Annotated in this window: 33 protein-coding genes; 18 read left to right on the top strand and 15 right to left on the bottom strand. The window is 69.5% G+C overall.

All coding sequences use genetic code 11. The features are described 5' to 3' along the window. The first annotated feature begins 286 nt into the window (after positions 1-286). Positions 287-3,817 (top strand): trypsin-like peptidase domain-containing protein, encoded by a 3,531-nt coding sequence (locus ACZ6JY_RS26275; protein ID WP_469199491.1) that lies wholly within the window; start codon positions 287-289, stop codon positions 3,815-3,817. A 161-nt stretch (positions 3,818-3,978) separates the two neighbouring features. Next, a complete protein-coding gene (locus ACZ6JY_RS26270; protein ID WP_469199489.1) occupies positions 3,979-4,932 on the top strand; it encodes a bifunctional riboflavin kinase/FAD synthetase in 954 nt (317 codons plus the stop codon). A gap of 72 nt (positions 4,933-5,004) precedes the next feature. Here the strand turns inward: ACZ6JY_RS26270 and ACZ6JY_RS26265 are convergent, their stop codons facing one another. The 8 genes from ACZ6JY_RS26265 to eccE form a co-directional block, all read right to left on the bottom strand. Then, positions 5,005-6,012, bottom strand: coding sequence for an ABC transporter ATP-binding protein (locus tag ACZ6JY_RS26265; RefSeq protein ID WP_469199487.1), 1,008 nt, complete (start codon positions 6,010-6,012; stop codon positions 5,005-5,007). Positions 6,013-6,041: 29 nt separating this feature from the next. After that, positions 6,042-7,067 carry an ABC transporter ATP-binding protein gene (locus tag ACZ6JY_RS26260; RefSeq protein ID WP_469199485.1) on the bottom strand — a complete coding sequence of 342 codons (1,026 nt, stop codon included), beginning with the start codon at positions 7,065-7,067 and terminating at the stop codon, positions 6,042-6,044. Continuing rightward, complete coding sequence (locus ACZ6JY_RS26255) at positions 7,064-8,023, bottom strand: ABC transporter permease (protein WP_469199483.1); 960 nt, start codon at positions 8,021-8,023, stop codon at positions 7,064-7,066. Before ACZ6JY_RS26255 ends, ACZ6JY_RS26260 begins: the two co-directional genes overlap by 4 nt. Next, positions 8,020-9,114 (bottom strand): ABC transporter permease, encoded by a 1,095-nt coding sequence (locus ACZ6JY_RS26250; RefSeq protein WP_469199481.1) that lies wholly within the window; start codon positions 9,112-9,114, stop codon positions 8,020-8,022. Before ACZ6JY_RS26250 ends, ACZ6JY_RS26255 begins: the two co-directional genes overlap by 4 nt. 3 nt (positions 9,115-9,117) lie before the next feature. Continuing rightward, positions 9,118-11,010, bottom strand: a complete 1,893-nt coding sequence (locus tag ACZ6JY_RS26245) for an ABC transporter substrate-binding protein (RefSeq protein WP_469199479.1) — start codon at positions 11,008-11,010, stop codon at positions 9,118-9,120. Positions 11,011-11,369: 359 nt separating this feature from the next. Continuing rightward, positions 11,370-14,345, bottom strand: coding sequence for an SCO5717 family growth-regulating ATPase (locus ACZ6JY_RS26240; protein ID WP_469199477.1), 2,976 nt, complete (start codon positions 14,343-14,345; stop codon positions 11,370-11,372). A gap of 296 nt (positions 14,346-14,641) precedes the next feature. Then, positions 14,642-15,409 carry a hypothetical protein gene (locus tag ACZ6JY_RS26235; RefSeq protein ID WP_469199475.1) on the bottom strand — a complete coding sequence of 256 codons (768 nt, stop codon included), beginning with the start codon at positions 15,407-15,409 and terminating at the stop codon, positions 14,642-14,644. After that, complete coding sequence (gene eccE, locus ACZ6JY_RS26230; RefSeq protein ID WP_469200096.1) at positions 15,409-16,644, bottom strand: type VII secretion protein EccE; 1,236 nt, start codon at positions 16,642-16,644, stop codon at positions 15,409-15,411. Before eccE ends, ACZ6JY_RS26235 begins: the two co-directional genes overlap by 1 nt. Before the next feature lie 301 nt (positions 16,645-16,945). Here eccE and eccB point away from each other — a divergent pair, with 301 nt between their 5' ends. Both eccB and mycP read left to right on the top strand, forming a co-directional pair. Next, entirely contained in the window at positions 16,946-18,478 is a 1,533-nt protein-coding gene (gene eccB, locus ACZ6JY_RS26225; protein ID WP_469199473.1) for a type VII secretion protein EccB, read from the top strand. A gap of 19 nt (positions 18,479-18,497) precedes the next feature. Further along, the gene (gene mycP / locus ACZ6JY_RS26220) at positions 18,498-19,760 is read left to right on the top strand and encodes a type VII secretion-associated serine protease mycosin (RefSeq protein ID WP_469199471.1); all 1,263 of its coding nucleotides are present in this window, start codon (positions 18,498-18,500) and stop codon (positions 19,758-19,760) included. A 5-nt stretch (positions 19,761-19,765) separates the two neighbouring features. On the opposite strand, the gene ACZ6JY_RS26215 is transcribed toward mycP, so the two are convergent. Genes ACZ6JY_RS26215 through ACZ6JY_RS26205 form a run of 3 tightly spaced genes read right to left on the bottom strand, consistent with a single transcriptional unit; the run spans position 19,766 to position 22,571 of the window. Then, on the bottom strand, positions 19,766-20,236 hold the full coding sequence (locus tag ACZ6JY_RS26215; protein ID WP_469199469.1) for a hypothetical protein: 471 nt from the start codon (positions 20,234-20,236) through the stop codon (positions 19,766-19,768). Positions 20,237-20,294: 58 nt separating this feature from the next. Next, entirely contained in the window at positions 20,295-22,076 is a 1,782-nt protein-coding gene (locus ACZ6JY_RS26210; protein WP_469199467.1) for an alpha/beta hydrolase, read from the bottom strand. A 9-nt stretch (positions 22,077-22,085) separates the two neighbouring features. Beyond that, positions 22,086-22,571, bottom strand: a complete 486-nt coding sequence (locus ACZ6JY_RS26205) for a hypothetical protein (protein ID WP_469199465.1) — start codon at positions 22,569-22,571, stop codon at positions 22,086-22,088. A gap of 548 nt (positions 22,572-23,119) precedes the next feature. Between ACZ6JY_RS26205 and ACZ6JY_RS26200 the strand changes: the two genes are divergently transcribed. The 4 genes from ACZ6JY_RS26200 to ACZ6JY_RS26185 all read left to right on the top strand — a co-directional run bounded on the left by ACZ6JY_RS26200 (position 23,120) and on the right by ACZ6JY_RS26185 (position 27,181). Then, complete coding sequence (locus ACZ6JY_RS26200; RefSeq protein ID WP_469199463.1) at positions 23,120-23,521, top strand: hypothetical protein; 402 nt, start codon at positions 23,120-23,122, stop codon at positions 23,519-23,521. Positions 23,522-25,199: 1,678 nt separating this feature from the next. Beyond that, entirely contained in the window at positions 25,200-26,387 is a 1,188-nt protein-coding gene (locus ACZ6JY_RS26195) for a S8 family serine peptidase (RefSeq protein WP_469200094.1), read from the top strand. Positions 26,388-26,483: 96 nt separating this feature from the next. Further along, on the top strand, positions 26,484-26,822 hold the full coding sequence (locus ACZ6JY_RS26190) for a WXG100 family type VII secretion target (RefSeq protein WP_447040326.1): 339 nt from the start codon (positions 26,484-26,486) through the stop codon (positions 26,820-26,822). Between the two features lie 56 nt (positions 26,823-26,878). Beyond that, on the top strand, positions 26,879-27,181 hold the full coding sequence (locus tag ACZ6JY_RS26185) for a WXG100 family type VII secretion target (protein WP_469199460.1): 303 nt from the start codon (positions 26,879-26,881) through the stop codon (positions 27,179-27,181). A 114-nt stretch (positions 27,182-27,295) separates the two neighbouring features. On the opposite strand, the gene ACZ6JY_RS26180 is transcribed toward ACZ6JY_RS26185, so the two are convergent. Together ACZ6JY_RS26180 and eccCa are read right to left on the bottom strand one after the other, a co-directional pair. Then, entirely contained in the window at positions 27,296-27,601 is a 306-nt protein-coding gene (locus ACZ6JY_RS26180) for a DUF397 domain-containing protein (RefSeq protein ID WP_469199458.1), read from the bottom strand. Between the two features lie 94 nt (positions 27,602-27,695). Continuing rightward, positions 27,696-31,673, bottom strand: a complete 3,978-nt coding sequence (gene eccCa, locus ACZ6JY_RS26175) for a type VII secretion protein EccCa (protein WP_469199456.1) — start codon at positions 31,671-31,673, stop codon at positions 27,696-27,698. 336 nt (positions 31,674-32,009) lie between these two features. Here eccCa and eccD point away from each other — a divergent pair, with 336 nt between their 5' ends. The 7 genes from eccD (at position 32,010) to ACZ6JY_RS26140 (ending at position 40,779) form a co-directional block, all read left to right on the top strand. Beyond that, the gene (eccD, locus tag ACZ6JY_RS26170) at positions 32,010-33,560 is read left to right on the top strand and encodes a type VII secretion integral membrane protein EccD (RefSeq protein ID WP_469199454.1); all 1,551 of its coding nucleotides are present in this window, start codon (positions 32,010-32,012) and stop codon (positions 33,558-33,560) included. Between the two features lie 43 nt (positions 33,561-33,603). Continuing rightward, positions 33,604-35,076, top strand: coding sequence for an outer membrane protein assembly factor BamB family protein (locus tag ACZ6JY_RS26165; protein WP_469199452.1), 1,473 nt, complete (start codon positions 33,604-33,606; stop codon positions 35,074-35,076). A gap of 215 nt (positions 35,077-35,291) precedes the next feature. Continuing rightward, entirely contained in the window at positions 35,292-35,579 is a 288-nt protein-coding gene (rpsO, locus tag ACZ6JY_RS26160) for a 30S ribosomal protein S15 (RefSeq protein ID WP_055548137.1), read from the top strand. A gap of 301 nt (positions 35,580-35,880) precedes the next feature. Further along, positions 35,881-38,109, top strand: coding sequence for a polyribonucleotide nucleotidyltransferase (locus tag ACZ6JY_RS26155; protein ID WP_469199450.1), 2,229 nt, complete (start codon positions 35,881-35,883; stop codon positions 38,107-38,109). Then, the gene (locus ACZ6JY_RS26150; RefSeq protein ID WP_469199448.1) at positions 38,106-39,485 is read left to right on the top strand and encodes a M16 family metallopeptidase; all 1,380 of its coding nucleotides are present in this window, start codon (positions 38,106-38,108) and stop codon (positions 39,483-39,485) included. The genes ACZ6JY_RS26155 and ACZ6JY_RS26150 overlap by 4 nt, the downstream gene beginning before the upstream one ends. A 59-nt stretch (positions 39,486-39,544) precedes the next feature. After that, complete coding sequence (dapB, locus tag ACZ6JY_RS26145; RefSeq protein WP_469199446.1) at positions 39,545-40,297, top strand: 4-hydroxy-tetrahydrodipicolinate reductase; 753 nt, start codon at positions 39,545-39,547, stop codon at positions 40,295-40,297. Positions 40,298-40,326: 29 nt separating this feature from the next. Next, positions 40,327-40,779: a tetratricopeptide repeat protein gene (locus tag ACZ6JY_RS26140; protein WP_447040337.1), complete on the top strand. Its 453-nt coding sequence runs from the start codon at positions 40,327-40,329 to the stop codon at positions 40,777-40,779. 40 nt (positions 40,780-40,819) lie between these two features. Here ACZ6JY_RS26140 and ACZ6JY_RS26135 read toward each other — a convergent pair whose 3' ends face one another. Together ACZ6JY_RS26135 and ACZ6JY_RS26130 are read right to left on the bottom strand one after the other, a co-directional pair. Beyond that, positions 40,820-41,380, bottom strand: coding sequence for a PH domain-containing protein (locus tag ACZ6JY_RS26135; RefSeq protein ID WP_469199444.1), 561 nt, complete (start codon positions 41,378-41,380; stop codon positions 40,820-40,822). Between the two features lie 122 nt (positions 41,381-41,502). After that, a complete protein-coding gene (locus ACZ6JY_RS26130) occupies positions 41,503-41,742 on the bottom strand; it encodes a hypothetical protein (RefSeq protein WP_469199442.1) in 240 nt (79 codons plus the stop codon). A gap of 189 nt (positions 41,743-41,931) precedes the next feature. Between ACZ6JY_RS26130 and thyX the strand changes: the two genes are divergently transcribed. The 3 genes from thyX (at position 41,932) to ACZ6JY_RS26115 (ending at position 45,581) form a co-directional block, all read left to right on the top strand. Beyond that, positions 41,932-42,672 (top strand): FAD-dependent thymidylate synthase, encoded by a 741-nt coding sequence (thyX, locus tag ACZ6JY_RS26125; protein WP_469199440.1) that lies wholly within the window; start codon positions 41,932-41,934, stop codon positions 42,670-42,672. Positions 42,673-42,862: 190 nt separating this feature from the next. Next, complete coding sequence (gene dapA / locus ACZ6JY_RS26120; protein ID WP_469199438.1) at positions 42,863-43,762, top strand: 4-hydroxy-tetrahydrodipicolinate synthase; 900 nt, start codon at positions 42,863-42,865, stop codon at positions 43,760-43,762. Positions 43,763-43,895: 133 nt separating this feature from the next. Then, complete coding sequence (locus ACZ6JY_RS26115; protein WP_447040342.1) at positions 43,896-45,581, top strand: ribonuclease J; 1,686 nt, start codon at positions 43,896-43,898, stop codon at positions 45,579-45,581. Positions 45,582-45,829 lie beyond the last annotated feature (248 nt).

Genomic DNA, 45,829 nt, shown 5'->3' with positions numbered 1-45,829 from the left:
TCCGTAGGGGGGGCCCCCTTCCCCCCCCCCCCCCCCCTCCCTCCCCCCCCCCCCCCCCCCCCCCCCTCTCCCCTCTTCTCCCCCCCCCCCCCCCCCCCCCCCCCCCCCCCCCCCCCACTGCCCCCTCTGGGAATGTGTCCAGGACGGGCCGCCGATTCACCCCTTCGGGCAGGCGCTCGGAGTGAATCGGGGGAGCGGAAGGGGGCGCGTTCGCATCGCCTTCTGTCCGGCTGATCACCGCCGACCTACGGTCGGGATTTACGGGGAACGGCCGGGAGGTTCGAGCATGGCGGGACGGGGTCCGGGGGCAGGGGACGCCCCGGGCAAGGGGGAGCGGGGCGGGCACGAGGCGCTCGACATGTCCCTGGTACGGGTGTGCGACCTGGCGGGACGCCCCAAGGGCATGGGCTTCGCCGCCGACGACCTCGGCACGGTGATCACCAGCCATGAGGCGGTCGACGGCCTGACGCGGGTCGTCCTGCACGCGCCGGGCGAGCGCACCTGTGTCGTCTCCGCCGACGCCGTGGTGGCACTGCCCGAGGCCGGCCTCGCCCTGGTGCGCACCGAGGGCCTCGGCCTGCGTCCGCTGCCGCTGGCCGTACGGGACTCCGTGGCGACCGGCACCTATGTGCGGATCGCCGCCTGCGGCTGGCGCGAGGCCCGGGTGCTCGGCTGCTCCCCGGTGACCTACACGGCGACGGACCGCTTCCATCTGCTGGCCTCCGCCCTGGAGCTGGCGATCGGCACCTCGGGCGCCGACGCGCTGCGGCTCGGCGGCGGAGCGGCGGGCGGCCCGGTCGTCGACGCCTCGTCCGGAGCGGTGCTCGGTGTCCTGGGAACGGCACTGCTGCCCCAGGCCCCCGCCGATCCGACCACGCAGGGGGACCCGCTCCCACCACACCGCCCCGCGGGCTTCGCGGTACCACTGCGGGGACGGACATCCCCGTGGGGAGCCGAGGTGCTCAGGGAGTTGCTTGAGCGGAATGCCGCTACCGTTCCCGGCTATGGGGCCGACCTCAATCTGGCGGGGGCCCTGCATCTGACGGCGACGTCCGTGGGGTGCGACGGGCCGCGCCCGGAGCTGCTCGAACCGGTCGAACGGCCCGCGACGGCAGCGGAGTTCGACGCGTTCACCGCGGGCCCGGCCTCCGTGCTCGGCCTGGTCGGCGACCCCGGCACGGGCCGCACGACGGAGCTGGCCGTGCTGGCCGCCCGGCGGGCCAAGGGCGCCGCGCCTCTGCCGACGCTCTGGCTGCGCGGTGCCGACCTGCGGGACACGGACACCTCCGTCGCCGACGCCGTGGAGCGCGCGCTCGGCCGGGCGGGCCGCATCCTCGCGGCGGCCAGGGACACCCCGGCGGGCCAGGGCCTCGGCGACATCTCGGCGGGGCGCGTGGCACGCCTCGTACGGGACGCCGGGCGGCCCCTGCTGTTGCTGCTCGACGGGCCAGAGGAGATGCCGCCCGCGGCGGCGCACCGCCTGGCCGAGTGGAGCGAGGGCACCGCCGCCTGGCTGCGGAAGACGGGCGCGCGCCTGGTCATCGCCTGCCGGGCGGAGTACTGGGAGCAGGCGGGGGCCCACTTCGCCCCAGAGGTGCTGCACGGAACGGACGCGGACACCGGCCCGCCGAGCCACGTACGCCTCGGTGAGCTGCCCGAGCCGCAGGCCCGCGGGGCCCGCGAGCGGTACGGCATCCCGGAAGGGGCGCTCACCGAGGCCGACGCCCGGCACCCGCTGGCGCTGCGGCTGCTCAGCGAGGTCCGCGCGGCCAGGCCCGACGCGCCACCGCCGGGCACCCCGGCCAGGGAGGAACTGTTCGGCGCCTACCTGGACCTGCTCTGCCTGCGGATCGCGGTGCGCCTCGCGGTGTCGAACGGGCTGCGGGGCACCGCCGTGCGCCGCCTCGCCGCGAAGGTGTCGGGGCAGGTCCACGAGGCGGCGCGGCGCTGCCTGGGCCCCGGCCACGGCGGGCTCGACCGGGCATCCTTCGAAGCGGTCTTCCCGTGGGGAGCGGCGCCGGGCGCACGGTTCCACGGCTGTACGGGATGGGCGTCGGCGGTGCTCACCGAGGGCCTGCTGATGCCCGCGGGGGCCGGGTACCGCTTCGCGCACGAGGAGCTCGCCGACTGGCTCCAGGGCACGCATCTGGACGTGGACGCCGCCCTTGACGCCCTGGTCCGGCGGCACCGCCCCCGGGACCCGGTCGTCCCCGAGCAGCGCGGCCCGGTTTCCGAGCGCCCGTTGCCCGTGCCGCGCCACCGGATCGGCCCGGTCCTCCAGGCCCTGCTGTCGCTCGGCCGCCGGCGCGGCCCCGCCGAACTGGCACCGCGCCTGCGCGACCTGGTGGACGCCACGTCGGCGCCGGCGGACGCGACGCCCGGCGGGGCGGGCGCCGACGCGGGGTGGTGGGGCAGGCACCTGCTGCGGGGGGTCCTGTCACGCGTGCCGGACGCGACCCCGTATCTCCAGGTGCTTGAAGCCCTCGCCGACCGCGGGGAGTTCGGGACGGACTTCTGGCTGCGGCTGCCGCTGGGGGAGAGCGAGCGGTTCTCGCTGCTGCGCCGCCTCGTCGTGCGCGACGGGCCGCCGGGCACCCCGGGCCGCTGCCTGGACGCCGCCGCCGAGCTTCTGGCCGCCGATCCCGCGGGCGCACAGCCACTGCTCGTGCGCTGGTTCTCCGACGAGCGGCCGCTGGACGCCGCGCCCGACGCCACCGTCGCCTCCGCCGCGCAGGCGCTCCTTTACACCCACCGGCACCGCGCCATCGACGCCCTCACCGACGCCCTCGTCGACAGCGGCCACGCCCGCGCCGACGAGCTCCTTGCCGCGCTCGCCGAGGAGGAGCCCGCCGCCGTCTGCCGTGCCGTCGACCGCTGGGCGCGGGACGAGCGGCCGGGACGGCACGCCGCGGCCGCCGCGCACGGCCTGCGCGCCGCCGCGCACACCACCGCCGAAGCCGACCGCGAGCTGCTGCGGTACGCCGCGCTCTGCCTGCTCACGGGCCCGGCCGAGGAGTCCCTGCACGGGGCGGCGCTCGCGCTGCTGGTCCGCGATCCGGTGACGCGTGCGCGGTATCTGGGCCGTGCCCTGCGGCTCCTCGCCGACGGGGATCCGCGGATGCCGGTGAGTGCGGTGGCCGCGGCCCTGCCTTCCCACCCCGAGGCGGTGCTCGCCGCCTTCCGGGCTCGGTTGGAGGCGCCGGGGCCCGTCGCCGATGACGTGCTGGGCGGCCTTGTCGACGCGACCACGCCCGTGCTCGCCCAGCGGGTCGCCGCCCTGGTGCGGGACTTCCTCGCGGCCCGCCCCGAGGCCGGTGAGGCCGCCGCGGCGTACGTCGACCGGCGCATCGAGGAGGGGCCAGGCGTACGTGACGTCCTCTTCCCGCTGGTGACGGGGCTGCTGGACAGCGCGACGCCCTCGGCGGCCCGAGCCGCCCTCGCATCCGTGCTCGCGGCCCCCGGCAGCGCGGCTTCCGGGGTTCTGCGGGGCGAGCTGCTCGACGTACTGCTCGGCCAGGAGCGGGACCTCACGGTCCTGGAGAGCGTCGTGCGGACCGTGGCCCGCGCCGCCGCCGAGTGCGGCGAGGAACCGGCTCGCGAGCGGGTGCGCCGGGCGGCGCGGCAGCTCGTGCGTACGCCGGAGGGCGCGTCCCGCTTCGACCGCTGCCTGGTCGAACTGGCCCGCTCCGAGCCGGGTTTCGCCGCCCTGGTGACCCGCTGGCTCGACGGCGCCCCCGAGGAGTGGGCCGCCCTGGTCGGCCCGAGCGCCTGCCGGACGATCGAGAACCTCGCGGGTGGCGTACGGGTACCGGCCTGACGTCCACGCGTCCGGGACCGGGGAGTGACCCCCGCCACCCCGGACGAAGAGATACCGATGCGAGCCGGGGCCCTCCGGCATGGCAGTCTTAGACCTGCGTAATCGGCAATGGGAACGTACAGACGTAACGGACGTACACAGGTTCGGCGAGGAGCAAAGAAGTGCAGCGCTGGCGTGGCTTGGAGGACATCCCCCAGGACTGGGGGCGCAGCGTCGTCACCATTGGTTCCTACGACGGCGTGCACCGCGGGCACCAGCTCATCATCGGCCGCGCCGTGGAGCGCGCCAGGGAGCTCGGCGTGCCCGCCGTGGTCGTCACGTTCGACCCGCACCCCAGCGAGGTCGTGCGCCCCGGCAGCCACCCGCCGCTGCTCGCCCCGCACCACCGGCGCGCCGAGCTGATGGCCGGCCTCGGCGTGGACGCGCTGCTGATCCTGCCCTTCACCACCGAGTTCTCGAAGCTGTCGCCCGCCGACTTCGTGGTGAAGGTCCTCGTCGACAAGCTGCACGCGCGCGTGGTCGTCGAGGGCCCCAACTTCCGCTTCGGCCACAAGGCCGCGGGCAACGTCGGCTTCCTCGCCGAGCTCGGCACCACGTACGACTACGAGGTCGATCTCGTCGACCTGTACGTCAGCGGTACGGCGGGCGGCGGTGAGCCGTTCTCCTCGACGCTGACCCGGCGCCTGGTCGCCGAGGGGGACGTCACGGGCGCCGCGGAGATCCTCGGCCGCCCGCACCGCGTCGAGGGCGTCGTCGTGCGCGGCGCCCAGCGCGGGCGCGAGCTGGGCTTCCCCACGGCCAACGTGGAGACGCTGCCGCACACCGCGATCCCCGCCGACGGCGTCTACGCCGGATGGCTGCACGCCCAGGGCGAGGCGATGCCGGCCGCGATCTCCGTCGGGACGAACCCGCAGTTCGACGGGACCGAGCGGACGGTCGAGGCGTACGCGATCGACCGCGTCGGTCTTGACCTGTACGGGTTGCACGTGGCCGTGGACTTCCTGGCCTTCGTGCGGGGCCAGGCCAAGTTCGACTCCATCGAGGCGCTGCTTGTCGCTATCGCGGATGACGTGAAGAGGTCCCGGGAGCTGATCGAGGCCGCGGACCGCGCCTAGCCGCCGGGCGGCCCTTAAGGGGCGCGGGGAACTGCGCGACAAGCCCCCACCGGCGGAAGGCCGAGAACGCACCTAAGGCGCCCCGCCGGCAGCCGCTGCCGCCCAGTGGCACGCCACCTGCGTCTCACCGCCCCCGGAGAGCAGCGGGAGGTCCACCGTCCGGCAGTGATCCGCCACGCCCGCCCGCTCCGCCTCGCCCGAGGCGAGGATCTGGCACCGCGCATGGAACCGGCACCCGCCGGGGATCCGTGAGGGGTCCGGGGGCTCCCCCGTGAGGACCACGGGCGAGCCCGGCGCCTCCGGCAGTACCGACAACAAGGCCTGCGTATAAGGGTGTTGAGGAGCCGTCAGGACCTCCTCCACCGTGCCCGTCTCGACGATGCGCCCCAGGTACATCACCGCCACCCGGTCCGCGATGTTCCACGCGAGCCCCAGGTCGTGCGTCACCACCAGCGCGGAGAGCCCCAGCTCCTCGCGCAGGTGCAGCAGCAGGGCGAGGATCTCACCGCGTACGGAGGCGTCCAGGGAGGCGACCGGCTCGTCGGCGACGATGAGTTCGGGTTCGAGGACGAGCGCGCCCGCGATGACGACACGCTGGCGCTGGCCGCCCGACAGCTCGTGCGGATAGCGCAGGAAGAACCGCTCCGGGGGCCGGAGCCCGGCCCGGGAGAGGGCCTCCGCGACCGCGGCCCGCTCGTCCCCCGCGTACCCGTGGATGCGCAGCCCCTCGGCCACGGCCTCGTACACCGTGTGCCGCGGGTTGAGCGAGCCACTGGGGTCCTGGAGGACGAGCTGGACGCGCTTGCGGTACGCCTTGAGGGCGCGTCCCGCGTAGTTCAGCGGCTCCCCGGCGAACGTCACCTTGCCCGAGGTCGGCGGCACGAGGCCGAGCAGCGAACGCGCCAGTGTCGTCTTGCCGCACCCCGACTCGCCGACCAGGGCGACGATCTCGCCTGCCCTGATGTCGAGGTCGACGCCGTCCACCGCCCGCGCGGTCGGCGCGCCCCGGCGGCCGGGGAAGGCGATGTGCAGATCGGCGGCCGACAGCAGCGTGCCGCCGGGCTCCCGAGTGGTGGTCATGCGCGGGTCCTCTTCACGGTTCTCCTCGGTCACGGCGTGCGCTCCGCCGTCGCGGGCGCCGCCGTGGGCTGCGCCGGAAGCGGGGCGCCCGCGTGTACGCAGGCCGCGCGGTGGTGCGGGCCCGCGTCCCGCAGCGCCTGGTCCTCCGTGGAGCAGGAGTCCAGGGCGACCGGGCAGCGCGGATGGAAGGTGCACCCCGTGGGGAGCGCGGAGGGGTCGGGCGGATCACCGGGCAGGCCGCGCGGCGCGAACCGCGACGCCGGGTCACCGATCCGCGGGAAGGCCGCCGACAGCGCCTTGCCGTAGGGGTGCCGGGCATGCTCGTACACCTCGGTGGCCGGGCCCTCCTCGACGACACGGCCCGCGTACATCACCGCGAGCCGGTCGCAGGTGTCGGAGAGCACGGCGAGGTCGTGGCTGATCATCATCAGGCCCAGATCCTGCTCGGCCACGAGCTGCTCGATCAGCCGGAGGATCTGCGCCTGGATCATCACGTCCAGCGCGGTGGTCGGCTCGTCCGCGATGATCAGCCGGGGTTCGCAGGCGAGCGCCATCGCGATCATCACGCGCTGCCGCTGGCCGCCGGAGAGCTCGTGCGGATACGCCTCGGCGCGCGCGGCGGGCAGTCCCACGTGTTCGAGCAGCTCACCGACCTTCTTCTCGGCGCCGGCCCGGGTCGCCTTCCTGTGCAGCAGGATCGGCTCGGCGATCTGGTCGCCGACGCGGTGCACCGCGTTCAGCGAGTGCATCGCGCCCTGGAAGACGATCGAGGCACCGGCCCAGCGCACCGCGCGGACCCGCCCCCACTTCATGGCGAGGACGTCCTCGCCGTCGAGCAGGATCTGCCCCGACACCTTGGTGCCCGCGGGGAGCAGCCGCAGCAGGGCGAGGGCGAGCGTGGACTTGCCGCAGCCCGACTCGCCGGCCACGCCGAGCTTCTGCCCCGCCTCGACGTGGAGGTTCACGCCACGGACGGCGGCGGCGCCGTTCGCGTACGTCACTTCGAGGTCGCGCACGTCGAGCAGTCGTCGCTCGGTTGTCTGTACGTCGTTCAACGGGTGGCCCCCAGCCTGGGGTTGAGCACGGATTCCACGGCGCGGCCGCACAGGGTGAACGCCAGCGCGACGAGGGCGATGGCGAGGCCGGGCGGGGCGAGGTACCACCAGTGCCCGGCGCTGACCGCGCCCGCCTCGCGCGCGTCCTGGAGCAGGCCGCCCCACGACACGCTCGTCGGGTCGCCGAGGCCGAGGAAGGCGAGCGTGGCCTCGGTGAGGATGGCGCCGGAGATGACCAGCGTGGTCTGCGCGAGGACGAGCGGCATGACGTTGGGCAGCACGTGGCGGGCCATGATGTGGCCGTGGCCGCCGCCGAGTGCCTGCGCGCGCTCGATGTAGGGCCGCGACTCCACGGCGAGCGTCTGCGCCCTGACCAGGCGTGCCGTGGTCGGCCATGTCGTCACGCCGATCGCCAGGATGATCGTCCAGATGGAGCGGGACATCACCGAGGCGAGGGCGATGGCGAGCACCAGCGTCGGCATCACGAGGAACCAGTCGGTGACGCGCATGATGACGGTGGCGTACCAGCCCTTGAAGTGCCCCGCGGTGATCCCCACCAGGGTGCCGATGGCCACCGAAAGGACCGCGGCGAGCAGCCCCACGGAGAGAGAGATGCGGGCGCCCCACACGAGCAGGCCGAGCAGATCGCGCCCGAACTGGTCGGTGCCGAGCGGGAACTCCCCGCTCGGCGCCTCCATCGGCTTGCCCGGGGCGTCGGTCACGCTCTGCGCGTCCGAGCCGACGAGCAGCGGCGCGAAGACGGCGGCGAGGGCGATCAGGACCAGCGCGGCCAGGCCGACGAGCCCGGCCCGGTGTGTGCGGTACTCCCGCCAGAAGCGGGTCATGGAGTGCCGCCTGCGGGCCCGGGCGAGTGCGCGCGCGCTCTTGCCGGGGGCGGCGGGCGTGGCCGGGGCGGCCGAGGTCGGAGGAGTGGATTCGGCGGATTCGGTCGTCATCGGCCCACCCGGGGATCGAGCAGCGGATAGATCACGTCGGCCAGGGTGTTCATGAGGATGACCGTGGTGGAGAACACGAAGAAGAGCCCCTGCACGAGTGGCAGATCGGGCACGCTCAACGCCGAGTAGAAGAGACCGCCGAGGCCCGGCCAGGAGAAGACGGTCTCGACGAGGATCGCGCCCGCCACCACCGTGCCGAGGTTGACGAACATCAGGGTGACGGTCGGCAGCATCGCGTTCGGCACGGCGTGCCGGCGGCGTACGAGATCGTCGCGGAGCCCCTTGGCGCGCGCGGTCGTCAGATAGTCGCTGCCCATCTCGTCGAGCAGCGAGGAGCGCATGACGAGGAGCGTCTGCGCGTACCCGACGGCGACCAGCGTGATCACCGGAAGCACCATGTGGTGCGCGACGTCGATGACGTACGCGAAGCCGGTCTCGCCGCCCGACTCCAGGCCGCCGGTCGGGAACATCCCGGGAATCGGCCCGATCCCCACCGCGAAGGTGATGATCAGCAGCAGGCCGAGCCAGAACGACGGCACGGAGTACAGCGTCAGGGCGAGCCCGGTGTTGAAGCGGTCGCCCAGCTTGCCGTTGCGCCAGGCGGTGCGCGTGCCGAGCCAGATGCCGATGATCGTGTAGAGGACGTACGCCGTTCCGGTGAGCAGCAGCGTCGCGGGCAGCGCTTCGGTGATCTTGTCCATCACGGGCGCGTGGAACTGGTAGGACGTGCCGAAGTCGCCGGTCAGGACGTTGCCCGTGTAGTCGAAGAACTGGGCCATGACCGGCTTGTCGAGGCCGAACTCCTTGCGCATCGCGGCGAGCTGTTCGGCCGAGACGCGCTTGCCGCCCGTCATCTGCTTGACGGGGTCGCCGGGGATCAGCCGGAACAGGAAGAAGCTGGTGACGAGGACGGCGAACAGCGACACGACCGCGCCGCCGATCTTGCCCGCCACATAGAGGAGGTAGGCCCGGGTGTCGCGGCTCCGGGGCCCGCGGGCCGACGGCGCCCCGGCCGGAGCCAGGTCGCCGGCGGCGCCGGGGCCGCCCGGGCCCTCGGTGTCGAGCAGTGCGGGATTGCTGTCAGCGGTCATGCGTTACTCGCGGTCCTCTGCGGTCGAACGGCGGCGCAGGGCGAACAGGACTCCGCCGCCCACGAGCACCACCGCGGCAGCGGCGATACCGATGATGACACCGGTCGAGCTGCCGTCCTTGGAGGAACTCTTCCCATCCGCGGGCACGGCGGACCACCAGCTCCAATATCCGTCCTGACCGTAGATGTTGCCCGCGGCCGTCGGCATGGTGGTGATGGACTTGATCTGGTCGGTGCGGTAGGCCTCGACGGCGTTCGGGTACGCGAGGACGTTCATGTACCCGGAGTCGTACAGCCACGACTGCATCTGCTTGACGATGTCGGCACGCTTGCCCGGGTCGTACTCGGCGAGCTGCTTGTCGTACAGGTCGTCGAACTTCTTGTCACAGATGAAGTTGTCCGTGGCGGCGCTCTCCTTGGCCTTCACCGGCAGCGCGGCGCAGGTGTGGATGCCGAGCACGAAGTCGGGGTCGGGGTTGACGGACCATCCGTCGAAGGCGAGGTCGTACTCACCCGCGTACCAGGGCACGGACACGTCGTCGAGGCACTCGACCTCGAGCCCGATCCCCAGATCCCCCCACCACTCCTTCAGGTACTTGCCCACGGCCTTGTCGTTGGGGTCCGTGGCGTGGCAGAGGATTCGGAAGTCCAGCGGCTTGCCGTCCTTGCCGACGCGCTTGCCGTCACCGTTCTTCTTGTAGCCCGCCTCGTCGAGGAGCCGGGCGGCCTTCTTCGGGTCGTACGCCATCTGCTGCTCGCCGCTCGGCTGCCAGGCGTACTCGGAGAAGCGCGGCGGGATGTAGCCCGCGCCCTCCACGGCGTGCCCCTGGAACACCTTGTCGACGATGGCCTCGCGGTCCACGGAGAGGAAGAGCGCCTGGCGCACCTTCTTGTCCAGGAGGGCCGGGTGCCCGTCACCGAACTTCTCGCCGTCGCGGGTCTTGGCCCCCGGGTTGGTGGCGAGGGCGAAGAAGCGCCGGCCAGGACCCTCGTTGACCTTGATGTTCTCCTCGTTCTTGAGCGAGTCGGCCTGCGCGGGCGTGAGCGCGGGCTGCCCTGCCACGAACGACACCTCACCCTTGCGGAGGGCGGAGACGGCCGCGTCCTGGTCCTTGTACGTCTTGAAGACCAGCTCGTCGAACTTGGGCGCGCCGCGCCAGAAGTCCTTATTGGCCTTCAGCCGCACGTACTGGTCGACCTTGTAGTCCGTCAGGATGAACGGCCCGTTGCCGACGACCGGGAAGTCCTTGTCGTTGTTGAACTTCGAGATGTCGTCGACCTTCTCCCAGACGTGCTTGGGAACGATCGGCACATCCAGGGCGGCCATGGTGGCCTGCGGCTTCTTCAGCTCGATGACCAGCTTGGTGGGGCTGGGCGCGGTCACCTTCTTGAAGTTGGTGACGAAGTTCGAGTTCGCGGTGGCGGTGCCCTCCTTGGACATCACCTTGTTGAACGTCCATGCCGCGTCCTCGGCGGTGGCGGGCTTGCCGTCCGACCACTTGGAGTCGTCCCGGATGGTGTACGTCCACGTCAGCTTGTCGGCGGAGGGCTTCCAGTCAGTGGCGAACCCATCGATCGCACGGTTGTTCTTCGCGTCGTAGTTCGTCAGGTACTCGTAGGTGAGGCGGTGCAGGCTGGTGCTGAGCAGCCGCTGGGCGAGGAACGGGCTGAGCGAGTCGACGCTCTGCGCCACGGCGACGGTGAGGACCTTCTTGCCGTCGTCGGCCTTGGCCTCGGCCTGCTGCGGGGCGAGATTGAGCGGCGTGGCGAGACCGGCCGTAAGGGTGAACGCGGCGGCACCCCCGGCGAGCACGAGCCTCAGACGGCCGCGGGGCCGGGGGGCGTGCGCGGTCGCTTCCGTCACTGCTGTTCTGCCGTGCTGATCTTGTGTGTCCATGGGTCGTGACCTCGCGTCATCGCTCGCGCAGGAATGGCTGGTTGAACTGGTTGAACGCTGGTTGATCAAGGAACGTCAGCTGGTTGCTGTGTGTTTACCAGCGCCGGTCAGCACACGTCAACGGCAGGTGAACCCCATGTGGCCTGCGGAAATAACGACTTGACGGCAACTTCACCCGCATTGGTCAAGACCTCTGACGCGGGGCTGGTGAGGGGGTGACGGCTGGGGGAGCAGCAGGTGGGCGGCTTCGGGAGCCGTGGGGTTCGGCCGGACGGCGGAACGCACGGTGGAACGCACGGCGGGCCCGCGCCGAGAAACGGCACGGGCCCGCTGAGGTGAGATACGGAACGCTGCTGCTACTACTGCTGGGGAGGCGGTGCCTGCCAGCCTTGCGGCTGCTGGGGGTAGCCCTGCGGAGGTTGCTGTTGGGGCTGTTGGGGCTGCTGGGGGGCATACGGCTGAGGCTGAGGCTGTCCCGGGTAAGGCGCCCCACCATGCTGCGGCGGCTGCGGTTGCCCCTGTACCTGCCCCTGCCCCGGCATGGGCGGAGCCACCCGCGGCGGCGGATTCCCGTCCGAGGTCCAGAGCCCCTGCTGCTGCTGGGCCCGTACGAAGTCCTCGGCCACCATCGCCGAGAGGTTGAAGTACGCCTCCCGCACCTTCGGCCGCATCATGTCGAGATCGACCTCCGCGCCGGCGGCGAGGTGCTCGTCGAAGGGAACGACGACAACCCCCCGGCACCGCGTCTCGAAGTGCGACACGATGTCGTCCACCTTGATCATCTTGCCGGTCTCCCGCACCCCGGAGATGACGGTGATGGACCGCGAGACGAGATCCGCGTACCCGTGCGCGGACAGCCAGTCGAGCGTCGTGGACGCGCTGCTGGCCCCGTCCACCGAGGGCGTGGAGATGATGATCAGCTGATCGGCGAGATCGAGGACCCCGCGCATGGCGCTGTAGAGCAGCCCCGTACCCGAGTCCGTCAGGATGATCGGGTACTGCTTCCCGAGCACGTCGATGGCGCGCCGGTAGTCCTCGTCGTTGAACGTGGTCGACACGGCGGGATCGACGTCGTTGGCGATGATCTCAAGACCGGACGCGGCCTGCGAGGTGAACCGCCGGATGTCCATGTACGAGTTGAGATACGGGATCGCCTGGACCAGGTCACGAATGGTGGCCCCGGTCTCACGCCGCACGCGCCGCCCGAGCGTGCCGGCGTCGGGATTGGCGTCGATGGCGAGGATCTTGTCCTGCCGCTCGGTGGCGAGGGTGGACCCCAGCGCGGTGGTGGTGGTCGTCTTGCCGACGCCGCCCTTGAGGCTGATCACGGCGATCCGGTAGCAGGACAGCACCGGCGTCCGGATCAGCTCCAGCTTCCGCTGCCGCTCGGCCTCTTCCTTCTTGCCGCCGAGCTTGAAGCGGCCACCCCCGGAGGAGCGGCTGCTCTTGGCCTTCGGCTTGGTGTTGCGCAGCAGCCGGTCGGAGGACAGCTCGACGGCAGCGGTGTACCCCAGCGGAGCCCCGGGATTGGTCCGCTCCCGCTGATCATGCTGAACGGCCTGCGGCCAGGCGGCGCCGGTACGGGGGTCTATGGGGGGCTGGGGCTGTCCCTGGACGGGGGGCTGGGGTTGGCCCTGCGGCTGCGGTTGCCCCTGGAGGGGCGGCTGCGGCTGACCCTGAGCGGGCGGCTGGCCCTGGGGGGCTTGGGGCTGCTGGGCGTGCGGCTGCTGCTGTGCCTGCGGAGCCGGCGGCTGCTGCGGGAACCCGTAACCACCTGCCTGTACGGGGGCGTCGCCCGCGCCCGTCTGCTGCGGAAACCCATAACCGGCCTGAGGCGCGGGCGCGGGGGCAGGCGCGGCGGCCCCCGCCTGCGGAAACCCGTAACCCTGCGGTACTTGGCCCTGGGGCGTGTGCCATCCCCCGGGCACCGGCGGCTGGGGCGTCTGAGGCGTCTGGGGCTGTACGGGCGGCTGCGGCAACGGCTGGGCCTGCGCAGGCACGGCCGGTGCCGGTGCCGGTGCCGGTGCCGGGGGAGCCTGCTCCGGCCTAGGCGTGAGTGGCGTCTGTGGCTGCACGGGCTGGGGCGCGACCGGGGGAGCGGCCTGAACGGGCGGCTCGGCCTGGACCGGCGGCTCCGGCTGCGCGGCCTGTGTCGGCGCGGGCCACTGCGGCGCGGCAATCGGAGCCGCGGGCTGATAGGCGGGCGGCAACGGCGGAAGCCCACCACTCTGCGACGCGACCGGCGGCGAAGCCCAAGAGGCAGGCGCGGAGTCCTGCACGTCGCTGTCGCCATTACCGTCACGACCGCTGTCACCGGAGTCACCGACCGTGGCAGCGGCAGCAGCAGGCACGGCATCCCCAGAAGCAACGGCTCCGGAGGACTGGGCTTCGACGGGCTTCGCGGGCTCGACGGGCTCAGCAGCGGGCTTCACTTCGGCGGCGGAACGCTCCTCGATCTCCCGCTTCAGCGCACGCGCGGAGAACCGCATGGTGGCGCCACTCTCAAGGTCACCACCACCCAGGCTCTCCGCGACGGGCGCGGCAGCGGCCTCGGGCTCTGACTGCGGCTCGGAAGCGGACGCAGGCTGCGCTTCCTCGGCACCGGCAGCTTCCTCGGCGCCACCCTCCGCGTCATCCTCAGCTTTGGCCTCGGCCAGTGCATCGACCTCGTTCTTCGGTACGACACCGGTCACGTGTACGGAAGCGGCGGGCCCGGCAAGAGCGGAGCTCCAGTCAGTGATCGCACCTCCAGACGCAGACGCAGACGCAGACGCAGACTCAGCAGCAGACGCAGGTGTAGCCGTAGAGGTACCCGCGGACGAAGTGTCCGCGGACGTACCCGCAGAAGCAGAGCCGTCCCGCTCCTGCCCCTCACCACCCCGATCCGCAGGCTCGAACCCGCTCCCCACGGGAAGCTTGGGCACTGCACCAGAAACTCCCTCGGCAGCGGACTCGGCAGGCGCAACGGGCTCCGCACCGACCGGCGGAACCGGCCCGGTGGGCGGAGCCAACGGAGCGGGCGGCATGGCGAACGATGGTAGGGGCGCCGGCTGCGGCACGGGAGCGGGCTCAGCGGCCGGCTCAGCCGCGGATGGAGTGAACGGAGCGGAGGCGGGCGGCTCAGCGGAGGGCGGCGGTGTGGTGACCGGCGGCGTGGAGACCGGCGGAGCCGAAGGCGTCTCCCCGGCACTGCCCGAAGCGTTCTGCGTGTACCAGGCGGGCGGCGCGTAGTCGATGGTGAACTCGCCCGTGGTCTCGGCAGCGGACTCCGCGTCGGACTGATCATCGACGGGTGAGTCCCAGCCCCCGCGGATCTCGTCCCGATCGCTGTTCACAATGCCTCCTGATGTGGTCGAGCACCCTCGTGCCGTGGTGGGGGGCGACCGTTCCTGTCGTCCGATCCGCCTGGCTCTCCCCGTTGCAGACGCGCACCACCCGTTCGAGGGTTCTGGCGACGCGCACTGTCCCAGCCTAATCACCAAAACCACCAGCACGGCAGGGCAGTCCACCCCACCAATGCTGTCCATCGCGTCACGCCCCACCCAGGAGCGATCCACGTACATCAAACCGGGACGGACATATCCCTCAATGGCCGACACCACGCCCCGAATTGCCCGACGCCTCCGCCAGGTCAGTCCATCCGCCGAGCGGTACCCAACAATCCGGTCTCGGCATCGGTGGCCCGCGTCATCACGTACTGCCGGTCACGATCGGCACACCACAACGTCACCCCGTCGGCAAGCGTCGGCAGCGAATCGACATCTCCCGCCGGCAGCCCCAGCAACCGCCCGGTCTGCACCGCCTCATCGGGCGACACCCGCTGCACGCCCACCAGCCGCGCCTGCCTGACGAGCCGAGGAGCGACGGGACTCAGATAGGGCAGCACCGTCAGCACGGACTGCCAGGGAGCGGAGACGACCCGCCCCCGAGGCGGCCGCATCCCGCAGTCCCGCACGACGAGCACGGGACTCCCCGCGGAAGCCCCCTGCGGCGGCACCCGCCCCACGTCATGCGCGGCCATGCCACTCGGCCCCACCCCGAGCGCCTGCACCAACCGCGCCCACGCCCCGGCCCGCCCGGTCTCCACCGCCACCCGTGCCCCGGTCGCAGCGGCCCGCAACGCGATGACCTGCGCCGTCCACAGTCCGCCGATGAGGAGGATGTCGTACGGCGTGGGGCGATTGACGCCGAGCGTCGCGGGGCTGCCCTGGGCGTCCACGCCGATCACAACCCCGTCGTCACCGATCGGCAGCGCCAGCGCGTCCACCTGCTCGGGGGAGAGCGCGTGTCTGCCGTGTCGAGGACCGATCAGCCCGAATCCGCCCCGCAGGGCAGCGGTGAACGGTCCCCTGGCCGGGTCACCCGGGGAACCCGTGACCGGAGGAGTCGAGACAGCCATCAACGAGCACCCCCGAGCGGCAGCGTCGCCAGCATCCCCGGCAACTGTTCGCGGTCCAGCCGTACCAGCCCCGTCCCGGCCTGACGGGCAGCCTGCTCCAAAGACCGCCGCGCGGCGACCAGTTCGGCATCCCCGCGGCCCGTCACCCGCAGATGACCGCGCAAGGCGATCTCCTGCCGTGCGCCGCGTCCGAGCGTGAGGCTGAAGGTCGTGGTCAGCGCCGGAACCGCGGTGAGAAGGGCTACGACCTGCGGCAGCGCAGGTCCCCCGGGCCCTCCCAACTGCGGCCAGCGCGCCACCCAATAGGTGGTGTGGCGCCGGTTGTCACACCGCCAAGCGCGCGGGGACTCCTCGGTCCTGCGCTCCGGTACCCCGGCCCGGCCGGCCTGAGCCGTCACCAGGGGATTGGCACAGGCGGAGGTCGCGATGGCGGAGGCCACCTCTTCCTCGTTCAGGACGGTCACGTGAAAGCCCGCTCCTGTGAGTCGACTCGCGAGTTGGTCCGCGACACGCACCACGCACTTCTGTGCACCGGCCAGACCGCCTCCGCGCGCCGCCACGGCCTCGGGGCAGAGTTCCGGGTCGAGTTTGAGGGCGATCCAGGTGATCCGCACCGCGGGTGCCCCCGTGAGGGCCTGCAGCGGTGCGTAGTTGCTGACGGCCAGGGACTGTTGCGGAAGGTGCAGCGCGGGGGCGGGCTGGGTGTGCAGAACGATCTGGGCGGACTCGAGCCGGATGCCGTCCACTTCCAGTGCGTCCCGCACCAGGTTCACCGGCAGCGGCTGCCTTCCGCGGTCGGCCCGCAGGGCGGTCACGTCCGATTCCACCTGCAACATCGCGGTCACGAACGTCCCGTCGCCGATCATTCCGACCTCGCGACGGTCGCGGCCGCTGTAGGCGTACGTACGGAGGGCAGGGTCACACTCGACCGCCGGGGCGAAAGCGGGGTCGGTGCCCGGCGGTACCGATCTCTCCGCGACACCGCGTTGCCGGGCTTTCAACGCCCGTGCAGTGCCCAGCCATTCGTGCAACGGGCGCCCACGGCGACGTACGACGGCCAACAGCACCAACACCGCGGCGACCACGGATGCCGGGGCGAGAGCCAGTGGACCGATGATCCAGGCCGCGACGAGCAGAGCGGCGGCGAGCTCCAGCAGAACGAGTCGCAACAGGCGAAACGAACCCAACTGGCTTGCCGCCGACCGCAGGTGGAGCGTGGCCGCGGGCCCGGGAATCCCTGACGTATCCGGCGAGCCGTCGCCAACCCGTGTCGGCGTCCGAGTGGCGGACTCCGTACGTCTTCCCGTCCGCCTGCGCGACGCTGAAGCCACCAGCCCAACCCCCGTAATTCTCCCGAACCGCCTTTTTGCGCAAGGCGCTTGGGCCTCAGAAACCTCACCCAGCCCGCACGTGCGATTACTCAACAGGCATAGTAGGGGCCCGGCCCCACAACGGAGAGCGCGGGCATGGGCACGGCCCGCCACCGCACGGGGAGCAGCAGCCACTCAGGTCGCTCACGGGGAGAACCAGACACGCATGGCATCACGACGGGACGAACTCAACGCGTACATCTTCGCGAAGCGCCGCACGCTGGCCGCGTTCATCCAGCCCTCACCCTCGGGCTCGGAGGAAGGAGCGCCTCGCCCCCTGCGTGCGGTGGTGCCCGGCCTCATCGTCGCGGTGCTCGTCCTGGCGGTCTTCGGCGCGTGGGGGATGTTCCGGCCGGCGGCCAAACCTGGCTGGGACAAGCCCAAGGAACACGTCATCATCGCGAGCGACTCGACGACCCGTTACGTCGTCCTGAAGACCCACGGCAAATCCCAACTGCACCCGGTCCTCAACATGGCGTCGGCGAAGCTCCTTCTCGACTCCGGCAAGGGCGAGGTCATCAACGTCGACGAGTCCGTGCTCGACAAGGGCACGATCCCGCACGGCGCCACCATCGGCATCCCGTACGCCCCCGACCGGCTGCCCTCGGCATCGGAGGCCGGCTCCGCCAAACGCTGGGCGGTCTGTGAACGCCCGGTCGAGGGTGGCAGCAGCATGCAGAAAGCGGCGTTCGTACTCGGGGAGCGTGACCGGAACAGGACCGAGGGCCATGAACGGCTGCGAGGCGGCGAGCTGTTGTACGTCGTGGGCCCGGACAAGACACGCTACGTGGTCGACGCCCACGGCAGGGCGTACCGGATTTCGGAGAGGGAGGAGCGTGGGCTCCTGCTGCGCATCCTCGTGGGGTCCGGGCGTGAACCGCAGCGGGTCTCCGGACAGTGGCTCGACACTCTGCTTCCCCGAGACGCGATCGCCTTCCCCGAGATCGACGGCCCTCCGGGTGCGGATGCGAAGGTGCCGGGCCTGCAGGACCACGCGGCAGACAAGGTCGGCATGATCCTCAAAGCGACGGACGGCGAAAAGCCCCAGCACTATGTGGTTCTTCCCGGGCGGATCGCCCCGGTCTCCGACTTCACCGCGAAACTCCTCCTCAGCAGCCCCGACCTGGTCACCCTCGGACAGAACGGCCGGGCCCGGCAACTGAGCGCCGCGGCCTTCAGCCCCGGGACGAAGGAGTTCGGGGCGGAGTACAGATGGCCGCGTGAGGAGCCGAGGACCGCCAACGAAGCATCCACCACGCGCGGCAGCCGCAACACCGTGTGCAACGTCCTGCGCGACGTCGACGCCGACGACGGCGCGACGACTCTCAGCACCTGGGCAGGCACCGAATTCCCGGCACCGCTTCCGACCGGCTCGTCCAGCGCGTACGTCACGCCGGGCTCGGGCCAGCTCTACCGGCAGTTCCTCGGCTCCGAGACGAAGGCCGGCGGCGTCTTCCTGGTCACCGACACGGGCCTCCGGTACGCGATGCAGTCCAACAGCGACAGCGCGACCGACGACGCGGGCATCGGCACCTCCGCGAAGCAGCGCAAGCAGCAACAGCAGGAGGCGCAACAGGCCCAGACACGCCTCGGATACGGGGACACGGACGTGACCCCGATCCCAGCGGCCTGGTCCAAGTTCCTGCCCACCGGGCCGCGACTGTCGACGGCCGCGGCACGACAGCCGCAGGGCTCCTGAGGCGTGAGGGGACGTTGACATGACGAACGGTTCCGTTGCGTTCTCGCGCGGCACGAGAAGGGCGGCCGGGGCAGTCACGGCTGCCCTGACCCTCGCAGTGGCGACGCCGACGCCGGCCGACGCCAATCCGTCGTCGTCCGGACAGTGCACGTTCCCCTCCAAGCCCTACGAGGGGCGCCCCTGGTCCCTGCAACGGGTGCTCCTGGACGAACTGTGGCTCCAGTCAACGGGCAAGGGGGTGCGCGTAGCGGTGATCGACACCGGTGTGGACACCAAGAACCCGCAGTTGAAGCCCGCCGTGGACGCGTCCCGTGGCCGCAACTTCCTCCCCGCCAAGGACGACAAGGGAGAGAAGATCGAACGAGGCAAGGCGAACGGTACGACGGACGGGGTCGGTCACGGCACCCGCGTCGCGGGCATCATCGCGGCACGCCCCGCCAAGGGCACCGGATTCGTGGGCCTCGCCCCGGGCGCGACGATCATCCCGATCACGCAGAACGACGCGGAGGGCCACGGCACGGCGGCCACCCTCGCGAAGGCCATCGACCACGCGGTCGACGCCGACGCGGACGTCATCAACATCTCCCAGGACACCGCGAACGCGGCGGAGCCCGCACCGGAGCTGAAGCGGGCAGTGGACAGGGCGCTCGACCAGCGGCGGGTGGTGGTCGCCTCGGCGGGCAACGACGGCCTGGGCGGCAACATCAAGAAGACCTACCCCGCGTCCTACGACGGCGTGCTCGCGGTGGCGGCCTCGGACCGCAACAACGAACGAGCCGCCTTCTCCCAGTCCGGCGACTTCGTCGACGTGGCGGCCCCTGGTGTCGACATGATCTCCACGGTCCCGGGCGGCGGCCACTGCGCCGACAGCGGCACGAGCTTCGCGGCCCCGTACGTCACAGGCCTGGCCGCCCTCATCAAATCCAAGCACCCCACCTGGACTCCACGTCAGATCACGGCCCAGATCCAACAAACAGCGGAACGCTCGGCACCCGGCCACGACCGCCTGGTGGGCTGGGGCGTGGCGGACCCGGTGCGCGCATTGACGGAGGACGACCACCCGATCCAGACGCCTACCCCCGGGGAAGGCCTCACCCGGGCGGAAGCTCCCACTCCCGCGAAACTCCACCTGGGTGAGACAGCGGAAGAGCGCACGGCACGTATCGCGACGTATGCGGCGGTGGGGGCGGTGGTGCTCGTGGCGGGGCTCGGTGGAACGGGGGTGGCTGTGCGGGACGCGCGACGCCGACGGGCGCGGGAACGTCGACGCGAGGAAAGCTGAAGACCTCAGTACTGGTCGACTCTTTCGCCTTCGGGTACCTGGTAGCAGCCTGAGATGACTCGCACGGCCAACTTGGGAGGGCTGTCCTTTGCGTAGTACGTGACGTGGACGCTGAACTTTTTCTTGTCATTGTCGGCAGTGAGGTTCAGATTCCTGTTCGCGCTGGTGTCGCGCTCGTACTCCACGACCTTCCACCCATTCTTGGGTAGTTCCTCCCTGAGGTGCTTCATCACATGGTCAAGCCCCTTGGGGGATTCCGGCGTGAAGCTCCAGGGATGCAGCATGCGAAAAAACCTCTCGGGGCCCTTACCTCCGCCGCATCGAGTCACACCCGGGCCAGGCTCCGAAACTCGCCCCTTGATGTTGATCATGTCAAGGATGTCGCTGGATACCTTCTTCGTTTCAGTTCGTGCGACGTCAATGCTCCGCGTGCCGGAAGAGGGGGTGGAGTCATTGGTTCCGTTTGAATCATACATGCCGCATCCCGTAAGTAAGGCAGAAGTGAGGGACAGTAGAAGCGCTCCGACCCGCGTTTCATTCTTCAAAGTCTACGTTCTCCGTCCGGCCTACCACGACTTGGGCTTGGTTCTGGAGACTGGTGCTCTCGCTTTTCCAGTAATCGCTGTGTCCATGTGTATCCGTGGTCATCTGATTCGCCCCGAAGGAGTCGTCGCTGGGGATGATCCATACGCCGCCGCCCAGATTAAACTGACTTCCGCCGTGCCCATATCGGCCGATGTCCGGGACCGGGTCACCTTGCGCCTCCTGGTTCCAGACATGTCCCCTGGGAACATCCATCTCAGAGGCTGAACCGACCAGCACTCCCGGACTACCTGCGAGTATTACGTCGTCTGTACTGAGGTCGCCCTGCTGGGCCGCAGAGCCGATCAGTGTGGTGCCGTATGAGTGCCCGATGACGGTTCGATGGCCCTCCGAATCGGCGGTGCGCGAGGCGTCGAGTCCGTCCAGAAAATGATTGAAGGTCGGTGCCCCGTCGTCCGCGTAGTGCTTGAACGGCGAATCCGTGACCATGTTTTGCGGGGCGTCGTATCCGAGCCACGTGAGAGTGGAGACGGATTCCCCTTCGCTGACCGCGTTGGCTTCCCTCCACAGATTCGTCATGCGGTCAATGCCTCCACCAATCGTCCCCAGGTTCGAGGTCGTGCCGGGAACGTAGACAGCTGTGTGATCAGCAGTGTCCGGATTACCTGTGGCGATGATCGCGCGGCCATTTCCTTCCGCGTTGAAACCGAGCAGGTAGGCTTCAGGGAGTCCTTCGACCCCAGCGGAGTTGAAACGGTCCTGGATTTTCTGCATTCCCTGGAGCGAATTTTCAAGATGCTCTTTTCGCTCGCCGTACTTTTGGTGCCAGTCCATCCACTCATCGCTGTGAATCATGCCCACACGGCCGCCGCCGTTGACCCACTTATTAGTGGGCTCCGGCGGAATGGCCTTGAGTGCCACCTCGTACTGGCCCTGCTTCTCCGCCAGCACCATGCGATTGGCCTCGTCGCGGACATCTGCCGGTAGGCCGTCCAAGGATCCGACAGAGGCAGGCTGGACAGCGACGTAATCCGCCCGCTCCTCCGAGGTGAGATTCTTCCACCACTTCGCGTTCTCCTGGGGTGTACCGTCCTTGGGGGGGCCTCCAAGCGCGTCCAGATACTCTTTCGCCCCCGCCCGAACCCCATGCATGTCGGCCTGCGCGTCGGACCAGTCCCGAGCGGATACGAAGAGATCATCGTCGGCCTTGAGTGCCCGCAGTTTCGGAGCCCACTTCTCGTCGGCTTCTGTCGCCTCCCGGATGGCGGCGGCGATGCGGTCGGCGTACTCCTGGGCGCGAGCATAGTTCGGGTTGGGATCGAATCCGGCGGCCTGGCGATTTAGTCCGGCTGCCGTTTTGTCGGTCGTGCCGCTCGCTGTCCCACCTGGGGGTCGTTCGCCCTCGGTCTCCTTACCGGCTGACGGATATCCGACCGAACCGTCAGGGTTCACGGTGAATTTATCCGCTTGGGCAGCCTCAACGGCAGCGTCGAGTTTCCTCTTGGCCGCGGCGAGGTCGTATGCGAAACCGTTTAGAGCCGTCCCGATTAAGCCGCACTCGACCTGGGTGTAGTGGAAATTCTCTGCCAGCTTGGACACGTGTTTGAGGGCTTCCCTGGCCGACGCCCCTTCCAAAGACTTCCGCATGCCGGCAGTGACTTGTTTTTCGAGGTGGCCCTTGGCCGCACTTGCCATGTCGCTGGTCGCGCGATAGCCGTCCGCTGCGTTCTCGAACTTGGCGGGAATGAGGGATCTGAGTGTCTTGTAATCCATTGTTGGCTGTCACTGCCCTTTCGCCTGGCCACCCGTGGCCGGCGTATCCCTGTATGCGACGGACAAACTCGCGAGCTGAGCTTCGACTGCCTCGTCGGTCTTATACTGATGACGGCCCACCTGCTCCAGCAATTTCTGGAGGGAGCCGCATCTGCGACTCATGTCCTTGACGTACCGTTCCCACGAATCGTGGACGTCCTGCTGAGCTGCCGCACTAAGGCACTGAGGGGCCTGACCGAGACCCTTCTGGCCCTCTTCCAGTTCCGCCAACACCTTGCTGATGTTCTCCCGCAGCGAGCCGACCCCTTCCCCGGCTCTGCTCCACGCGGCCTTGCTGGACTTGAGCCCGGTCGAGCCACCGCTGTCCCAGCCGCCTCCACCGCCGGCACCAGGGTCAGCGCTGCCCTGGTCAGCCGGAGCCTGGTTGAGCTGCATCTGTGCGGGGTGACGCTCGGACGCGTTGGCTTTGAGCTGCTCCCACTCATCCCACGCCATGCGTGGTCTCCCTCCTTCGAGTGTGCCGCCCGGGGCTAATGCGTCCCGGTGATCAGCTCCGCTGGTACCTGAACGCCCGTGATCGTAGCGGCAGTTGCCCTTGGCCGACTGAGTAGAGGTACTCAGACGTGTTGAGTAAGGAGTGCGTCGCTTCGCGGTCGCGGTGGTGGCATTGTGCATGCCGTGGTCGACGGTGAGGGTTGGTATGAGTTGCGCAAGCGACGTGCGAGGGACCGACCGGCGAGCTCGCGACCATGGCTTGAAGTGGGTGCCTCGGTGCCAAGTCGTGGGCCTGCTGATGCACATGCACGGGCCTGCGAGGGCCAGCAGTGGCTGAGTTTCAACTGTGCGCACAAATAGCGGGGTTGGGAGTCTCACCGTGTGTGACTAGAGTGACACGGGCGCGATAAGTGACCACCAGCCGCGCCGCGATCACGAGTTGGTCGGGCAGGCAGGTAACGGGGAGGGAAGGCCTAGTGCTTCCTACGGACGGGCACGGGGGCACTGCGCCGTCTTCAGGCGCCGATGTCAAGCGAGGGCTGGAAGCGTTGAAGACGTTCCGGCGGCGCATCAACACGCTTCTTGCAGAGTTCGAAGATTCGGCCGGCAGTTCGTCGAAGGTCGGTGCGCAGAAAGTCTTTCGGGCGTCCTTCAGCGGTGCCGGCAGCGCCTTCCCTGAGGCCGACGCGCTGTACAAGCAGTACGACCAGGTCCACGAGCGGCTGACCTCGCTCTCCAAGATGCTGGGTGACCAGATCGACGCCATGGGGATCGCGGTGCACGGCGCCGACGTCGGCTTCGACAACCTCGAGGAAGACCTGCGGCAGCGCTTCTGGACGATCCAGACCCGGGTCGGCCGTCAGGAGATGCCGGACGGGCACGAACGAAACGGCAAACCTGACGCACAGGGCGGCCACGGCAGCGACAAGTCCGATGCAGGGTGGTCCTAGTGGGCTTCGAAGGACACCGTCTCAACGACATGATCGATCTGGTCGACCAGGCCAAACCAGAGGACCTGGAGAGCGCCGGCAAGGCGCTGCAGGGGGCGCGGAACGCGATCGCCGCTGCTGCCCGGGAACTCGGACAGCACATCGACCGGGTCGACTGGGAGGGGGAGGCGGGCGAGGCATTCCGCAAGTGGGGCAAGAATCTGGTCAAGGACACGCACAAGCTGTCCGACTTCGCTGCTGCCGCGAGCGCACACATGGAGTCGGCTGGTGCGGGGTTGGCGTCGGTGCGTGGCTCCATGCCGCCCCGGGACACTCGAGTCGATCCGAAGTCCATGGAGGACATCCCGGTCCCGAAGCGGGTTGAGGGGAACGAGGAGTACGACGCGGCAGTCAAGACGGAGAAGCACCGTCAAGAGGCGATCAACCAGATGAACCGGCTGGCGTCGTTCTACCTGGTGTCGAGGGAGGGGATGGCGAGCCAGGAGCCGCCTACGTTCTCGGCGATGCCTGAGGTCGGGGTGCCAGAGCCGGTACCGGGCGGAGATCCCGTGTCGCCCGGTGAGGGAGCGGGTGGGCTGTCCGCTGCCGCAACTGCCCACAATGCTCAAGCGGGCCCGCCTGATCGCCACGCGGACTTGGCGGCCCCAGGAGGCAACGGCTCGCCCGACGGCCCCTCGTCTCACGGCTCCTCGACGCCCCGGCTCGACGGGCACGGCCCAATCATCACTCCGGATCGAGCGGTGGGTACGGAGATCGACAGTGTTCAAAGCCTGCCTCCGCAGACCACTGCCCCAGTGCCTGGGCCTCCGTCTCCGAGTCTCGGCCCAACACCTCACGACACAGCACCAGTTCTGCCCTTTGGTGGCGGTCGTTCCACCCCAAGACTCGGTGACTTCACCGCACGTGCCCCCGGCCCCGCTGCGACCTCGAAGCAGGTGCCCTCTGCTCAAGGACGCACGGGACCGCCCGGACCGGGAAGAACCTACGACAGTACGGGGCGTGGGCCGGCGGTGCCTAACGGTCGTCCTTCCCCCATCAGCCCGACTGCGCAGGGGCGCAGCGTCAGTAACCCGACGTCCTCCGGGCAACCACCTATGGGTCGCAGCATCACGGGCGGTACTCCGCGACGTCTCGGCGAACCGGGTCCGCGGCCCGGCATCCCGAATGCGACCGGCGCCAAGCCGGCCCAGGGTGTAGTCGGTGGTCGGCCCAGCCCAGGACCAGTGCCTGGCGCTGGTGGCTCGCGCACCACGAGCGGCAGCGTCGGTCAGCGAGGACTCGCGGGCATGGGTCCTCAGGGCAACGGTGCCAAAGGGCAGGCTTCGCGCCGGATCGGCAACACCCAAGGCGGCGTGGTCGGCACTCCCAAGCCCCGCGAGCGGACCTCAGGAACTCGTAGAAGCGGATTCACCACTGGAGGTGCCGGCCTGGTGCGAAACACCAGTGGTGATCAGCGGCGCTCCGCTCAGGAAGACGAGCAGGCGCCGAGGTCCGCTGAGGTCATCGAGGGCCAAGAGATGGATCTGTCCAGGCGGCGCCAAGTGCCACCAGTGATCGACTAATCGTGGGCGAGGAAGTGCAGGGCATGGAGTCGGGACCTGACCGACGTGGCAGGCAGAGCACCACGAGGACGAACCGTAAGCGGAGAAGATTCACCGTTATCGGACCTTTGGCCGCTGTGATGCCGCTTTTGCTCGTGGGGCCGGCACCGAATGCGGCTGCCGACGATGTGCGGTCGAAGCAGTGGTATCTGGATGCAATGGAAGCGGAGAACCTGTGGAAGGCCAGCACCGGTGAAGGCGTCAGAGTGGCCGTCATCGACACAGGAGTTTCCGGAACGCCTTCCCTCCAGGGGCGCGTGAAGTCGGGCAAGGATTTCGCTGGACTGTCCGGCGGACCGTTGGACGACTACAACAGCCATGGGACCACGATGGCGGAGCTCATCGCGGGGTCCGGTCAGGAGGGGCTGAAGGGTTTGGCTCCCGGAGCCGAGGTCATCTCCTTCCGGGTTGGCCTTGGCGAAAAATTCAAGAACAAGAAGACGAGTGGCATTCCGGAGGCCATTCGAGCGGCGGCCGACAGCGATGCTCAGATCATCAGCATGTCTTTCACTGGCAAATTTCTGCTGCCCAGTGAAAAGAAGGCCGTGGACTACGCTCGATCAAAGGGTAAATTGATGTTCGCAGGTGTCGGAAATGACGCGGGGAAGGAGAATTTCATCGGCTACCCCGCTGCGTACCCGAACGTGATCGGGGTGTCCGCCGCGGACAAGAATGGCAAGGTAGCCAAGTTCTCCGAATTCGGAGAGTACGTCGACCTCGCCGCCCCCGGCCTCGACATCCCCCGCTGGTGCGACAAGACCTTCCGTTCCTACTGCGACGAAGGCGGCGGCGGTACCAGCGCCGCCACTGCCATCGCCTCCGCCTCCGCCGCCCTCGTCTGGTCCAAGCACCCCGACTGGACCGCCAATCAGGTCCTCCGTGTCCTCATCGACACAGCCGGCCGCGACTGGCCGAAGGACGAGCCCAGCGACTATCTCGGCTATGGGCTGATCCGGCCGGCCCGCAATGTCGTCAAGGGCCAAGGGAAGCCCGGGCCCGCGGACGTCGACCCCATCACCAACAAGAAGACCGTCGGTGCCGGTTCCGACGGCGGTGGCTCGACGCCTGACGCCTCCGAGCCCGCCGCGCCCACGCAACCCGCGAAGAAGGCGGCCCCGGACGGGAAAAAGGCTTCCGCCGCCGAGCGGTCCCCAAAAGATGACGACGGCGGCAGCCTTCTGTGGCCGATCCTGGGCGGCCTCGCCGCAGTCCTGGTGATCGGCGGTGGCGCCTTCGCCACGACGCGCACTCGACGCCGCACCTGAACCGGGCAGGAGCACGACCTCTCGGCCTGATCACGCTCCGAACCCATCCCACCCATCCCACCCATCCCAACGACAGTTCACGAAGGGAGCCCAGCCGTGGCTGAAGGCCAGAAGTTGAACAACCAGCAAGTGGCGCTTCTGAAGAAAGAGATCGTGGGCAAGTACGACTCGGTCCAGAAGCAGCTCAAGCGTCTCCAGGGCACGCTCGACATGATGGAAGGCAACTGGCGGGGCATCGGAGCGCATGCTTTCGACAGGAAGCAGACCGAGATCAACGAGCACATGAGGGCGGTCGGAAACATCCTGGTCGACTTCCTCGAGGGCATCAGCGGCAACGAGAAGCTCACGGACGGGCTCGAGGACCAGGTCCGGTCGACCATGGACAGCATCGACGTCCAGTACGGCGCACAGAAATCGGCGATCAACAGCTACTGAACCACTGAGGCCTTCGGGGAACGGGTTCCCCACACCTACTGAGAGACGGGGCAGGCATGGCAAACGTGCACTTGGATGAGCTCGCGGTCAAATACGGCGGCCTTGACGCCATCACCACCGAACTCGGCATCCAGGCCAGGCAGTTGGAAGCCGACCTCGCGGACATCAAGCGCGCTGTGGCCAAGGTGGCCGAGGGCTGGGAGGGCGAGGCCCACACGGCGTATGTCGCGAAGCAGAAGGAATGGGACAAGCACGTCGACGCCATTCACCGGGCGCTCGTCGACATCGGACAGAAGGTCGGCCAGGCCGGTGGTGACTACCGGGGCGGCGACCTGAAGGGTGCCAGCTACTTCCAGTGAGCCCGGACCGGTGCATGGCGTAGACGAAACGGGGTGGACGCGCGCGGGAGGCGTCCACCCCTAGCGCGGGAGGCGTCCACCCCGTCCTATGCGTGACCAGTACGCGGCGTCACGTCACTCGGCCGCCGCGACCCCGCCATTGCGCACAGTAGGCTCCAGGTCGAATTCCCCGTCCCGCGCGCCCAGGACGAACGCCCGCCATTCCGCCGCCGTGTACCGCAGCACGGTCTCCGGATCCAGTGACGACCGCATGGCCACGGCGCCCTCGGGCAGGTACGCGATCTCCACCCGCTCCTCGTGCTCCTCGGTGCCCGGCGCGTGGTGCCACTCGATGCCGGAGATGTCGAGGGCGTAGAGCTCCTCCTTCTCGCGTTCCTTGCGAGCCTTTTCCTGCGCCGCTTTGTCGGGTGCATCGGCCATGGCGGAGGGTCCTTTCACAACGTACGAAAAAGCTGTGGGGCCACCCTACTTGTGGGCTTCGCCCCTGTTCAGAGGTTGGGAAGAACGGCGGCCCTCAGAAGAACTCCCTGTCCGCCAACCCCGTCTGCACCATCGGCTTTCCCCGCTTCCGCGACACGAAGATCCCCCGGCCGACCGGCATGGGCCGTGGCCGCACCCCGCCCAGGATGTCACCCTCGTCGGCGTCGCCTGCCAGGACCACGCCCTGGGCTCCGAGCTCTTTCACTCGCTGCATGAACGGCTCGTAGGACGCCCGCCCCGCGCCCGCGGTCGACCGGGCGATGATGAAGCGCACCCCCACGTCACGGGCGAACGGGAGGAGCTCCGTGAGATTTCCGAGCGGGTTGCCACTGGACGTGGAGACCAGGTCGTAGTCGTCGACGATCACGTACACCGTCGGACCCTGCCACCAACTGCGCTCACGGAGCTGCCGTGCGGTGACGTCCGCGGGCGGGGTGCGCCGCTGGATCAGGTCGGCCAGAGCCGCCATGTGGTGATCCATGGCGTTGGACATGGGGATGTACTCGGCCAGGTGGGAGGCCGGGGCGGCGTCGAGGAGTGAGCGGCGGTTGTCGACCACGAAGAGTTTGCAGACATCGCCGTTGTAGCGCTCCGTCAGCCGCTTGATGAGCAGCCGCAGTAGATTCGACTTGCCGGACTCGCTCTCCCCGAAGACGAGGAAGAACGGGTCCTGCTCGAAGTCCACGAAGACCGGCTCGAGGTTGTTCTCGTCGAGGGCGAAGGACAGGCCCCGGTCCGGGAAGGCGTTGCCCGGGGGCAGCTCGCCCGCCGGCAGCTCTCGCGGCAGCAGACGGACCGCGGGCGCCCCCGGCGCCGTCCAGTGGCGGGTGACCTCGGTGGCCAGGCCAGCCGTGGCCTCGGCGAGGTCCGTGTCCGATGACAACCCGTCGATACGTGGGACGGCAGCCATGAAGTGCTGCTTCTGCGGAGTCTGTCCGCGACCGGGCACCCCGGCGGGGACGTTGGCGGCGACCTTCCGGTCGAACTCGGAGTCCATGGTGTCGCCGAGCCGCAGTTCGAGACGGTTCATGAGGTGGTCCTTGAGGTTCGCGCGTACCTCCATGGACCGTGACGCGGTGAGGATCAGGTGGACGCCGTAGCCGAGGCCGCGCGCCGCGATGTCGAGAACGGCGGGCTCAAGACCCTCGTACTCGGAACGGAAGTTGCCCCATCCGTCGATGATCAGGAAGACGTCGCCCCAGGGCTGGTCGGTCACCGAGATCTCGCCCCGGGCCCTGCGTGCCCGGAAGTCGGCGATCGACGCGATGCCGGCCGTACGGAAGTACTCCTCGCGTCGGCTCAGCACGCCGTACACCTCGGCGAGCGTGCGCCGCACCCGTTCGGGGTCGAGGCGCGAGGCGACGCCGCCGACATGGGGGAGCCCGGCGACGGAGGCCATCCCGCCACCGCCGAAGTCGAGACCGTACAACTGGACCTCGTACGAGGTGTGGGTGAGGGAGAAGGCCGCGATCAGCGAGCGCAGCAGGGTCGACTTACCGGACTGCGGTCCGCCGACGATCTGCATGTGGCCGGCCGCCCCGGCGAAGTCGCACCACAGGGTGTCGCGGCGCTGTTCGTACGGCTTGTCGACCAGGCCCAGCGGGATGACGAGCCGTCCCGCTCCCTCGTAGCCGGGCTGGGTGAGGCCGCGCCCTTGCACCGCCGTGAGCCCCGGGAGCAGCGCGTCCAGAGACGGCGGGCTGTCCAGCGGCGGCAGCCAGACCTGGTGGGCGGCTGGACCCTGTGCTTCCAGGCGGCGCACGATCACGTCGAGGACGGTGTCGGCGAGCGCGTCGTCCGTCTCCGGCCCCGTGGCGGCACGTGGTTCGGGCACGGTCACGGCCGCGTAGTGCACCGGCACCTCGGCCGCGGTGAACAGCACCGGTCGGCGGTCCACGGGGCGTGAGCCGCCTGAAGTCGCGGCCTGCCCCGATCCCGACCGGTACACCCCGGAGACGTACGCCGCCTTGAAGCGCACCATTTCGTCCGTGCCGAACTTCAGATAGCCGGACCCGGGCACGTTCGGCAGTTGGTACGCGTCCGGCACGCCCAGCGCCGCGCGCGACTCGGCGGCGGAGAAGGTGCGGAGCCCGACACGGTAGGAGAGGTACGTCTCCAGACCCCGGAGCCGCCCTTCCTCCAGGCGCTGCGAAGCCAGCAGCAGATGCACGCCGAGCGAACGGCCGATGCGGCCGATCTGCACGAACATGTCGATGAAATCGGGCTTGGCGGTGAGCAGTTCGCTGAACTCGTCGATGACCAGGACGAGTGAGGGAATGGACTGGAGCGGTGAACCCGCCACCCGCGCCTTCTCGTAGTCGTGGATGTTCGCGTAGTTGCCCGCGTCCCGCAGCAGTTCCTGCCGGCGGTTGAGCTCGCCCCGGATGGAGTCGCCCATGCGGTCGACGAGGGTGAGGTCGTCCGCCAGGTTGGTGATGACCGCGGCGACGTGCGGCATCTGCGCCATGCCCGCGAAGGTCGCACCGCCCTTGAAGTCGGCGAGGACGAAGTTGAGGGTCTCCGAGGAGTGCGTCACCGCGAGGCCGAGCACCAGCGTGCGCAGCAGCTCCGACTTGCCGGAGCCGGTGGCTCCCACGCACAGGCCGTGCGGGCCCATGCCCTCCTGGGCCGCCTCCTTGAGGTCGAGCATCACGGGGCGGCCGTCCTCGCCGACGCCGATGGGAACGCGGAGCCGTTCCGCGAGCGAGCGGGCGCGCCACGTCCGCCTCGTGTCGACCGAGTCGGCGTCACCGAGGTTGAGCAGATCAGTGAACTCCAGGTTGGCCAGCAGAGGCTCGTCGTCGTCACCGCCGGACGGGACGCGGAGCGGGGCGAGCTGCCGGGCCAGCGCCTCCGCTCCCTCGTACGAAAAGACATCCGGAGTGCCTTCGTACACCAGGCCGTGGTCCGACTCGATCCGCAGCGCTCCCGGATGTACCGCGAGGGACAATCCGCCACGGCCCTGCGCCAGCTCGCCCGGTACGACCTCCACGACCGTCACGCCCTGCAGTCCTTCGGGCGACGCGAGCGCGGCCGTCGGAGGCAGCGACAGGCCGTCGAGTACGACGACGATGTGCGGTTCGTCCGGTAAGGGCGACCCCTCCGGGTGGAATCGCGGCCGTCCCTGGAGGCGTGCGGTCAGCATGGCCTCCAGTTCGATGGGGTCACCGGTGATGAGCCGGCGGCTGCCCGCACCGTCCGAGACCCCCGGTGTCTGGCTGTGCGGCAACCATTTGGTCCATTCCCAGGCGCGGGCGGCAGCCGTGCCCGCCCCGACGGCGATCACCAGGTCGTGTGGGGAGTGCAGCGCGGCGAGGGAGGCGACGAGCGCCCGCGCCGTGCCCCGCGCCGTCTCGGGGTCCCCGCTGACCGTCACGTGGTAGAAGGCACGCAGGGAGATGGCCATGGGCAGGTCTTCCAGCGTGCTGTGTGCGGCCAGGAAGCGCTGCATCGCGCCCGCGGTGAGCGGCTCCAGCTCGTCCACCGGTGCCGTCTGCGGCGGTACGAGCGGCGTGGCGAGCGACTGAGGCCCCAGGCCGATGCGCACCTGCCCGAAGTCCGCGTCGCCCGTTCGGCGCTCCCAGACCCGACTGCCCTCGGCGACCAGGGCCCACAACTGTTCGGGGGAGGGGTGGAGGTAGTACTGCGCGTCGCGCTGTGCCCGCGCCGTCTCGACGGCGGTACGCCTGGTCTGCTTCAGATACCCGAGATAATCGCGCCGCAGGTCCGCCAACTGCCCCTGGTTGCCGCGGCGGTAGCGGATCAGCATCGCCACGGACATGGCCACCGTCGACGCCACCATGACCATGCCCATGACCTTCATGAACGGGTGGGCGCTCGGCATGAAGAAGAACACCACGGAGCCGCCCATGCCGAGCATGGGCAGCAACTGCATCATCGCGCCCTCCTGCTGCCCGCGCGGCAGCTCGGGCGGGGGCTGCAGCACGACCTCGTCGGCGGGGACCGGGGAGGGCAGCGTCCGAGGCGGGCGCTTCACGACGATGTGGCTCACTGAGCACCAATTCCCTTGTCGGGGCGGGCGTTCCGCTCGCCGCCCGGTGACCGGGCGATGCGATCGCTGTGTGATCATACTGACACCGGTAGTCACCGCTCGGGGGCAGGGTGCCCGATGTGCACACGTGCGGTGGTTGATCCGGCCAGCCGGTGGGGCGGGCAACTGCCGGAAGAATGCGGGCATTTCCCGGTACGTGTCGGGGTTGCGGCTCAGGAATCAGCCAGGAGGTCCGGTTCTCCCACGGCCGCGCCACGCCGTACGAGACAGTCGGTGAACGCGGCGCGCGCAACATCAGTGACAAGGGCACCGGAGTTGGCCGTGACCGGCACCGGCATGAGCACCGAGAGGGAACAGCAGGTGAGTACGACGGCTTCCACGACGGCCACCGGATTCGGGCGGCCCGGCGGCGGGAACCCCCCTGAAAGCTCATCCGGACGCGGCGCCGGGGGCGGCACCGGCACGTCCTACGGCTTCTGCCGAGTCACCATCGTCGCGCCCGACAGCCGCATCGACGTGGCGCTGCCCGACGATGTCCCGGTCGCCGACATCTACCCCGAGGTCCTACGGCTCTCCCGGCAGGGCCCGGCCGCGGGCGCACCGGTCGGCTACCACCTCGTACGCCGCGACGGCGCTGTTCTCGACAGCGCCCGCACGTTCGCGGCCCAGCGCATCCTCGACGGCGAACTCCTCACACTGCGCCCGTTCTCCGAATCGCTGCCACCCGCTGTCTTCGACGACGTTTCCGAGGTCGTCGCGTCCGCGGTGACCCGTGACCGCGTGCTGTGGACCGGCGACCTGACCCGCAACGCCGGACTCGTCGGCGGGACCGTACTGTCGTCCCTCCTCGCCTACGTCGCCTGGGCCGCGGCCCCACGCCACGACATGCATGGACTGCCGGGCATCCTCGCCGCCGTCGCGGGCGTACTGCTGCTCACCCTCGCAGGGGTCCGCGCGCGGGTGTACGACGACCGGGCCGCTGCCGTCGCCTTCGGCCTCGGCGCGCTGCCGAACGTGGCGGTGGCGGGCTCCGGGCTGCTCCCGGTGACCGACGGGCAGGGTATGGGCAGGCTCCAGTTCCTGCTGGCCTGTGCCGCCGTTCTGACGGCATCCGTGATCCTCGGACTGCTCTCACCACGTGGCGACGGCCCGTTCGTCGCGTTCGTCTTCGCCTCCGCAGTGGGGCTGTTCGCCACGTTTCTCGCGGCACTGTGGCAGCTGGAGCCGGTCGAGACGGCTGCCCTGTGCGCCCCACTGTCGGTGGGGGCCCTGGCCTTTCTGCCCGGCCTCTCCATGCGCTTCGCCCGGCTGCCCATCGGCTACGAACCGCCGCACGGCACGCGGGGTGGTTATGGAGTGGACCCCGCCCCGCAGGAGCCCGTCGACGCCGAGCGCATCGCGGCCCAGGCCCGCCGCGGCCAGGAACTGCTCGTCGGACTCGTCGGCGGCTGCGCGCTCGTTGCCATCGGGTCCACAGTGGTGCTCGCCTTCGCCGCCGATACGTGGGGACAGGTCCTGGCCCTGGCCACGGGGATCGCGATGCTGATGCGGGCGCACCTCTTCCGCTACACCGCTCAGGTCGCCGCGGTCCTGGTCGCGGGTCTGGTGACCCTCGTCCTGCTCGGCATCGGTCTCTGCCTCGACCTGCCGGTCGGCTCGGCCGGTGACAGCGCTGCACTCGACCTGCGGACCATCTGGCTCGTCGCGGGGATCGCGGCGGCGGCGGCCCTGGTCACCGGTGTCGGCCTGATCGCCTCACGCACCGGGGTGACTCCGTTCTGGGGCCGCTTCCTGGAGATCGCCGAGTCCTTCGTCCTGCTCACTCTGGTGCCGCTGACGCTCGCGGTCTTCGACGTGTACGCCGAGGCCAGGGCCATGACGAGCTGACGCGCCGAGCCCCCCGACCGTCCCGTAGAGAGGTCCTGTCAGCGTGAGCTTCGGCCCGCCCCCGTCCCGCTTCACCCAGTCCGCGGTCGCGGCAGCCGAGGGCCAGAAGAGGCGTACGTCACTGGTCATCGGTGTGCTCCTGGCTCTGGTCGCTGCCCTGGGCTCCGGCGCGTGGGCTCTCTGGGGGACAGGCGGCGGTGACGCATCGGATCAGCGGCCGGCTGCGGTTCGGCAACCGCCCGATGCGATCCGGGAAACGGTTGAGAAGACTCCCGAGTCTCCGGAAGGCGGCACCGTCGCCGAGTACACGGCCAAGACGCTCAAGGAGGGGGAGGAAGTCTCGGCACTCGGCCTGTGGGTGACCGACAAGATCGTCGCCAAAGGGACGGGCAACCTCGTCAGAGGTATCAGGATCAAGGACTCCGAAGAGGCGTGGCAGATCAAGTTTCCCGGACCCGTCTGTGCCGTGACTCGGCACGTCAGCACGGACGGGAGGACGGCCGTCGTCTACGCCGGTCGGCGCCCGTCGAAGGGGGACAGGGACAAGGGCGCGACGGTTCCCTGTGACCGGATAGCGGTCTTCGACGTGGACACGGGCAGGAAGCTCTGGGACAAGAAGCTGCCCGGCGAGAGCGCCTCCGCCATGAGCGTCAACGTGACGATGACGCGGGGCACCGTGGTCGCGGCCACGGGTGAGGCCTCGGTGGCGTACGACATGACCAGCGGCAAGCGGTTCTGGGTCGATGCGAAACCCTCGACCTGCGATGAGCTCGGGTTCGCCGGGGGCCGCGACCTGCTCGCCCTGGTGCGGTGCGGAGACAGCGCCGATCCAGAGTTCCGGATCCGGCGCATCGCTCCCCGCTCCGGCGAGCCTGTGTGGACATACAAGGTCGCCCCAGGGATCCAGGGCGTCAAGATCGCCTCCTCGAAGCCGCCTGTCATCGCCGTTGCGGCAGGAGACGTGCGGGCCACCACCTTGATCGCCCTTACCGAGCGCGGCAAGCAGCGGAGCACGATCCGTCTGGAGGGCGACCGGTACGTCCACGACTGCGACGCAACCTTCAGCTCCGAGGTGGAGCTCTGCAAAGGCGTGGTCGTCGGGAAACGGCAGCTATACATGGCGACGAAGCCGCGCGACTTCGCCCCCGAGACCTCGCGGGGCCTGCCGTCCAACGAAGTCGTGGCTTTTGACCTGAATACTGGTAACGGCGTACGCAAATTCAGCGCCAAGCCGGGACGGCCCCTGTTCCCCCTGCGGATGAGCGGCGACAGGGTCATCGCCTACAGGGAAGCGGGGAGTGCGCCCTCCGTAGCCGTCAGCCTCGACCCGGACTCGGGCAAGGAGACCCTCCTGCTGCTCTTCGGGAACCCCGAGATGCCGGAGATGTCGGCCCCCGACCCCCCGGATGTGGTCTACGAACGCGGCAGGATCTTCTTCGGGGTCACCCATGTCCAACGGATCAAGGGCGACGGGCCGCACCAGCTGATGATGAGAGGGTTCGAGGCCAGCGGCTGACCGCCGCTCCTGGGCCACCACGCCGGCTGGTAACCTGTGTGACGACCGTCAGTCTGCACACCCCCGGATCCCGCAAGGATCAGGACGGGAATCGCAGGGACCGGACCCGTGAGGGCCCGCCCGACGGCCCATCCCCGCCTCCCGAGTCCCAGAAGCTCCCCTGAGATTTAGACCAGGGGCACTCGGAGGCACACGAAACATCACGAGGAGTACGCGTGTCGCTTGACGCCGCTACGAAGAAGCAGATCATGACCGAGTTCGGCCAGAAGGAGGGCGACACCGGCTCCCCCGAGGTTCAGGTGGCGATGCTCTCCCGCCGGATCTCGGACCTGACCGAGCACCTCAAGACCCACAAGCACGACCACCACTCCCGTCGTGGTCTGCTGATCCTGGTCGGCCAGCGTCGCCGTCTGCTGCAGTACCTGGCCAAGAAGGACATCCAGCGCTTCCGTGCGCTGGTCGAGCGCCTGGGCATCCGCCGCGGTGCGGCGGGCGCCAAGTAGGACGACGTGAAGGGAGCGGTTCCCACTCGAAGCACTCGAAGGGGGCCGCTCCCTTTGCTGTACGTGCGCAGTGTCACCGTCGCTTTGTAGTCTGGTGACAGCAGGGAGAGGTGCACCCAGCCGCCGCCGGTCCTCGGTAGTGGCCCCCGGAGTAATCCCGGGAGCTTCGATCGAAGACCGGCCCGCACACACGGCGCGCTTCTCCACACAGTCCCCGTCCTTGGAAGGACGCAGGGGACGCCGCCCCCGGGCCACACGGGCCCTTGGGCGAGAAGACGAAACGTAGACACGTAGGAGAACAGTGGAGAACGAGACCCACTACGCCGAGGCCGTCATCGACAACGGCACGTTCGGCACCCGCACCATCCGCTTCGAGACGGGCCGCCTGGCCAAGCAGGCCGCAGGCTCCGCCGTCGCGTACCTGGACGACGACACCATGGTGCTGTCGGCCACCACCGCTTCCAAGCGGCCCAAGGACCAGCTCGACTTCTTCCCCCTGACGGTGGACGTCGAGGAGCGGCAGTACGCCGCCGGCAAGATCCCCGGTTCGTTCTTCCGGCGTGAGGGCCGTCCCTCCGAGGACGCGATCCTGACCTGCCGCCTGATCGACCGCCCGCTGCGTCCTTCCTTCAAGAAGGGCCTGCGCAACGAGATCCAGATCGTCGAGACGATCATGGCGCTCAACCCCGACCACCTGTACGACGTGGTCGCGATCAACGCCGCCTCCTGCTCCACGCAGCTGGCCGGCCTGCCCTTCTCGGGCCCGATCGGCGGCACGCGCGTGGCCCTCATCAAGGGCCAGTGGGTCGCCTTCCCGACGCACACCGAGCTCGAGGACGCCGTCTTCGACATGGTCGTCGCCGGCCGCGTCCTGGACGACGGCGACGTCGCGATCATGATGGTCGAGGCCGAGGCCACCGAGAAGACCATTCAGCTCGTGCAGGACGGCGCCGAGGCGCCGACCGAAGAGGTCGTCGCCGCCGGTCTCGAGGCCGCGAAGCCCTTCATCAAGGCCCTCTGCAAGGCCCAGTCGGACCTCGCCGCGAAGGCCGCCAAGCCGACCGGCGACTTCCCGGTCTTCCTGGACTACGAGGACGACGTCCTGGAGGCGCTCACCGCCGCCGTCAAGTCGGAGCTCTCCCAGGCGCTGACCATCGCCGGCAAGCAGGAGCGCGAGGCCGAGCTGGACCGCGTCAAGGAGATCGCCTCCGAGAAGCTGCTCCCGAAGTTCGAGGGCCGCGAGAAGGAGATCTCGGGTGCCTACCGCGCGCTGACCAAGAAGCTGGTCCGCGAGCGCGTCATCAAGGACAAGGTCCGCATCGACGGCCGCGGCGTCACGGACATCCGTACGCTCGCCGCCGAGGTCGAGGCCATCCCGCGCGTGCACGGCTCGGCGCTGTTCGAGCGTGGCGAGACCCAGATCCTGGGCGTCACCACCCTCAACATGCTCCGCATGGAGCAGCAGCTCGACACCCTCTCCCCGGTGACGCGCAAGCGCTACATGCACAACTACAACTTCCCGCCGTACTCGGTCGGCGAGACCGGCCGCGTCGGTTCGCCGAAGCGCCGCGAGATCGGCCACGGCGCGCTCGCCGAGCGCGCGATCGTGCCGGTGCTCCCCTCGCGCGAGGACTTCCCGTACGCGATCCGTCAGGTCTCCGAGGCCCTCGGTTCCAACGGCTCGACGTCCATGGGCTCGGTCTGCGCCTCCACGATGTCGCTGCTGAACGCCGGTGTGCCGCTGAAGGCCGCCGTCGCCGGTATCGCCATGGGCCTGATCTCCCAGGAGATCGACGGCCAGACGCACTACGTCGCCCTCACCGACATCCTCGGTGCGGAGGACGCGTTCGGCGACATGGACTTCAAGGTCGCCGGTACGAAGCAGTTCGTGACCGCGCTCCAGCTCGACACCAAGCTCGACGGCATCCCCGCCTCGGTCCTGGCCGCCGCGCTGAAGCAGGCCCGCGACGCGCGTCTGCACATCCTCGACGTGATGAACGAGGCCATCGACGTTCCGGACGAGATGTCCCCGAACGCGCCGCGCATCATCACCGTCAAGATCCCGGTGGACAAGATCGGTGAGGTCATCGGCCCCAAGGGCAAGATGATCAACCAGATCCAGGAGGACACCGGCGCCGACATCACGATCGAGGACGACGGCACCATCTACATCGGTGCCGCCGACGGACCGGCCGCCGAGGCCGCCCGCGCCACGATCAACGGCATCGCCAACCCGACCATGCCGGAGGTCGGCGAGCGCTACCTGGGCACCGTCGTGAAGACGACGACCTTCGGCGCGTTCGTCTCCCTGCTCCCCGGCAAGGACGGTCTGCTGCACATCTCGCAGATCCGCAAGCTCGCCGGTGGCAAGCGTGTGGAGAACGTCGAGGATGTCCTCGGCGTGGGCCAGAAGGTCCAGGTCGAGATCGCCGAGATCGACTCCCGCGGCAAGCTCTCCCTCATCCCCGTAGTCGAGGGCGAAGAGGGCGACGAGCAGGCCGCCGACCAGAAGGACGACACCGACAAGTGACGTCGCGTAGCACCACGACGACGGCCCGCACCTCCTCGGAGGCGCGGGCCGTCGCCCGTACCCAAACCCTCATCAAGGGCGAGCACGGCATCGGCACGGTCCGCAGGACGACCCTCCCCGGCGGCCTGCGCGTCGTCACGGAGACCCTGCCCTCCGTACGCTCGGCGACCTTCGGCATCTGGGCGAACGTCGGCTCACGCGACGAGACCCCGTCGCTGAACGGCGCCACGCACTACCTCGAGCACCTCCTCTTCAAGGGCACCAAGAAGCGCAGCGCCCTCGACATCTCGTCCGCGCTCGACGCGGTCGGCGGCGAGATGAACGCCTTCACGGCGAAGGAGTACACGTGCTACTACGCGCGCGTGCTCGACACCGACCTGCCGCTCGCCATAGACGTCGTCTGCGACATGCTGACGGGCTCCCTGATCCTCCAGGAGGACGTCGACGCCGAGCGCGGCGTCATCCTCGAGGAGATCGCGATGACCGAGGACGACCCGGGCGACTGCGTGCACGACCTGTTCGCGCACACGATGCTCGGCGACACCCCCCTCGGCCGCCCGGTCCTCGGCACCGAGGAGACCGTCAACGCCCTCACCGCGGACCGCATCCGCCGCTTCTACAAGAAGCACTACGACCCCACCCACCTCGTGGTCGCCGCCGCGGGCAACGTGGACCACAACAAGGTCGTACGCCAGGTCCGCGCCGCCTTCGAGAAGTCCGGCGCGCTGCGGCACACCGACGCCGTCCCGATGATCCCGCGCCAGGGCTCCCGGACGCTGCGCACCGCGGGCCGCGTCGAGGTCGTCAACCGCAAGACCGAGCAGGCCCACGTCATCCTCGGCATGCCGGGCCTGGCCCGTACCGACGACCGCCGCTGGGCCCTCGGAGTGCTGAACACCGCACTCGGCGGCGGCATGTCGTCCCGCCTCTTCCAGGAGGTGCGGGAGAAGCGCGGCCTCGCCTACAGCGTGTACTCGTACACCTCGGGCTTCGCCGACACCGGCCTCTTCGGGGTGTACGCGGGCTGCCGGCCGAGCCAGGTGCACGACGTCCTCAAGATCTGCCGCGACGAGCTCGACCAGGTCGCGGAGCACGGTCTGTCGGACGACGAGATCACGCGCGCCATCGGCCAGCTCGCGGGCTCCACCGTCCTCGGTCTGGAGGACACCGGCGCCCTGATGAACCGTATCGGCAAGAGTGAGCTCTGCTGGGGCGAGCACATGTCGGTCGACGACATGCTGGCCAGGATCTCGGCGGTCACCCCCGACGAGGTGCGCGAGGTGGCCCGTGACGTCCTGGGGCACCGCCCGTCCCTGTCGGCCATCGGCCCCCTCAAGGACAAGCAGGCGGCCCGGCTCCACGACGCGGTCGCCTAGCCCCACCCCGCGAGAGGGCTCAACCGGCTCAACTGGCTCGACGTAAGGAATTGAAGGACATGAGCAAGCTGCGCGTGGCGGTCATCGGCGCCAAGGGACGCATCGGTTCCGAGGCCGTGAAGGCCGTCGAGGCCGCCGACGACATGGAACTGGTCGCCGCCCTCGGCCGTGGCGACGAGCTGCGGTCGCTGGTGGACAACGGCGCCCAGGTCGTGGTCGAGCTGACCAACCCCGACTCGGTGATGGCCAACCTCGACTTCTGTGTGGACAACGGCATCCACGCCGTCGTCGGCACCACGGGCTGGACCGACGAGCGCCTCGCGCGGCTGCGCACCTCACTCGCCGCGTCCCCGGAGACGGGCGTGCTCATCGCCCCGAACTTCTCCATCGGCGCGGTCCTGACGATGAAGTTCGCCCAGATCGCCGCGCCATACTTCGAGTCCGTCGAGGTCGTCGAGCTGCACCACCCGAACAAGGCCGACGCCCCCAGCGGCACCGCCGCGCGCACCGCCCAGCTCATCGCCGAGGCGCGACGGCAGGCCGGCAGCGCCGCGCAGCCCGACGCCACGACGACGGCCCTGGACGGCGCGCGCGGCGCGGACGTCGACGGCGTACGGGTGCACTCCGTGCGGCTGCGCGGACTCCTGGCCCACCAGGAGGTGCTGCTCGGCGGCGAGGGGGAGACCCTGACCGTCCGGCACGACTCGCTGCACCACAGCAGCTTCATGCCGGGCATCCTGCTCGGCGCCCGCCGCGTGGTGAGCACTCCGGGCCTGACCTTCGGCCTCGAGCACTTCCTGGACCTCGGCTGAGCCGGGAAGAGAACTCGATGCGAGCCTCCATGCGAGCCAAGATCACCTACGCCGTCACGGCCGCCGTCCTGGTCGTCTACTTCGTCCTGGTCGGCAGCCGCGGTGTGCTCCTCATCCAGCACGGCACCCTGCTCACCGTCACCTTCGGTGTCGCGGTGCTGATCCTGCCGGTCATCGGCGTCTGGTTCCTCTGGCAGAACACCCGCTTCGTCCAGCGCGCCAACCGGCTCGCCGCCGAACTCGACGCCGAAGGCGGCCTGCCCGTCGACGAGTTGAGGCGCACTCCCGGCGGCCGCATCGACCGCGACTCGGCCGACGAGGTCTTCGCCCGCCGCAAGGCCGAGACGGAGGACGCCCCGGACGACTGGCGCTGCTGGTTCCGCCTCGCCGTCGCCTACCACGACGCCCGGGACACGCCTCGGGCGCGCAAGGCCATGCAACGGGCCATCGCCCTGCGCGAGGGCAGGCCGGTGAACGTCTGACCTGCGGAGTAGTGCGAGGTGCGGCGAGGTGCCTGGCGCCTCAGGCGGTGGTGCGGTACTCGTCGGCCCAGACCTCGATGGAGTCGGCCGCCCGGTTGAACGCCTCGTGCCGGGCCAGGAAGTCAGCGTTCCGGTCGGTGAGCAGCAACCGCTGCGCATCGGCCGCCTGACCACGTCGTACGAGGATGAGCGCCTGCCCCTGCACCGTGCGCGGCAGGCCCAGCCAGCGCACCGGCTGCTGCGCGGTCCGCACGGCCGCGACCTGCGACCACGGCACGGTCTGCGTGGACAGGAAGCCGACCCGGCGCACTCCGTGGGCGCTCACCCAGGTGCCCATGCGCAGCAGCCGCAAGGAGCTCGCGATGATGGCCGCGGCGAGCGCCGCGCAGATCGCCGCGGCCGCGGGCGAGTCCGCGAACGTGATGATCACCGCGGCGAAGAGCATGAACGAGGCGAGCAGCAGCAGAAGCGCGGCGGTGCCCACCCGCCAGGGGCCGGGACGGTAGGGCCGGCGCCACTGGTCGCGGTCGTCGAAGGGCAGTGCCACGTCGTACGCCGCGTCGTCGAAGGCGCGGTCCGCGGTCAGGAAAGGCAGGGGCACGGGCTGGTCCTCACTTGATCCACGCATGAGCTGTGCCCGGTGAGGTTATCGAGCCGTGTCCCCTGCCACCACCCTCGGGGGTCCGGACGAGTCAACGCCCGGATTGGGCTGAATTTGCCCGGTCAGCGACTGTCCGAGGCCTCGGACTGCTGGGTGTGCGCGGGTGACTGGTCGGCCGACATCGCGGGCATCCCGAAGAGCAGGGATCCCACGAGACCGGCGACGACGGTCAGCCCGATGAGCGTGCGGCCCACGATCTGACTTGCCGTAGCGCGCTCAGGGGGCGGGGGAGTGACGTTGCTGCGGAACTTGTCGGCTTCGGCGATGAAGGCGAACGGGACGGGCTCTCGCCGACGGAACATGGGGCGCGCTTCTCCTCACGGGTCTCGAACTTTCTCTCTCACCTAGACAGACGCTCGAATCGCCCAAAAGGTGCCCTGTTTCAGCAAATTAGTCGAAGAATGTCGTGGCGGATCACCGAACGGCCGATTGTCGGTGCCGGGCCATAGAGTGGGCGCCGCCCGAGTGATGCACATGGAAGGACCCCGCCAGTGAGCGAGACCCCCACCGAAGACCTCAAGCCCAGCTTCCGCAGCGAGGTCACCGTCGAACTGGTGAAGCACGCCGCCGCCGACTCCGACGTCCTGTGGGCAGCCCGCGTCTCGACGGCGGGCGAGCAGTCCCTCGACGAGCTCCAGAAGGACCCGGAGCGGTCGAAGGGCCTGATCAACTACCTGATGCGGGACCGCCACGGCAGCCCCTTCGAGCACAACTCGATGACGTTCTTCATCAGCGCCCCCATCTTCGTCTTCCGCGAGTTCATGCGCCACCGCGTCGGCTGGTCGTACAACGAGGAATCCGGTCGCTACAGGGAGCTGGAGCCCGTCTTCTACGTCCCCGACGAGTCCCGCAAGCTGGTCCAGGAGGGGCGCCCCGGCAAGTACGTCTTCGTCGAGGGCACCCAGGCCCAGCAGGAGCTCACGGGCCGCGTCATGGAGGACTCCTACCGCCAGGCGTACGAGGCGTACCAGGAGATGCTCGCCGCCGGCGTCGCCCGTGAGGTCGCCCGCGCGGTGCTCCCCGTCGGTCTCTTCTCGTCGATGTACGCGACGTGCAACGCCCGCTCGCTGATGCACTTCCTCGGTCTGCGCACGCAGCACGAGCTCGCCAAGGTCCCGTCCTTCCCGCAGCGGGAGATCGAGATGGTCGGCGAGAAGATGGAGCAGCACTGGGCCGAACTGATGCCGCTCACCCACGCGGCCTTCAACAAGAACGGGCGCGTGGCCCCGTAAGGCACTGATGTGCGGACAGCGGGAGCGAAGTGTCCGGATTGCGGCACTTCGTGAAGTTCGCCTAGCCTGATCGAACGGACCCGGTACTGCCTGAACCCCCGAGCAGGCAGTACCGGGCTCCGCATCCGTCAGGCCCGCTCACGTCCCCCGAGGGGGGACCCCGCGCTGAGCAGCGAGTAGCGTGTTACCCATGGCTCCGACCTCCACTCCGCAGACCCCCTTCGGGCGGGTCCTCACCGCCATGGTCACGCCCTTCAGGGCGGACGGCGCACTCGACCTCGACGGCGCGCAGCAGCTCGCCGCCCACCTGGTGGACGCAGGCAATGACGGCCTCGTCATCAACGGCACCACCGGTGAGTCCCCGACCGTCAGTGACGCGGAGAAAAACGACCTCGTACGAGCCGTACTCGAGGCGGTCGGAGACCGCGCCCACATCGTCGCGGGCGTCGGCACCAACGACACCCGCCACAGCATCGAGCTCGCCCGCGCCGCCGAGCAGGCCGGCGCCCACGGCCTCCTCACCGTCACGCCGTACTACAACAAGCCCCCGCAAGAGGGACTGCTCCGGCACTTCACGGCGATCGCCGACAGCACCGAGCTGCCCGTCATGCTGTACGACATCCCGGGCCGCAGCGGCGTACCGATCAACACCGAGACGCTCGTCCGCCTCGCCGAGCACCCCCGGATCGTCGCCAACAAGGACGCCAAGGGCGACCTCGGCCGCGCGAGCTGGGCCATCGCCCGCTCGGACCTGGCGTGGTACTCCGGCGACGACATGCTGAACCTGCCGCTCCTGTCCGTCGGCGCGTGCGGTTTCGTCTCCGTCGTCGGCCACGTCGTCACCCCCGAACTGCGCGCGATGCTCGAGGCGCACCTCTCGGGCGACGTCCAGAAGGCCACCGAGATCCACCAGAAGCTGCTCCCGGTCTTCACCGGCATGTTCCGCACGCAGGGCGTGATCACGACCAAGGCCGCGCTGACCCTCCAGGGCCGGCCCGCGGGACCGCTCCGCCTGCCGATGGTGGAGCTGACGCCCGACGAGACGGCCCAGCTCAAGATCGACCTCGCCGCCGGCGGGGTACAGCTCTGACCACAGACTTCACAACTGAATACGCGACACCCGCGGGCCTCGTGCCCGCATCCACCCAACAACTGCTCACGCACGAACGTCACGCGCGCCACGTGCCCCGGAGGTACGTGGCGCGCGTGGTGAGGAGAGTCTTTTGAGTCATCCGCATCCTGAACTCGGCGCCCCGCCGAAGCTCCCGAAGGGCGGCCTGCGGGTCACCCCGCTCGGCGGCCTCGGTGAGATCGGCCGCAACATGACCGTCTTCGAGTACAACGGTCGCCTGCTGATCGTCGACTGCGGAGTGCTCTTCCCCGAGGAGGAGCAGCCCGGGATCGACCTGATCCTGCCGGACTTCACGTCCATCAGGGACCGCCTCGACGACATCGAGGGCATCGTCCTCACGCACGGCCACGAGGACCACATCGGCGGTGTCCCCTACCTCCTGCGGGAGAAGCCGGACATCCCGCTGATCGGCTCCAAGCTGACCCTCGCGCTGATCGAGGCGAAGCTCCAGGAGCACCGCATCCGGCCGTACACGCTCGAGGTCGTCGAGGGCGACCGCGAGCACCTCGGCCCGTTCGACTGCGAGTTCATCGCGGTCAACCACTCCATCCCGGACGCCCTGGCCGTCGCCATCCGCACCCCCGCGGGCATGGTCGTCGCCACCGGCGACTTCAAGATGGACCAGCTCCCGATGGACGGTCGCCTGACCGACCTCCACGCGTTCGCACGGCTGAGCGAGGAGGGCATCGACCTCCTCCTCTCGGACTCCACGAACGCCGAGGTGCCGGGCTTCGTCCCGCCCGAGCGCGACATCTCGGGAGTGATCCGCGGCGTCTTCGCCGGCGCCCAGAAGCGCATCATCGTCGCGAGCTTCGCCAGCCATGTGCACCGCATCCAGCAGGTCCTGGACGCCGCCCACGAGTACGGCCGCAGGGTCGCCTTCGTCGGCCGCTCGATGGTCAGGAACATGGGCATCGCCCGCGACCTCGGCTACCTCAGGGTGCCGCCGGGCCTCGTCGTCGACGTCAAGACGCTCGACGACCTGCCCGACAGCGAGGTCGTCCTGGTCTGTACGGGATCCCAGGGCGAGCCCATGGCCGCGCTCTCCCGTATGGCCAACCGCGACCACCAGATCCGTATCGTCCAGGGCGACACGGTGATCCTGGCGTCGTCGCTCATCCCCGGCAACGAGAACGCGGTCTACCGCGTGATCAACGGCCTGACCCGCTGGGGAGCCAACGTCGTCCACAAGGGCAACGCGAAGGTGCACGTCTCGGGCCACGCGTCGGCCGGCGAGCTCCTGTACTTCTACAACATCTGCAAGCCCAAGAACCTGATGCCGGTCCACGGCGAATGGCGCCACCTGCGCGCCAACGCCGAGCTGGGCGCCCTCACGGGTGTCCCGCACGACCGCATCGTGATCGCCGAGGACGGCGTGGTCGTCGACCTGGTCGAGGGCAAGGCCAAGATCGTCGGCAAGGTCCAGGCCGGTTACGTGTACGTCGACGGCCTCTCGGTCGGCGACGTGGGCGAGCCCGCGCTGAAGGACCGGAAGATCCTCGGGGACGAGGGCATCATCTCGGTCTTCCTCGTGGTGGACTCCAGCACCGGGAAGATCACCGGCGGCCCCCACATCCAGGCCCGCGGTTCCGGCATCGACGACGGGGTGTTCGTCACCGTCATCCCGAAGATCCAGGAAGTCCTGGAGAAGTCGGCCCAGGACGGCGTCGTCGAGCCCCACCAGCTGCAGCAGCTCATCCGCCGCACGCTGGGCAAGTGGGTGTCGGACAACTACCGCCGACGCCCGATGATCCTGCCGGTGGTCGTCGAGGTCTGACCCTCCCGACCGCACGGACTCCGGAGCGGGGCGCCTCGATTTGCATCGGGGCGCCCCGCTCCGTTAGGTTTACGGCTCCGCCCAACCGGGAAGCACCGCGCACTGTCGTGCCGGGGCCGATCCGAACGGGGCGGGAATTCGGACTCAGAATCTCTGATAAAGTCTGAACCGCCGGAAAGGGAAACGCGAAAGCCGAAAGGCCGAGCGGGAACCGGAAAGGCACCGAGGAAGTCGGACACGAAAGAGTC

It is taken from the genome of Streptomyces sp. NPDC046335, assembly GCF_055587985.1.
The sequence above is the reverse complement of the archived record's forward strand: the minus strand, read 5'-3'. Positions and strand labels throughout refer to the sequence as shown.

Excerpts from the sequence above, each read along its gene's own strand:
- ACZ6JY_RS26275 (WP_469199491.1), top strand. The coding sequence starts at position 287 with ATGGCGGGACGGGGTCCGGGGGCAGGGGACGCCCCGGGCAAGGGGGAG.
- ACZ6JY_RS26265 (WP_469199487.1), bottom strand. The coding sequence starts at position 6,012 with ATGACCACCACTCGGGAGCCCGGCGGCACGCTGCTGTCGGCCGCCGAT.
- ACZ6JY_RS26255 (WP_469199483.1), bottom strand. The coding sequence starts at position 8,023 with ATGACGACCGAATCCGCCGAATCCACTCCTCCGACCTCGGCCGCCCCG.
- ACZ6JY_RS26250 (WP_469199481.1), bottom strand. The coding sequence starts at position 9,114 with ATGACCGCTGACAGCAATCCCGCACTGCTCGACACCGAGGGCCCGGGC.
- ACZ6JY_RS26245 (WP_469199479.1), bottom strand. The coding sequence starts at position 11,010 with ATGGACACACAAGATCAGCACGGCAGAACAGCAGTGACGGAAGCGACC.
- ACZ6JY_RS26235 (WP_469199475.1), bottom strand. The coding sequence starts at position 15,409 with ATGGCTGTCTCGACTCCTCCGGTCACGGGTTCCCCGGGTGACCCGGCC.
- eccB (WP_469199473.1), top strand. The coding sequence starts at position 16,946 with ATGGCATCACGACGGGACGAACTCAACGCGTACATCTTCGCGAAGCGC.
- mycP (WP_469199471.1), top strand. The coding sequence starts at position 18,498 with ATGACGAACGGTTCCGTTGCGTTCTCGCGCGGCACGAGAAGGGCGGCC.
- ACZ6JY_RS26215 (WP_469199469.1), bottom strand. The coding sequence starts at position 20,236 with ATGTATGATTCAAACGGAACCAATGACTCCACCCCCTCTTCCGGCACG.
- ACZ6JY_RS26210 (WP_469199467.1), bottom strand. The coding sequence starts at position 22,076 with ATGGATTACAAGACACTCAGATCCCTCATTCCCGCCAAGTTCGAGAAC.
- ACZ6JY_RS26205 (WP_469199465.1), bottom strand. The coding sequence starts at position 22,571 with ATGGCGTGGGATGAGTGGGAGCAGCTCAAAGCCAACGCGTCCGAGCGT.
- ACZ6JY_RS26185 (WP_469199460.1), top strand. The coding sequence starts at position 26,879 with ATGGCAAACGTGCACTTGGATGAGCTCGCGGTCAAATACGGCGGCCTT.
- ACZ6JY_RS26180 (WP_469199458.1), bottom strand. The coding sequence starts at position 27,601 with ATGGCCGATGCACCCGACAAAGCGGCGCAGGAAAAGGCTCGCAAGGAA.
- eccD (WP_469199454.1), top strand. The coding sequence starts at position 32,010 with ATGAGCACCGAGAGGGAACAGCAGGTGAGTACGACGGCTTCCACGACG.
- dapB (WP_469199446.1), top strand. The coding sequence starts at position 39,545 with ATGAGCAAGCTGCGCGTGGCGGTCATCGGCGCCAAGGGACGCATCGGT.
- ACZ6JY_RS26140 (WP_447040337.1), top strand. The coding sequence starts at position 40,327 with ATGCGAGCCAAGATCACCTACGCCGTCACGGCCGCCGTCCTGGTCGTC.
- ACZ6JY_RS26130 (WP_469199442.1), bottom strand. The coding sequence starts at position 41,742 with ATGTTCCGTCGGCGAGAGCCCGTCCCGTTCGCCTTCATCGCCGAAGCC.
- dapA (WP_469199438.1), top strand. The coding sequence starts at position 42,863 with ATGGCTCCGACCTCCACTCCGCAGACCCCCTTCGGGCGGGTCCTCACC.